Source organism: Isosphaeraceae bacterium EP7 (assembly GCA_038400315.1).
Lineage (GTDB): Bacteria > Planctomycetota > Planctomycetia > Isosphaerales > Isosphaeraceae > EP7.
In genome coordinates, this window is the sequence record CP151670.1 from 1 (window position 1) to 40894 (window position 40894).

Annotated in this window: 48 protein-coding genes; 14 read left to right on the plus strand and 34 right to left on the minus strand. The window is 63.4% G+C overall.

Going from position 1 to position 40894, the window contains the following annotated elements:
• The 4 genes from EP7_RS28255 to EP7_RS28270 all read left to right on the plus strand — a co-directional run bounded on the left by EP7_RS28255 (nt 1) and on the right by EP7_RS28270 (nt 2183).
• The gene (locus EP7_RS28255) at nt 1–819 is read left to right on the plus strand and encodes a ParA family protein (RefSeq protein WP_463528620.1); all 819 of its coding nucleotides are present in this window, start codon (nt 1–3) and stop codon (nt 817–819) included.
• Nucleotides 752–1090 carry a hypothetical protein gene (locus EP7_RS28260; protein WP_463528621.1) on the plus strand — a complete coding sequence of 113 codons (339 nt, stop codon included), beginning with the start codon at nt 752–754 and terminating at the stop codon, nt 1088–1090. The genes EP7_RS28255 and EP7_RS28260 overlap by 68 nt, the downstream gene beginning before the upstream one ends.
• Before the next feature lie 185 nt (nt 1091–1275).
• Nucleotides 1276–1662, plus strand: coding sequence for a hypothetical protein (locus tag EP7_RS28265; RefSeq protein ID WP_463528622.1), 387 nt, complete (start codon nt 1276–1278; stop codon nt 1660–1662).
• Nucleotides 1663–1796: 134 nt separating this feature from the next.
• Complete coding sequence (locus tag EP7_RS28270; RefSeq protein ID WP_463528623.1) at nt 1797–2183, plus strand: hypothetical protein; 387 nt, start codon at nt 1797–1799, stop codon at nt 2181–2183.
• Nucleotides 2184–2527: 344 nt separating this feature from the next.
• On the opposite strand, the gene EP7_RS28275 is transcribed toward EP7_RS28270, so the two are convergent.
• The 11 genes from EP7_RS28275 to EP7_RS28325 all read right to left on the minus strand — a co-directional run bounded on the left by EP7_RS28275 (nt 2528) and on the right by EP7_RS28325 (nt 13721).
• Nucleotides 2528–2791 carry a hypothetical protein gene (locus EP7_RS28275; protein WP_463528624.1) on the minus strand — a complete coding sequence of 88 codons (264 nt, stop codon included), beginning with the start codon at nt 2789–2791 and terminating at the stop codon, nt 2528–2530.
• 27 nt (nt 2792–2818) lie between these two features.
• Nucleotides 2819–4183 carry a hypothetical protein gene (locus tag EP7_RS28280; RefSeq protein WP_463528625.1) on the minus strand — a complete coding sequence of 455 codons (1365 nt, stop codon included), beginning with the start codon at nt 4181–4183 and terminating at the stop codon, nt 2819–2821.
• Nucleotides 4180–5982, minus strand: coding sequence for a hypothetical protein (locus tag EP7_RS28285; RefSeq protein WP_463528626.1), 1803 nt, complete (start codon nt 5980–5982; stop codon nt 4180–4182). Before EP7_RS28285 ends, EP7_RS28280 begins: the two co-directional genes overlap by 4 nt.
• Nucleotides 5979–6323 carry a helix-turn-helix domain-containing protein gene (locus EP7_RS28290; RefSeq protein WP_463528627.1) on the minus strand — a complete coding sequence of 115 codons (345 nt, stop codon included), beginning with the start codon at nt 6321–6323 and terminating at the stop codon, nt 5979–5981. The genes EP7_RS28285 and EP7_RS28290 overlap by 4 nt, the downstream gene beginning before the upstream one ends.
• A 990-nt stretch (nt 6324–7313) precedes the next feature.
• Nucleotides 7314–8174 (minus strand): caspase family protein, encoded by an 861-nt coding sequence (locus EP7_RS28295; protein WP_463528628.1) that lies wholly within the window; start codon nt 8172–8174, stop codon nt 7314–7316.
• A gap of 698 nt (nt 8175–8872) precedes the next feature.
• Nucleotides 8873–9373 carry a hypothetical protein gene (locus EP7_RS28300; protein ID WP_463528629.1) on the minus strand — a complete coding sequence of 167 codons (501 nt, stop codon included), beginning with the start codon at nt 9371–9373 and terminating at the stop codon, nt 8873–8875.
• A gap of 69 nt (nt 9374–9442) precedes the next feature.
• Nucleotides 9443–10831 (minus strand): replicative DNA helicase, encoded by a 1389-nt coding sequence (locus EP7_RS28305; RefSeq protein ID WP_463528630.1) that lies wholly within the window; start codon nt 10829–10831, stop codon nt 9443–9445.
• Nucleotides 10828–12024 carry a hypothetical protein gene (locus tag EP7_RS28310; protein ID WP_463528631.1) on the minus strand — a complete coding sequence of 399 codons (1197 nt, stop codon included), beginning with the start codon at nt 12022–12024 and terminating at the stop codon, nt 10828–10830. Before EP7_RS28310 ends, EP7_RS28305 begins: the two co-directional genes overlap by 4 nt.
• Before the next feature lie 461 nt (nt 12025–12485).
• Nucleotides 12486–12725 carry a hypothetical protein gene (locus EP7_RS28315; RefSeq protein WP_463528632.1) on the minus strand — a complete coding sequence of 80 codons (240 nt, stop codon included), beginning with the start codon at nt 12723–12725 and terminating at the stop codon, nt 12486–12488.
• Nucleotides 12726–13045: 320 nt separating this feature from the next.
• Entirely contained in the window at nt 13046–13339 is a 294-nt protein-coding gene (locus tag EP7_RS28320) for a hypothetical protein (RefSeq protein WP_463528633.1), read from the minus strand.
• Nucleotides 13340–13382: 43 nt separating this feature from the next.
• Complete coding sequence (locus tag EP7_RS28325) at nt 13383–13721, minus strand: helix-turn-helix domain-containing protein (RefSeq protein WP_463528634.1); 339 nt, start codon at nt 13719–13721, stop codon at nt 13383–13385.
• 132 nt (nt 13722–13853) lie between these two features.
• Here EP7_RS28325 and EP7_RS28330 point away from each other — a divergent pair, with 132 nt between their 5' ends.
• The gene (locus EP7_RS28330) at nt 13854–14849 is read left to right on the plus strand and encodes a tyrosine-type recombinase/integrase (RefSeq protein ID WP_463528635.1); all 996 of its coding nucleotides are present in this window, start codon (nt 13854–13856) and stop codon (nt 14847–14849) included.
• A gap of 47 nt (nt 14850–14896) precedes the next feature.
• Here EP7_RS28330 and EP7_RS28335 read toward each other — a convergent pair whose 3' ends face one another.
• The 4 genes from EP7_RS28335 to EP7_RS28350 form a co-directional block, all read right to left on the minus strand.
• Nucleotides 14897–15319, minus strand: coding sequence for a hypothetical protein (locus EP7_RS28335; protein WP_463528636.1), 423 nt, complete (start codon nt 15317–15319; stop codon nt 14897–14899).
• 128 nt (nt 15320–15447) lie between these two features.
• The gene (locus EP7_RS28340; protein ID WP_463528637.1) at nt 15448–15741 is read right to left on the minus strand and encodes a hypothetical protein; all 294 of its coding nucleotides are present in this window, start codon (nt 15739–15741) and stop codon (nt 15448–15450) included.
• 46 nt (nt 15742–15787) lie between these two features.
• A complete protein-coding gene (locus EP7_RS28345; protein ID WP_463528638.1) occupies nt 15788–16216 on the minus strand; it encodes a hypothetical protein in 429 nt (142 codons plus the stop codon).
• A gap of 8 nt (nt 16217–16224) precedes the next feature.
• Nucleotides 16225–16560: a hypothetical protein gene (locus EP7_RS28350; protein ID WP_463528639.1), complete on the minus strand. Its 336-nt coding sequence runs from the start codon at nt 16558–16560 to the stop codon at nt 16225–16227.
• 658 nt (nt 16561–17218) lie between these two features.
• Between EP7_RS28350 and EP7_RS28355 the strand changes: the two genes are divergently transcribed.
• The 5 genes from EP7_RS28355 to EP7_RS28375 all read left to right on the plus strand — a co-directional run bounded on the left by EP7_RS28355 (nt 17219) and on the right by EP7_RS28375 (nt 19109).
• The gene (locus tag EP7_RS28355) at nt 17219–17485 is read left to right on the plus strand and encodes a hypothetical protein (protein WP_463528640.1); all 267 of its coding nucleotides are present in this window, start codon (nt 17219–17221) and stop codon (nt 17483–17485) included.
• Nucleotides 17486–17556: 71 nt separating this feature from the next.
• Nucleotides 17557–17814 (plus strand): hypothetical protein, encoded by a 258-nt coding sequence (locus tag EP7_RS28360; protein ID WP_463528641.1) that lies wholly within the window; start codon nt 17557–17559, stop codon nt 17812–17814.
• Nucleotides 17815–17900: 86 nt separating this feature from the next.
• Nucleotides 17901–18209, plus strand: a complete 309-nt coding sequence (locus tag EP7_RS28365) for a hypothetical protein (protein ID WP_463528642.1) — start codon at nt 17901–17903, stop codon at nt 18207–18209.
• Nucleotides 18200–18526, plus strand: a complete 327-nt coding sequence (locus tag EP7_RS28370) for a hypothetical protein (protein ID WP_463528643.1) — start codon at nt 18200–18202, stop codon at nt 18524–18526. The genes EP7_RS28365 and EP7_RS28370 overlap by 10 nt, the downstream gene beginning before the upstream one ends.
• A 241-nt stretch (nt 18527–18767) precedes the next feature.
• Nucleotides 18768–19109 carry a hypothetical protein gene (locus EP7_RS28375; protein WP_463528644.1) on the plus strand — a complete coding sequence of 114 codons (342 nt, stop codon included), beginning with the start codon at nt 18768–18770 and terminating at the stop codon, nt 19107–19109.
• Between the two features lie 214 nt (nt 19110–19323).
• Here EP7_RS28375 and EP7_RS28380 read toward each other — a convergent pair whose 3' ends face one another.
• Nucleotides 19324–20208: a restriction endonuclease gene (locus tag EP7_RS28380; RefSeq protein ID WP_463528645.1), complete on the minus strand. Its 885-nt coding sequence runs from the start codon at nt 20206–20208 to the stop codon at nt 19324–19326.
• A gap of 708 nt (nt 20209–20916) precedes the next feature.
• Between EP7_RS28380 and EP7_RS28385 the strand changes: the two genes are divergently transcribed.
• The gene (locus tag EP7_RS28385; protein ID WP_463528598.1) at nt 20917–21054 is read left to right on the plus strand and encodes a hypothetical protein; all 138 of its coding nucleotides are present in this window, start codon (nt 20917–20919) and stop codon (nt 21052–21054) included.
• A 56-nt stretch (nt 21055–21110) separates the two neighbouring features.
• Here the strand turns inward: EP7_RS28385 and EP7_RS28390 are convergent, their stop codons facing one another.
• Complete coding sequence (locus EP7_RS28390) at nt 21111–21488, minus strand: hypothetical protein (RefSeq protein WP_463528599.1); 378 nt, start codon at nt 21486–21488, stop codon at nt 21111–21113.
• Nucleotides 21485–22840, minus strand: coding sequence for a hypothetical protein (locus tag EP7_RS28395; RefSeq protein ID WP_463528600.1), 1356 nt, complete (start codon nt 22838–22840; stop codon nt 21485–21487). Before EP7_RS28395 ends, EP7_RS28390 begins: the two co-directional genes overlap by 4 nt.
• Before the next feature lie 203 nt (nt 22841–23043).
• On the opposite strand from EP7_RS28395, the gene EP7_RS28400 reads away from it, so the two are divergent.
• Nucleotides 23044–23196 carry a hypothetical protein gene (locus tag EP7_RS28400; RefSeq protein ID WP_463528601.1) on the plus strand — a complete coding sequence of 51 codons (153 nt, stop codon included), beginning with the start codon at nt 23044–23046 and terminating at the stop codon, nt 23194–23196.
• Nucleotides 23197–23236: 40 nt separating this feature from the next.
• Here the strand turns inward: EP7_RS28400 and EP7_RS28405 are convergent, their stop codons facing one another.
• The 12 genes from EP7_RS28405 to EP7_RS28460 all read right to left on the minus strand — a co-directional run bounded on the left by EP7_RS28405 (nt 23237) and on the right by EP7_RS28460 (nt 34200).
• The gene (locus EP7_RS28405; RefSeq protein ID WP_463528602.1) at nt 23237–24019 is read right to left on the minus strand and encodes a hypothetical protein; all 783 of its coding nucleotides are present in this window, start codon (nt 24017–24019) and stop codon (nt 23237–23239) included.
• Nucleotides 24016–24327, minus strand: a complete 312-nt coding sequence (locus tag EP7_RS28410) for a hypothetical protein (protein WP_463528603.1) — start codon at nt 24325–24327, stop codon at nt 24016–24018. The genes EP7_RS28405 and EP7_RS28410 overlap by 4 nt, the downstream gene beginning before the upstream one ends.
• 172 nt (nt 24328–24499) lie before the next feature.
• Nucleotides 24500–27268, minus strand: a complete 2769-nt coding sequence (locus EP7_RS28415) for a hypothetical protein (protein WP_463528604.1) — start codon at nt 27266–27268, stop codon at nt 24500–24502.
• A 222-nt stretch (nt 27269–27490) separates the two neighbouring features.
• Nucleotides 27491–27946: a hypothetical protein gene (locus EP7_RS28420; protein ID WP_463528605.1), complete on the minus strand. Its 456-nt coding sequence runs from the start codon at nt 27944–27946 to the stop codon at nt 27491–27493.
• 3 nt (nt 27947–27949) lie between these two features.
• Complete coding sequence (locus EP7_RS28425) at nt 27950–28153, minus strand: hypothetical protein (protein WP_463528606.1); 204 nt, start codon at nt 28151–28153, stop codon at nt 27950–27952.
• A 72-nt stretch (nt 28154–28225) separates the two neighbouring features.
• Complete coding sequence (locus EP7_RS28430) at nt 28226–29308, minus strand: hypothetical protein (RefSeq protein ID WP_463528607.1); 1083 nt, start codon at nt 29306–29308, stop codon at nt 28226–28228.
• Between the two features lie 65 nt (nt 29309–29373).
• Nucleotides 29374–29790, minus strand: coding sequence for a hypothetical protein (locus tag EP7_RS28435; protein ID WP_463528608.1), 417 nt, complete (start codon nt 29788–29790; stop codon nt 29374–29376).
• Nucleotides 29791–29816: 26 nt separating this feature from the next.
• Nucleotides 29817–30566 carry a hypothetical protein gene (locus EP7_RS28440; RefSeq protein WP_463528609.1) on the minus strand — a complete coding sequence of 250 codons (750 nt, stop codon included), beginning with the start codon at nt 30564–30566 and terminating at the stop codon, nt 29817–29819.
• Nucleotides 30563–32146 (minus strand): hypothetical protein, encoded by a 1584-nt coding sequence (locus EP7_RS28445; RefSeq protein WP_463528610.1) that lies wholly within the window; start codon nt 32144–32146, stop codon nt 30563–30565. The genes EP7_RS28440 and EP7_RS28445 overlap by 4 nt, the downstream gene beginning before the upstream one ends.
• Nucleotides 32146–33567 carry a terminase large subunit domain-containing protein gene (locus tag EP7_RS28450; protein WP_463528611.1) on the minus strand — a complete coding sequence of 474 codons (1422 nt, stop codon included), beginning with the start codon at nt 33565–33567 and terminating at the stop codon, nt 32146–32148. The genes EP7_RS28445 and EP7_RS28450 overlap by 1 nt, the downstream gene beginning before the upstream one ends.
• A gap of 16 nt (nt 33568–33583) precedes the next feature.
• Nucleotides 33584–33943, minus strand: coding sequence for a hypothetical protein (locus EP7_RS28455; protein ID WP_463528612.1), 360 nt, complete (start codon nt 33941–33943; stop codon nt 33584–33586).
• A 29-nt stretch (nt 33944–33972) separates the two neighbouring features.
• Nucleotides 33973–34200 carry a hypothetical protein gene (locus tag EP7_RS28460; protein WP_463528613.1) on the minus strand — a complete coding sequence of 76 codons (228 nt, stop codon included), beginning with the start codon at nt 34198–34200 and terminating at the stop codon, nt 33973–33975.
• Between the two features lie 154 nt (nt 34201–34354).
• On the opposite strand from EP7_RS28460, the gene EP7_RS28465 reads away from it, so the two are divergent.
• On the plus strand, nt 34355–35260 hold the full coding sequence (locus EP7_RS28465; RefSeq protein ID WP_463528614.1) for a hypothetical protein: 906 nt from the start codon (nt 34355–34357) through the stop codon (nt 35258–35260).
• A 536-nt stretch (nt 35261–35796) separates the two neighbouring features.
• Nucleotides 35797–37710, plus strand: a complete 1914-nt coding sequence (locus tag EP7_RS28470; RefSeq protein WP_463528615.1) for a caspase family protein — start codon at nt 35797–35799, stop codon at nt 37708–37710.
• 246 nt (nt 37711–37956) lie between these two features.
• On the opposite strand, the gene EP7_RS28475 is transcribed toward EP7_RS28470, so the two are convergent.
• The 4 genes from EP7_RS28475 to EP7_RS28490 all read right to left on the minus strand — a co-directional run bounded on the left by EP7_RS28475 (nt 37957) and on the right by EP7_RS28490 (nt 40096).
• Nucleotides 37957–38271: a metallophosphoesterase family protein gene (locus tag EP7_RS28475; RefSeq protein WP_463528616.1), complete on the minus strand. Its 315-nt coding sequence runs from the start codon at nt 38269–38271 to the stop codon at nt 37957–37959.
• A gap of 109 nt (nt 38272–38380) precedes the next feature.
• Nucleotides 38381–38929: a PEP-CTERM sorting domain-containing protein gene (locus EP7_RS28480; RefSeq protein ID WP_463528617.1), complete on the minus strand. Its 549-nt coding sequence runs from the start codon at nt 38927–38929 to the stop codon at nt 38381–38383.
• Between the two features lie 404 nt (nt 38930–39333).
• A complete protein-coding gene (locus EP7_RS28485; protein ID WP_463528618.1) occupies nt 39334–39672 on the minus strand; it encodes an SLOG family protein in 339 nt (112 codons plus the stop codon).
• A gap of 28 nt (nt 39673–39700) precedes the next feature.
• Nucleotides 39701–40096, minus strand: coding sequence for a DUF3592 domain-containing protein (locus EP7_RS28490; RefSeq protein ID WP_463528619.1), 396 nt, complete (start codon nt 40094–40096; stop codon nt 39701–39703).
• Nucleotides 40097–40894 lie beyond the last annotated feature (798 nt).

Sequence of the window (40894 nt, forward strand, 5' to 3'; positions counted from 1 at the left end):
ATGAGAAAGATCGCATGGCTGTCCGAGAAGGGCGGCGTGGGCAAGAGCACGTGCGCGATCAACACGGCCGCCGGCCTCGCACGTCGCGGCTCGCGTGTGCTTCTGGTCGATGCCGACCCGCAGGCCAATGCCACGCTGGTGCTCACCGAAGGGAAGGGGAGCGGGGGCGCGAGCCTGTCTCACGTCCTCCTCGATCGCGCCGACGCGGAAGAGGCGATCATCCCGACGCGGTTCGAGCGGCTCGACCTGCTCCCCTCGGACGGCACGCTCGCGGACGCCAACGTCACCCTGGCCGGCGAACTCGGCCGGGAACGCCGGCTCGCGGTGGCCATGCGGGACGTCGAGAAGGCCTACGATTACGTCGTCGTGGACACCAGCCCGGCCCGATCGCTCGTGAACGTCAACGTCCTCTGCTTCGTCGATGAAGTGTACTGCCCAATCGATCCGGGCCTCTTCGCGCTCGCCGGGCTGGCCAAGTTGCAGGACGCCATCGAGGAAGTCCGCAAGTACCTCGACAACGCCAGGCTCAAGATCAGCGGGCTAGTCCTCACCCGAGCCGGCTCGAATAACCTGAGCCGCGACGTCGAGGCCAGGCTCCGGGAGATGTTCGGGCCCCTGGTCATGACCACGACCATCCCCGAGAACATCCGGATCGGCGAGGCCCACAGCCTCTTCCTGCCGGTCCTCGACCACTCGCCCAAGTCCGCCGGCGCGAAGGCGTACGAGTCCCTGACGACGGAGATCCTGAGCCATGGCCGAGAGACGACCCGGACTCGCCCCGCTGCCCGCAAGCCTGCTTCGACCGACCACGCAGCCTGAGCCGGCCCAGGACGACCAGGCGGAAGACGACGGCCAGGAATCGCAGGACGGGCAGGGGGGTGCCCCCGAGACCAAGCCGGCCGTTAAGCGGACCCGGACCCGGCGGCCCGTCGTGTCCACCGTGACGAAGGGCCGAAAGATCCACCTTCCCGATGACGTCCACGATCGGCTCCAGTTGATGGCCTTCCAGAAGCGATCGACCATCAGCGCCGTGGCCGCCGAGATCCTCGACCGCAACCTGCCAAGGTTCAGAGTCGAGCGGGAGGGGTGAGCGAGCCTACCGGAGTGGGCGGAAGATCAGTGAGGTCGCCCAGAAAGTGCTCGACAAGGCCTTGCCCCGGTACGACGTCAACCGGGTGGGGTGAGAACTTCAGCTTAGTGCTAGGCGTGTCACGTTAAGGAGGCTAAAATTGAGCGTTTCGCACGACTGGCGTGATTTTAGTGAGCACGCCAATAATGGCGAATAGAAAACCTACCGAGATCGATATACGGCTTGAGAAAATCAAGCAGTCTTTCGGTTTAGTGAGGTGGTTAAGCGTCTGCGGATTGGCTGCGTATTTCGCTTACCTGATTCAGGACGCGTTTGTCACGATTGCCACGAGCCCACTTCCCCCAGCTTGGGTGCAGGTGGCGACCTTGGCGGTCAATACAATCGGCTCGTTGTCCGGCCCCTCGATCCTGATCGTCTTTACTTATCGTAAATACGCCCCTTCAATAAGGGCGAGGCTCGCACGGGTCGCCACCTACGAGAAAGTCTTTGATCCCCATCGGACTTCTTCGATGCCCAACAAAGACGAAACTGCCGAGAACAGTAGTGCAGGCAATACGGAGCCCAAGGCGTGAGTCGCGCACACATTCAGCTAATTCTCGCGTGCTCTGCCTTGTCACTGGTCATTTCCTATGCTTGGTGGTGCACTTTCAGGCCATGGATACTCCGGGCCAACCTGTTCACGATTCGCGACAATTTATGGGAGAAGATGCTGCTGAAGAAGAATCTTGACGATCCGGATTATCGAGCACTCCGAGAGGTTATCAACGATCTGATCTCGGCCGCCTCGTGGTTGTCAGGTTTTACCTTCATCTTCATGCTTGCGACGAACAGAGAACTGTTGGACGTGATTCGATCTGAGCCAAGCGATAAGGATGTCTTGATCGCAAGGCAGAACGTCGGCCTCTGCATCGCAGACTATCTATTGCGGATGACGCTTTTCGGGCGGATCATTTGGACTCTTGCTAGCCTCCTGAAATTCGGCGCCGATCTCAAAGGCTACGTAGGGGGCCAAGCCATTAGACTGATCCGCACCAACGCCTTTGCTCTCCGAGGAAACGAGCACGACACGACGCCAACCCTGCTTCACCAGTGATCCGGTCGGAGCCCCCGCGTAACGATTATCGTGTCGCGACGATCGACCTCCGCCGTGCCAAGCATCTCGCTTGTTATGGGCGACGTCCGGCGGTCAGACCCAAACAACCTTCATGGTTGTTAGGCTGGGGCCGCCGTGGCTCGCAAAACGATTATCGTTTCGCGATGGTCGACCGCCGCCGTAACAAGCCTCTCCCTTGGTGCTGGCGGTCGCCCAAACAATCATCATAATTAGATGGCAATCGTCGCCAAACAACCTTAATGATTGTTTGGCTGCCGAAGCCAAGGCGGGCGGGAGTTTTACTGGCTTCTCAGTAACAGGCCCAGGTCGTTGCTCTCCACCCGTCAACTCAGCCGGGCGGCGGCCTGCTCCAGCGTGACGTAGTTACCCGCCAGGTACTGCTCCCAACTCTCCCGGCACATCGCCTCGTCCACCCACGGACAGAACTCCATAAAGGCGGCACGGGCCGTCTCCACCCGATCGGCGTGCCAGCGGAGATGACGGGCCTCGACGTGACAACCGCTCGCCCGGGCCGCCTCGACACACTCCCCGAAACGTCGGCAGGCCACGACGGCGGCGGCGAACTTCGCGGCGTGGCGTAGACCCACAGCTTGGAAGTCGATGTCGCCCGAGAATCAAAATGTGAACGACCGCTTCGCGCACAGGAGGCTCTCGGCCTCGGCCATCGCGGTGCCCATCTCGTCGGAATCTGTCGAGAGGAAATTGCTCTTGGCCTGCAGCTCGGCGACAAGCTTCTCGCGAGGGACCTCGGTCCCTCGCGTGGGGGAACCGTGCTTTCCTTCGAGCGTGGAGACCATCGTCTGGAGTCGTGTCTTGCTCGCCTCGTCCTCGGATCGGAGGTCAAACAACTCCCAGAGAGTCTTCGGCGTGGCGTTGAGGCTGCCGTGGTGGCCGACCTTATACAACTCCACCCGTCGTAGGAGCGCGAGCTTCTCCTCCCGGTCCGGCGCGTGCTTCAGCGCGTAGAGCCAGTTCTCGATCTGGGCGTCCCCAGGGAACAGGAAAGCGCGGCCGTCGATCTCGAACAGAAGGATGACGCTCGTATTGTTCATGGCCGCGTCGAGGATGCGGACCAGCTCCAGCATCTGCTCGCCCGGGATGCGATCGAGCTGCGGGATCAACCACCGTGTGTACGGGGGCTGGTCGGACGGCTTGACGACCCGCCTCGGGAATAGGGGCTTCGTGGCATCGGCGCGGGCGCCGGGTTCCGGCAGGGCCGATCGGGCCAGGAGGTGCCAGAACTCATCCGGGTCGCGCGCCCGCTCCTTCAAAATCTCCTTCGACTGCCTCAAGTTGGGCGGCCCCAGGACGTGGACCATCACGCCCGGCAGGAGTTTCGACAGGTGCGTTTTGTCGCCGTAAGCCAGATATTCGGACCGAGCACTCATGCTCATTAGGTTCTTCACGGCCGAGAGGTTCGCGAGATTGGTCTCGCCAAGAAACTCCAATTCAGTGAGCCGCGGGTCCGTCCTCAGTTTCGCCTCGGCACGCTCGGCAGCCCGCCGTTGAACCTCCGTCACGAGCGCCGCGGCGAACTCGTTCATCTGGCGGAGCGAGCGGACGAAGGCCGTCTTCGAGAGGCCGGCGCCCTGGGCGGCCGTCGCGTCCGTGGCGGCCTTGGGGTCCTCGGTCCAGGGCTGGATCACGAGGTCCGGTTTCAGCGCAGCGATAATGTCGCCCGAGCCGTCGCCATCGTCGTTCGTAGCGAAGCCGCTGATGTGGTCCTTGTGCCGGTGCGTGGCCACGACCGCCGTGAGCTTCCCGTCGGGGTGGGCCGCCGACTTGCAGACCTCCCGGATCGCCCGGGATACGGCCACGAGGTCGGTCTTGCGAGCGGCCTTGGTTGGTGTTTGCGTGCTGCCGAAATCGATCAGGACATGCCGGTCGTCGCCCTTCGGGTAGTTGAAGGTCAGCAGGAAGCAATCGCCAAAGCCGACCTGATACATCCGGACGGTGAGGCTCGTCGGAACCTTGCTCATATCCAGGCCTCCGGGGTGGGGCACGACCTGTCCATCGCGCGCAAGCGGTGCATCGCCGAGAACCTCCGGCGGAGCGACTTGCCGTTGCTAAACTCGCCGAAATCCCAGAGGTGCTGGAGGCGTGTCGACTGCTTCTCGACGTCGTCGAGGCGGTTGTTCACGTGGAATTTGAGGCGGCCGTATTCGTCGAAGATCAGCGTCCCGCCACCCTGGAGGATCACCTTGGTGTCGTCCGGCATCCCGAGCGGCTTGCGAACGCCTCGCCGCTCGGGGTCGCGGGGGTCGGGGAAGTCCCCCAGCTCCCCGGCACGCAACTCGATCTGCTGCTCGTATTCGGCGACCGTCTCGCGCAGGAGGAACCCGTCCTCGGGACCGACCCGGATACAGGGGCGGACCGAGTTCACGTGGGTGAAGACGCCCTCGGCCAGTTTCAGCGGCCCGCGATTCTCCCACAGGAACCGGAAGACCTCGTCGGGGTCGCGAGTGAGCGATTCGAACCGTGTCCGCGAGTAGCTGAGCGCGCCCTCGCTGCGCGCACTGGCCGTCGCCCAGAGGCCCGCCTCACCGGTTTTCGGGTTCTTATCGGAGGCGGGCACGATGCCGTACGCAAGGAAGCTCTCGCGGAGCGCGTCGCGGAACCGGAAGGCGGTGTCGTCGGGGCGGATCTCGGCGTCCGCGGTGAGGATGGCGCTCAGGAAGTCGCCGAATTCAAGATGGACAGGCGGGCAATAGTCCAGCCCGCGGATCGTCATCGTCAGGAGGTAATCGGCGGCCCTCCCGCCCTCCTCGGCCACCCGCTCGCGATGGAGCCGCTGGGACTGGCCATCGCCGAGGGTCGACAGACGCCACGCCCAGACCTCCAGAAACGCGTTCATCATGGCGGCGACGAGGATCTCGCCGCGCCGATGAGGCTCCTGGAATTCCGGATCCTCGCGATAGTGACGCGGATCCGGCTCGATGAGGGCTGATTGCCGCAGGGGCCTGCCGCGGACAGCGTTGAGCTCGTCGCCCATCTCCTCGCCCAGTCCCAGTAGAACGGACTCGCGGAGGTTCTTGACCGTAAGCTTCCGCACATCCACGAATTCGGGTTGGACAGTGACGGCGAGACGCCCCGCGTGGCGATCGAGCAGTGCACGGACCACGTCATCGATCGCGAAGACGGAAAGCAGCGCCACGACGTCGGACACACCCTCGTGGAAAGCCGCCTGGTCCACCGACGACGGATCGAGGAAGCAGGCCCGGAGGCCGTCCACCAAGGCGTGCGTCGTCTCGTGAGCGACCACGTCGTGGGAGAGGCAACTGAAGATCGTCCCGCCACCCCGGCCCGGGAAATACCCGAACAGCAACGCCTCGTGCTCCCGCGAGTAGAACGCGTTGGCGTCGGCGAAGGCGTGGGGCGCGACCTTCAATTGGTGCGGCTTGAACCCCCAGGCAACCCGGCGGCCAAGCGCGAATTCGAATCGAGAAAGGATCCTCATCACGATCGCATAGACGTTTTGGGAGTGGAACCCCGGGTCGCCGAGGAGTTTCTCGTCGGACGCGTCCAGGAACGGATCCTTACCATCCTTCAGGGGCGGCGCAGCCTTGTAGAGCGTTCTGGATGAAGCGTCGTAATCGATAACCTGGACCCGGTAACCCCACGGCCCGCCGGCCAGCTCCTCGGCCGGGATCGAGACCTGGGTCGTCAGGATCGTCCCGTCCCGGTCCTTGACCATCGGGTCCTGCGCGATAATCGTCAGCTTCCTCGTGGCGGTCGGCGTCATCGACTTCGCCTCCAGGGTCCTCGTGCTCAGCTTCACGCCTCATCATCCAGGTCGACCATCTTCAACTCGACCGACGCCCCCAACGCCATTGCGTAGCGGAACAACACATTCAGGGTTGGATTATAGATCACGCCCCCCTCCAACTCGCTGACGACGTCCAGCGGCAGGCCCGACTCCTTGGCCACGGCTTCGACCGAAATCCCCAGCGACTCGCGTCGGGCCTTCAGGTCGAAGACCAGGCTCTCGAGTTGAACCTTGGCGAGCATTGTGCCAGGCTCGCCGGTGATCGTTCCGTCGGCGATCAGTTCGTCAAAGTCGGGCTTGTCTCGGTCGAGCCGCTCAACCAGGGCACGCTGTTCGGCGGTCAATTCTGGCATGGGAATCCTTGATGGGTCGACGGTGAGACGGTGGCCGTCCCGTGACAAACGTGACAGAACGCCTCATGCTCTCGAAGCGGAGGCATTCTGTTGGATAGTAACCTCTATCCGGCTACGCCCAAATCTATGTCGACTGTCTTGATGACCGCCGACGTTGGATCCGCATGGACTGCGGTCGAGACAACCGCTGGCGGTGTAGCAGGAGGCCCATCGGAAGGGTGATTTCGCGACTCCAGGAATCCCTTCGCAATTCCGTTGCCGACTTCCCCTAGCGCTGAGCTGAGGATCGTGCTCGCAGTGAAACCTACGGCGCCGCACGTCCCAGTTACCATCAATCCCCACACCCAACTCCATCTGCTCTGCCTCTCGGTTGCGTCAGCCGGAATGGCTCTGGCGATGGATTCTGCTTGATCGAGAAGTTCGTCGGCCGTCGGGGGACTTGTGGATGGGATACTTGTTGTGGTTCCATCCTCTCCCACTCCGAGGCCGGCTCTGATCTCTGCTAGACGTGCGTAAAAGCCCGCTTGGAGGCTTTTGTCCTGAACCTGATCGGCTAACTCCCTGATCTGAGTGATTTTTTCTATGGTTGGAGCTTCCTTAAGGACAAGATCGATAGCCCATCGTAGAGCAATATCTTTCTGTACGCCGTTTCCGATTTGAGATATTGTCTTGATGGAATCCTTAGATCTGCCGATTAAAATTTGGCTCCGGGCGACTCGGCCTAATGAATAGTTGCGGGGGCTGAGCGTCTCTTCGGGTTTAACATTATGAGTGGTCGCAGCCTGAGAATTATTGTCGCCACCCATCACGCGGATTCGTCCGCCCTCTCCACCTCCATGACCATTTGGAACTATCGGAATGGCGATGTCGTTCGTGGACCACATGATGAGCATCAGTAATCCTAAAGCCATCCCAAGAGCTGCGCCCCACACACTCGTCGGGACGCTCTTTCGGCCTGTCGCCTTGTCAATCATGTTTGGCCCCTTCGATTCAGTAAGGTATACCATTAATCCGGACCACCACGGTCTGGTCTTGCTGCTCGAGTCGACCTCCATCACTCAAGGTGACAACTCCATTCTTTGCTATGACTTTGAAGGTCTGACTTACACGCCTCCGAATGATATTTCCTGCTTCATCCCACCGAAGCGATTCATTTGAACGTTCTCTCAAGAGCCATGTCAGTTCCCCGGTGAACAGAGATCCCTTCATGAGTCCCACAACTTTGTTATTTAGAATGTGTGGGATCCCGCAAAGTGCGTATTCGCCTGGGCTTGATGAGACCATTGTGATTGTGCCACTCGAGTTGAAAAATAGAGATTGAAAAAGCGGTGACACTTGCGTGGGCGGCTGCTCTACGGGTGCCATGGGCACTCCAGGAGGCCCATTGGGGCCAACGCTGCAACAATCAAAAATTGTCACGCAAAGACGGGTTTGTTTTGCCTGGATGGCCTTCTGGACAGTTGTGCGATAGAGTCGGCCTCCTCCATCGCTTGGCGGGATAATAAATGTGCCCTGGTTAACATCTTCATAATAGCCATGGCCACAATACATAAACACAATTGCGTCATCAGCACCGACATTCAGCATGGCTATAGTGCGAAGGATGGTTTTCTGGTTTAACTTTTGCTTATCAAGTACGGTTAGCTTCAGCCTGGCCTCAGGCACTTGCTTTTTGAATTGGGGAATTAACATGTATATATTACTTTCCATGTCATCCTTTATATCGGGCGAGATAGTGTCGGCAGCTAAGATTACGTGCAATTGGCTCTGAGCAACCGCCTTGTCACTAAAAAGAAGTAAGAAGCACAGTAATCCCAGAAATGTCGCAAGGCCTCGCATGTGATTTTGCATTTACGCGCCCCTCTCTGGCTGGGAATCTAAAGTCGACTTGCTGCCCCAGTCAAGCAATTTAGAGTTTGAGCCTGCTCGCAGCCGCGATGCAAGCAAAATATCAGGCGAAATCGAGACATTTGGCTATGTCCCTCCTCCGGCAGTGAGCGGAACAACCTGCCGCCTGCCAGAGGAAGGCGGCGGCTTAAGATCCGGACCCAACCGGCCCGGTGCATCTGACGATCAGGCAGCCACAAGCATTGTGATGATCGCTCGCCCGATCAGGCGAGCGATCGAGGGCGTCGCGTGCGCGCGAGTATAACCGGATACGACGCGGGCGGCGGGATTTCCAAATAGGGTTTTTGGCCCTATTTAGAATCGCCCGCCGATTTACAGCCCACCTTTTCGCCACAACCCACGGCAGGGACGACGCGACTTCCAAACAGCATTCCTGGTGCTGTTTGGAATCCGGCCATCCGTCCGCCCGCGTATAACGGCCATCCAATCCACGTCACGCCATGGCGGAGGTTGTCCCCAGGGGCGGGGTTGTCCCCGCCAGTTTTTGATACACCTGTCAAAAACCCCGGCTGCATGGGCTTTCCCCGATTTTTTGCTCCATAAATCTATTGAGCAAACGAAGTCCTTGTCCCGGGGAGCGACGCCAGGGCAGCCGGGCAGGGGTCTTTTACTGGACGATCAGTAAAAAGGGTCCAGGCTGGCTAACGTGACATCGCAGCTTCCGGGACCACCATATAAGCCCTCTGCCTCACTTCATCCCAGGCAAACACCGGCAACGGTCTGAACTCTCTCCAGCCGGTGGCATCTCGATCGATCGGAGCGGTCAGTCCGGGCCAGGCCTTAATGAACTCGGCCCCGACCTGTTCAAGCCTCTGACGCGTCCTCCAGTAGATCGCGTCATCGACCTCGACGCCCGCCTCGATTGACCGGGCCAGCGTGGCGTCAACTTGGGCGAGAGCCTCGGACGCTTCCTGGAGGAGTGCAGCGAGGGCCTGGGCGTGGGTCGGGTAGTCGAGGTTTATGCTCGTCATCCACGATCTCCAGACAGACTTCCACGCTCCGGCCGCATAGATGGCCAGGGCCCGGACCGCGTCCATGAGATGGTGGATCTCGGCTGGCGTCCTAGGTGGGCCAGGCTGAGACAGGGAGTTGATCAGGCCAATGATCCGATCGAGTTCCTCGAACGCCGGGATCGTGGTCATGCAGGGTGTCCTCGCCGTAGGTGTTCCGACCTCGCCAGATTGCCGAATGAGGGCAGGGGGCTGGGCTGTTCAGAACGGCGAAGACCTGTAGGGGTCGAAGTCGTCGGGTTCCTCCATCGGGACGAACCGGGTGCACCATTTCTTCCACCGCACCTGGACCGTGCCCGTCTCACCGTCGCGGTTCTTCGCCACGTTCAGTTCGGCTATCCCAGGCATGTCCTCTGGGTCGGCCACCTCTGGCCGGTGGATCAGGATGACAATGTTGGCATCCATCTCGAGGCTTCCCGATTCCCTAAGGTGGTGGAGCTTCGGCCGACCATCGCCGGACTTCTCCGAGTCGCGATTCACCTGGGCCGCGATGATGACCGGGACCTTAATCTCTTCCGCGAGCAGCTTGAGCCGCCTGGTGATGTCGGCGATGTACTCGTGCCGCTGCTTGCTGGCCCTCTGGATGCTGCCCTCGTCGGGGACCATGAGTTGGACGTAGTCGACGATGACCGCCCCGATCCTTCCGGGGTGCTGGGCATTGTGCCCACGGACGGCCGCTACGACCGACTCGGGAGTCCGGATGAGGGTCGTGTCGGTGAAGAAGTTGTTGTGTGCACCGATTTCTTGATCCGCGTCGAGAAGCCTTCGATTCTCGTCGGCCGTCAGTCGCTGCCTCTCCAGATTGGTTCGACTAACCCTCGCCCTGGACGGCAGGATCCTGTCCATCAGGGCCTCCCAGGTGACCTCAAGGCTGAACATCAGGACGTGGAGGCCCTGGTCGGTCCCGACGTGATCCATGATCTGGGAGCAGAGGGCGGACTTGCCGTTGCTGGTACGGGCGCCGATGACGATGAGTTGCCCCGCCTCGAACCCGCCGATGATGTCGTCCAACTCACGCAAGCCCGTGTAGACCTTCAAGGCCTTGCCGGCGGACCGGGCGGCTTGCCTTGAGTAGAAGGCGTCGAGCATGTCGCGGGTGGTGGCGAATTTCGCGCCCGTGCCCGAGCTTGAAAGTCGGGTAGCCTCCAATTGGAGACGTGCAACAGCCTCGTCGCTGGAGAACCGCTCGGAGTAGACGTCCGCCCGGATCTGTTCGGCGACCCGAAGGACTTCGCGACTGACGGCGTACTGGTGGACAATCGCCGCATGGCGGACGGCACTCGAGACGTGGGGCGTCTGGTTGACGATGCCGTTGAGTTCGTTCAGGCTGACACTGCTGCCGGCCTTGACCAGGAATTCGTGGACGGTCAGGGGATCGATCGGCTCCCTGCGATCGTAGAGGGCCTTGATCGCGGCGAAGATCTCCTGGTGCACCCCGCGGTAGAAATCCTGCGGCCGGATGGCATTCATCACGGCGACATGATCGCATCCGAGGAGCATGCAGGCACCGAGGATGTTGATCTCGGTCTCGATGCTCTGCGGCGGGAGCTTGTCGTTGCTGACGTGAGTTGGGATGGCGAGTTGGTTCATCGTCCCGCCCCCCGCTGCGTGGCAGCGATCAACGCGGCGGGGTCGCTGACTTTGCTCGCCCAGTAATCGGCCGTGAGCGGCTGGATTTCCTCGGGAGATGCAACCGGAGTTGTCTTGAGAGACAAAGGCGAGATCGCAAGGGGCTTGGGCTTGACAGGAGGATTAGCCCACTGCGATCGGGGCAGCATCGTGCCGTCGTCGAGCATGTTGTCCCAAGGGCCAGACTGCGCCCCTTTGGCCTTCCATCTCTCGGCGATCGTTTCGAGGTAGCCGAACGTCTCAGGCTCGTCTTTCGACTCGCGAGTGACCTTCCAGTGTTGAAACTTGACCACCTTGAGGATCAAGGCACCGGGCAGGCCGTTGATGTTGGTCCGGATCCCTCTGGCGACCTTGGGTGCCCAGAACTTCCCGGCCATCACGGCGGCCGTTTCGATGGCTGCCTCGTCTTCGGTTCGATCCGAGGCTTCCGTCCCTTGATCCTGAACCGACAACACGCTCTCGACCTCTCTGTGTTGGTTCTCTGTATTTTGTCTCTGTATTGTGGGGGGCAAAATCTCAACGAAAACGTTTAGATCTGGCACTTGAGGGTCAACGTTTTCGTTTAGATCGCTCGCGGGCATGTCAACGTTTTCGTTGCCCTCGGAGACGGACCCCGGCATCGAATGGCAACGTTTTCGTTGACCCCCACGCGTCCTTTCCTTGACCGCCCGGTGGGCCTTCGCCCCGAAGTCGAGGGCGTCGAAGCACCACGCAAGTTGGCTGGCGGAGAGGAGAGGGCCGCCCGTCTCGGGGTCAATCCAGGTCAGGTAGTCCTTGATCGGGAAGAGACCTTCTTTGGTCTCTGAAACGATCCCCTTGGCCACGAGCGTCTTCTTCGCGACCCTCAGCGTGTTCGCATGATGCCCCGTGCCCCTGGACAGCCCGGCGAGGTTGACGACACACCGGACGGGCTCCGGTTCCACGTCTGACGGCTTCTTCGCCCGCATCCCGATGTGCCAGGAATGGAGGAGTAGCTCGTCGAAGACGACCCTTTCGGCCGGGCTCAGGGCGAGCGAGATGGCCCGCTTGAGGTCGAGAGCCTCGCGGACCCAGTTCTCATTCTTGAGGCTGGCGACGCGGCGTGCGGGGGCACTCCCGGTCGAACGCAGGCCATCGGCGTCGGTGGTAACCGTTTGCCTCGTCGTCACGCCCACCACCCGATAAGCCGGGCTTGACGGAGCGACGGCGTGGGCGTACGGAGACCCGCCACTGCGGGGTTGCCCCGCATGGGTTGCTGAGCTAATATTAGGGGACAAGCCACGGTCCTTGTACGAGAAGCGACCTGGTTAGCTTGCTGGCCGCGTGAGATACGGCCAGCGAGCGACATGCCCGAATCACGGCGGCCCATATCGTTGGTAGCGATGTGGGCCGCTTCGGTTTTCGGGCGAAGACGGATTAGAACCGACGAGCCACTCGCGCGGCAATGGCGCAATTTCCGCGAGGAAATCCCGTCGATCGTCTTGTGATGGGTTGCATCTTTCGGTAGCATTGATCCCACTTCGGTTGGCCTGGGCCGCTTGCTTGCCGGCGTCGCATCCCAGGTTGATCTCGATTCAAGGCGATCTCTTCTCTGCCTTTCCAGGGCATTGAGGGGATCGCTTTTTTCATGGGCTGATCACTCGGCGAACGCGGGCACGAAGGCCCCGCACTCGGCAGCGAGCTTGAGCGTGGCCTCGCGATCCCAGAGGGGCCGGCGCCCGACGCGGCAGGGCCGGAGCTGGCCGCTCGCCTCGGACCGCTTCAGGAACTTCATGGCAATGGTCGGCGAGATGCCGATCTCTTGGGCGAACGCGCTCGCCGTGATCCACCTCGACGATGCGTCAGTCCGGTCGGTCGTTAGCGTCGATGAGGCCATGAATCGTCCTCGGGTATGAGGCCTGGGTGGGACATGATGAGAGCGGCTGGAAGCGTTGAGTCATCAGTAATCTCTAACGCAATTCTACCGGCGAAAACCGCGAACCGCGAACTAGACGGCGGACTTTCCCCGCTGCAAGGGCCTCCCCGAGCGATTTAGGGCTGATCGCCCAAAAATAAACCCGGCACCGCTCGTCAAGTCCCCGGCAAAGAGATGCAAAAGGCGTAGGTGCTAGTTATTGGGGCGATCAGGAGATCCTCGTCCGAGGAGATTGCCCTTCGATCCTTCGAATATGTCCCACAGACCAGGTGTCCGAATTCTCAGATCTGATTTAGAGTTCGCGCGAGTTCGACATAGCCGGCCTCGAGGAGTGCTGACAGTTCGGCCGGTGTCGCCGACTTGAGCACCCAGGCCAACGAGTCATCCTTTGAGACTAGGGTCGTGGGAATTTCCCCGGGCTTCATCGGCACGCTCTCATCGCGAGGATCGACGACGAAGAGACAGGCATCCTTGTGGTCGATGCGAGACCGATCATCGGTGAGCCTTTTGCCGAACGACAGTTGGGCTTCGACTTCAACTGACGAGGCTTGGGCATCACGCTTGGCGAGGATCATGGGAGTCTCCAGGGGGGTTGAGAGATAGTCAGAGGCCTGAAGGCTACGGTCTCCGAGTGGGCCTCAGTCGGTACGACTTGCCGACGAACCACGGGTCGATCAATTCGGGCTTCACGTTGAGGGCGAACGCGAAGACCGAGATCCACATCATGCCCACCGGCCGCTCGCCATCCTCGACGGCCTGGTAGCTCGCGAGCGTCATCCCCATGGCCGTCGACATCTCGGCCGGAGACGGCCCGCACGCCTCACGCTGCTCCCGGAGCCGGATGGCCCGCTCGAGGGTCAGGGCGTCCCGGTCGATCGATGGAGTGGCTTGCGGGGCCGCCGGGATGGGCTCCGGGCAGGTCTTGTGTTTCGACTTGGTCTTCGTGGCTGTGGCCATGCTTGGTTCCTGATGAGGACGTCGGTCCGACGAGTTGATTGAGTGGAGTTGCCCCCCTCCCCCGGCCGATCTTTTGTCGCTAGACAACGCCCTTTGTCTGGCGCAAACCGACGGGCAGGGGGCCCGCATCCGATGACCGACTCCGGCCGCGAGATCGAGATCCTCGAAGGGACCGATGGCACCGAGCTGGCACGGCCGGACGGGCCCGTCACCGCCCGCAACGCCCCGGCCATCGTCAAGGCCGCCGGCAAGGGCGCCGAGTTCGCCTGGGACGAGTTCTTCCAGGCGGAGATCGCCAACCACCACACCCGCAAGAACTACATGCACGCCGTCCGGCAGTTCCTCGCCTGGGCCAAGCAACGTGAGCTGGCGATCCCTGTGATCGCCCCGGGCGACGTGGGGGAATATCTCGGGTCGCTGGAGCTGGCCATCCCGACCAAGAAGCTCCACCTGGCGGCGTTGAAACGATTCTTCGACCGGCTGGTCAATCGCCACGTCTGCGTCATCAACCCCGCCGCGACGGTCCGGGCCGAGCGTTATTCCATCACGGAGGGAAAGACGCCCATGATCGGCCGTGACCAGGCCCGGGCCCTGATCGGGTCGATCGAGGCGTCCGAACCCGTGAGCAAGCGGGACCGCGCCGTTCTGTCGGTCCTCATCTACACGGCGGCACGCGTTGGGGCCGTCGCCAAGCTGGCGGTGAAGGACCTGGTCCACGACGGGTCGCAGTATTCGCTCCGATTCAGCGAGAAGGGCGGCAAGTCGCGGGAGATCCCCGTCAGGCATGACCTGGAACTGCTCCTGCTGGACTACCTCCGGTCGGCCGGGATCGTCGACGGGCCGCTGTTCCGGACGGCCAACCGCCGGGCGCGGACCCTGACGGGTCGGGCGATGACGGGGATCGACATCTGCCGGCTGATGAAGCGTCGGCTGAAGGCCGCCGGGCTGCCGGGGCACTTCTCGCCGCACTCGTTCCGGGTGGCGGCGGTGACGGACCTGCTTGGCCAGGGGGTTGCGCTGGAGGATGTGCAGATGCTCGCGGGACACGCGGACCCCCGGACCACGCGGATCTACGACCGCCGGGGACGCGAGGTGAGCCGCAACCTGGTGGAGCGGATCTCGACGTGAGCATCTGGAAAGCTGGTCTGCCGATTCCAGAAACAGCGCAGGAAGGGTCATACAGTCGGCCTCGCTCGCCCGAACCGGGGGCTGCACCGGCTCGGAATCGGCCCGAAGCTCACTCCTGGCGCAAGGGTCACCCGTCCTCCGAACGCCCCGTCGAGGGCCCTCCGCCCGCGTTCGGACAGGTCGTCACCGTGGACCGAGGCGACGATGCCCCAACGGTCCGGCGCCGGCCCGTCTTCGATGAGTTGGAGGTTGAGCCGATGCGGCTCGCCTCGGTCTACGCCGTAGTCGAGCCAGGCCTCGACCGCCATTGCGTCGGCGGTCAGGCCCGACCAGGCTGGCGGGATGCAGGGCTGGCGGCGAGTCAACTCGACGATGACGACGGGCCCGAGCGGCGGCGAGTCTCCCTGTGTCGTCAGCACGTCCAAGATGGTCCCGAGGGGTGTCAGCGTCTTCCTCATCCAGTACCGCATCAGTTGCCCTCGACTACCATCGGCGGCATGAATCGCCTCACCTTGCCCATCGCGGTGAAGGCCAGGTCGGCGAGGTGGAAGGTGTGGTCGTCGTCATCGGGCTCGTTGCAGGCATAGAAGAGTGCCCATTATAAGGAGAGCCTTGGGCATTCGTCGGCGGCATGGGGCCTCTCGGGCACGACCCCGCACGGGCCGGGGATCAGGGCGTCGATCTCCAGGGCCAGGTCGGTCGCGACCCTGACGCAATAGGCCGTCTGCGCGTTGCCTCGGGCCTTGCAGATCGTAAACATCGACTCTGCGATGGCCGTCGCCTTCGCGGCGGCATGGGGCCCGGCGTGGGCCGTGCGTTCCTCGATGAGGGTCCTGAACGCCGTGCGTGCGTCGTCGATCGGCATGGCGTCGATGGCCTTGAACTTGATCATGCGCGGTTGCATCTCCGTTCCGGTATGTGTGAAGTCACGATTCACCTCAGGCGGTTTGCTCGTTTGCGGCAGGCCAAGGGCCCGGCCGCAACTGGGGTTGGACCTGGTAACGACGCTCCGAGTGGTAGCTAAGGCGGGGCCTGAAGGCCTCGGATCGGAACTCATCCTTGATGCCATCGATCGCCTCGGCCAGCAGGACGACGTTCGGGGCATTCAGCGAAAAGCCCCGGCCCTTCTGGTGCCACCATTGGCCCGTGCAAGCATCGCGCTTCCATATGCGAAACTGCATGCGTTTCTCGCCGCCGAATTCAGAGACAGTGACCCGAATTTCTTCCTCGGAGTCCTTCCCGCTGGCGAACGTGACCAGACGGTGATCGGGGTCCGATGGGGCGAGCAGCGGCGTCGGCTGACGTAGCGGCTCGTCAGTCTTCTGCTGGAAGTGCATAGCTGCGGTCTCCAGGTTGATCGCGGACACTATGGGGATCAGTCGCCCACCTCGTCGAAGTCCGGGCGACTGGAATACGAAGGGCGGGCAGGGGGTTGCTGGTGGGGTCGCGAGTCTTCGAGCTGCCTCGGCCCGCTATAGGTTGGCTTGACCACAGCCCTGGCCATCTTCCGCTCCAGGCCCAACTCGGTGATCAGGGCATCGAGGACGTCCCGAAGCTCCACTAGCTCGGAGATGCGGATGGACCCCCCCTTCCCTTTGACCGGAAACATGGCCCCGGTTGACGGGTCTGGCGACCAGACTCGAAGCCCCACGAATTTGTGGGATTCATACTCGCTCAGCGTGACGCGGAACTCGTCGCCGCGTCCTCTCAAGAAAGTCGCTAAGCGAACGCCGTTTTCGGTTGGCGGCTTGGGGACGTTCACCTCGTCCCTGTATCGCGGGTTGATGTAGATGGCTGTGTCCTCTGATTGAAGACGGATCAACGTCTTGGAATTGGTTTGTCGTACTTCCTCGACCGTGCGTAGTCGAGGATTGCGCGGTCAACGAGATCGCTGACGCTCGGGGCCCGGTCCCACTCGGCAAACTCCTGGAGGGCCAGCTTCCAGGCCTCGCTCGAACGCACCATTGTCGATGCGTTTCGAATGCGATCCTGGTCAACCTGAGGTTTACGACCAGAACCGGGTCGCTTGCCGCCGTGAGCTGCCGGCATGTCTTCCGGCTTCTTGGGTGCTTTTGCCATGAGAGTCGTCTGCAATATGTTGTCCTCCCAAGAAGAGAGGGCCGCAACGTGCGGACGCCTTCTCAGGAGAATGGTACGCCTGTGGATTCAGATAGGCAATACAGACAATCAAGTTTCCTCGGTTAATATCCGGAAATTATTTCCGAGTCTCCTCTTGATTAACAGGAATACAAAGGTAGTATGAGTGTGTCGCCGGTGATGACAGCCGGGACCAATGAAGCGGGGAGACGGGGGGCTACAACCTCCCCCGACTCCCCTGAACGAACCCTGGGTAAACAGGAGTCCGTCTGATGTCTATCCTAACGTCTGCCACTCGTCTGACAAAGAGCCGGATCCTCTTCGACGCCACCCTGGCCCGCCCCCGCGAGCGTCGCAACTTCGGCTCGGGCCTGCTGGCCTACGTTCCGGCCTACAAGCCCGCCGTGGACGCCGAAGACCGCCAGGCCTACGCCTCGGGCGAGACGATGTCGGCTGCGGAGCACGACGCAAAGATCGAGTTCGAGGCTGAGATGGCCACCTTCATGGACGCGATGGAGCGGGGCTACTACTTCGCCTGACGGAGTCGTCCCCCGAGCCCCGGCCGACCCCGGGGCCTTCCCTCCCATCCCCATGAAACCGGAGCCTCCCGATGGCCACCTTGACCCTGGCAGAGTCCCCCTGCGCCCACGCCTCGGACATCGACGCCCTGGCATCCGCCGAGTGGCTTTCACGCCCCGTCGGCTACACCGCCCAAGACGAGTCTGACTATCTCGCCGGCCGCCTTCTGAGCCCCCGGGAGATTGCCGACCGCGAGGAAGCGGAGGCCGAGATCGCCATGCTCTCCAGCATGCCCGCCGAGGCGTGGGCCCTCGAGTTCAACGAGTCGCGGTACGTCTTCGAGGCCTGAGCCTCGGGCGACGCGGATCCAAACCGGCGGGGTGACAGACGATCCCTCCGAGCCCGAAGCCCAGACTCTTTGCCGGGGGAACTCACGTGCATTGCTTGATGCGGGATTACAACACGGGGCGTCACTCCGATTATTTGATCCGTTGCCGAGCAAGGTCCGAATCCTCGCTCCGCCGGTACCAGGCCCGCATCGAGCGGGACGGGACGACCTACACCGAGGCCGAGCGGTTCCTTCTGAGCTGGAATCGGTTCCAGCATCCGGCCGCGAAGCAGGGCGAACTTGCCATCCGCACACGCCTGTTCATCGCCTGGAGCGAGTGGCTCGCTTCGGGCCAGACCCCCTCTGCCCGCCTCATCATCGAGAGATCGACCAAGGGAGCCCTGACGTGGATCTGACCAAAGACGAAGACGGCTGGCCCGGTTCCGACGCGAGCGATGCAGGAGGATCCATGATCCGCATCGCCGGCACGGGCCGGATGAGGTTCTACCTTCTCCTCTCGGTCTCGCCCGAGGATGAGTACACGGGGACTCTGCTCCTCTTCGGCCCCGGCCTGAAGCTCAAGAGGGTCGTCGAGATCGCCAAGCATGCCCTTCCCGGGCCGGAAGTGCCCCCCGAAGCCAGGTGGGCTGTGGAGGTCTATCGGCTACGTCAGAGCCTCAAGGCAGTTCTGACGATGTTCGACGCCGGGCCTAGTGCGAGGGTCTCGCTGTGACCCATCTCATCGATCCCGGGAAGTCTTCCCTCCCGCCTCGTCCTCAGGTGGCCAAGTCGAAGGCCGAGGACGACGGCTTCTGTTTGTCCAGGTTCGACTGGATCCCGCCGTCGTTCCATCGAGCCTACCTGCGGCAGGACAAGCCGCCGATTGCAACACCGAAAACGCCACGACCCAGCAACCACAAATAGCTCAACACGCACGAAGGTCCAAACAAGTGTTCAACTCAGGGAGCGAAATCATGGGCCACGCCATCGCCGATCAGCCTTGCCCCAGGGTCAAAGAGGCCAATGGCTACATCCTCAAGGTGGGTCGTCAGGATCCCAGTCGCCCCCTGACCACCTGGCTGCTGATGGAATTATGGCCTCCCGAGCGGGATCAACTCAACGCGATCAGGAACCACTACACGATCGTCGGACGCGGCGTCAGCCTCAAGACCGCGATCCGGATCGCAGCCAGGTACCTCACCGGCTCGACGGGCGACTCGGACGATCACAACCACAAGTTCGAGATCTACCGGCACGACCGTCTCAGGGCCGTCGTCTCGGGCTTCGACTACGACTGGACGGCCGAGATCGTCTGATGACGGAAGGACGCGACGACGCCCCGACCCAATGGCTTCGGGGCGTCATTGAAACACTGCTCACCTGCTTAGCTGTCGTGTTCGGCGAGAAGTCTCCGAGAATGCTTGATCATTTAAAATGTTTTTTCGGCATTCCCGGGACCGGCCGACCGAGAATGGGTGATGCCTAGGGGTCGCAAAGAATTGCATTCTGATAGAAGGTGAGCATTAACACTTAAGAATGTCTGCAATGCTTTTTAAGCCATTCTATCAGAACGTTATAATCCCTGTACGACATCCTATGGTTGACTTTTCGTTGAAAGTCCAGCGCACCCGCAGTGAACCGGGTGGTTGCAACGACAATGCCTGCTGTAGCTCTTTCCTGCTCGACGATCCCGTAGAGACTTCGCACGATCTCGACACCGACGGGGTTATTCTCCGCGTAACGTTTGCACTCGACGAGGAAAAGAAATCTCCCATATGCGGTATTCATGTAGGCAAGGATATCTCTCCCTCCGTCATTGGTCGGTGGAGTGAGTGTTACATCCAGCCCATCTCGAGCAAGGAGTTCGCAGATCAATTCCTCGAATTCTCGGGGTGGTAGTTCACGCATAATAGATGGATTTTTCGATAACTTGTTGATGATTGGCTGCCATTGCTTTCCTGCAACAACGATGATCTTCTGGGATTCTTCGGGAGGTGATTCGGCTGATAGGATGTGCTGTTGGACATCTTCAGGCAAATATTCAAGTTCAAGTCCAGAATAGCCAAATAAAAATATCGATGGATCTTCAAATAAATTGGCTAATCTTCTATCATAGTGTTTAGATAAGTAATTTAAAATCCGGTTGACGACCTGGACTGTAGTTCCGTTGACTCCATAAACGATTCCGGCATTTCCGTCGGGCCCTGCGGCTTGACGAACGACCTCGACTTCCACGTCAGATATTTCAATGACTAGCTCAACGCCTGGCGATCCTGGCTTTAATTCTGCACCCCATTTCCAGAGAGTTGCGTCTCCAATTAATGTTTCGTTTGCGCCATCTTTCAGAAGCACCATACTGAATGAAGATCCAATTGAACGTTGACTCTTATTTCTATAAACATAAAGTTTACTCATATTATACTCGTCCCTTTAGGATTACCTTGCAGTCCTCGGCTTTTTGCGCCAGGACGAATCTGGGATTCGAGACATGGTCGAGAAGAGTTGCGACTTCTTTCGCACGAGGAGCGAGCCTTCCAGGGGAGGCCATGACGAATTCTCTTAAACCAGCCAGGTTAGTAACGATATAGCGCTGTGAGTTTTCCTTCTTCATCGTCCACTCATCCAAAATTTTGAGTATACCCAAATTTCTTTGGTTTTAAATGGACGCTTTCTTCGGCCTTGGGCGTACGGCCTCCGATCCTGATACTTTCCGGCGATGAGGCCGACTGGAACATCGACCGAACTCGAAGCCCACCGACAATTCACCGGTAGAAGCCGAAGGGGCGGAGGTCCGCACTTTCCGCACCATGCACGGGGCGGTCTGCGTGCTCATTCTGGAGGTGGTTGCCACGCCCGTCGCGGACGGCCCCGACCTTCGATCCTCGGCCCGGGTGATGTGCGATCGGGACGGGGTGCTGACCCTGGAAACATGAGGCATGAGCTTTGGCGCCAACGCGAAACGCCCGCCACCGCGTGATGCGAAGGCGGGCGTCTTCGTTGGGTCAGGCTTCGTGGCGAGTTGTTCGGCTGAGCCCGGTTGCATTCGTCGCCCAGGCCAGTGAGGATCTTGGCCTGGCCCCAAGGTGTGGGGCAGTCAGCCCGACTCTCCGCCGGACCAACGACGTGACCAACGAGACCCTTTTTGCGGCCGGCATCAACATCGGGCCGATCTACGTCTGGCTGGCCGGAATCATCGCGGCCGTCGCCCTGCTGGTCGTCTTCGTGGTGATCGTCCTGAAGTCGAATACGCCACCGGAATAGAACAAGGCCCGACACGGCAATCACGCCGGGCGGGCCTTGGTGCCGGAGGTGTCGGATCAGGTGCGCGGGAGTTCGGCCGACTTGCAGGCGAGGCACTCATTCCAGGCGACGATCTCGCCGGAGCGGGTGCACCGGCGGCCGGAACATCCGCACTGGTAGTCGCGGGTGAATTCCCGGCAGGCCAGGGCCAGCTTCGTCGCGGGCGGAAGAAACTTGGGCGGCGCCGAGTCAGGCTGGGGCGGGCTCTCTCCGCGCGAGATGTCTGGCGGGCGGGCGTCGGCGACGATTCCTGGCCGGGTCGCAGGGGATGCCGCGGGGGTCGGCCATTCCCCACGCTCCTTGGCGGCCGTGATCAATTCGGCGTTCCTCGACACCTCGGCCAACGCTTCCAAGGGGATCAGGGCGATCGCGGCGATGACCTCTTCGTTCGTCATAGAGTGACGCTCCCCGAGACGTTGGCGTCGGCCCCCGCGAGGTTCAGCGTGGCTCCGCAGCCGTCGGCCGCCGAACTCTGCACCATCGCCACGCTGACCCCCGCCGTCGGCGTGCTCGAGCACGTCGCGTAGCCCGGATTGAGGCCGTTCCACCGGAGTTCCGACACGGTGCCGCCCAAGCCGTCGATGCAGTTCCCGCTGCCGACGATGCCCCGGATGAACGCATACCGATACTTCTGGCCGCCGATCAGGGTGCAGGTGCTGAGGAAGGTGCCGTCGGTGCCGGGGACGTAGGCGCAGGTGTAAGTCCCGGGATTGGCGACGGGGTTGGTGCCGCCGCCCACGTTGCCGATGGTGATCGTCACCGATGCGGGCATCGGAGTTACGCACTGCGAAGATGCCCACATGCCGGACGGATAGGGTAAATTCCTGAAGATGATGTGACTTCCGGCGTCCGTCGCACAGCCGATCGTGACATCGGGCCAGCTTGTTGTCGTGTAATTTGCTGCCGACGCGGTAATCGTCCACAGCCCCATGTGGAGGGCGGTGAATGGCAGCGAGGGCGTCTCGTATTGTCCGTCCATGCCAGACGGATCGATCGACGTGATGCCCGTCGTGAAGCTATAGCCGCCCGTGCTGGTAAAGGTTACCGATGCCCCGGGGATGTAGCAGTTGTCGGCACCGTCCATGATCAGGACAATTTTAAACGTATCGGCGCGAGTCCAGGTGACGGTGGCCGTGCCCGTCTCGTCGCACGTGGACAGCGTGACCGTCGAAGGGGAGACGGATGCCGTATAGCCCGTCCCGCCGACCGCGGTGATCGTGTAGACGCCCATCGGGAGGCCGATGAGTGTATAGGGGCTCGCCGTCGAGGTGCCGACCGTGACCCCAAGCGAGTCCTTGACGGTGATGGTGACCCCGACCGATCCGGAGAGCGACGCGAGGCTGCAAGCATCGACGACGGAGACGACGATCTCGCCAAGGCATGGCGGGCTCCCCCCGCCCTTCCGGATATCCTGGAAGTACATCTCCCCCGTGGGGGCGGGGAAAAGGGCCGTCTTCTTCCCTGACAGTCCCGCCACGCCGTTGATCTCGTAGGCGTCAGACGTCCCCGACCGCGAGCCCCCGACCTCCGACCACGAATAGGGCGAGGACGCACCCGTGATCGTGGCGAGGATCGGCAGCGTGGGGTTGGATGTCATCGCCAGCCCGGACCTCGCCCGGTGGCCCTGGACGTTGCCGGCCATGCCCGGCTTAAGGAAGCGGCGGGCGCCCTCGCCGATGGTGTTCAATTCGGACGCGGCGGGCTGGCTGTCGCCCTCGCGGAATCGCCGGATGTCGAGGTTTGCCATCAGGAGCAGACTCCATGACCGGACCGCATCTCGCCGCCGAATCCGGAGAGAAACGGGGCGATCTTCAGGTCGTCGTTGAGCATCACCACCGAGTTCGAGCCGATCATTGGAGCTATCGCCGCCCGTGGCCGTCGTGGGGCTTGTTCTTCCGCCGCCGCGACCGCCAAGACTCGACCTTCGCCCGCATCGCAGAGGGCCATTCCGTGGCCATCAGCATCGAGATGAGCATCCAGGCGACCGCCCACCCGGTAGTCAACATCCCGGCCCAGAGGAGCGGTGAGGCATCGTCGTCATCGGAGTTCATGGTCGCCTTCGGGCTGGGGATGGGCGGGCAGTCCGGGCCGCCGACGTGTTGAAGGCACCGGCCCCTCGATGCGGGGGATCCTGGACTCCGTCTCATTCGGTTAGGATGCAGACGATCGAGGAGGATGGGTCGCCGTTGACGCACGACGCCTTGGTCACGGTCCCGGTCTCGTAATAGAAGGGGGTGCAGGTGTTGGCGCCGAAGCCGGAGCCCGCCCAGCGATAGAGTTCCTCGTAGCCGAGGAATGAAATCCAGCGGTAGAGGACCCAGCTGTACGTCGTGACGCCGCCCACCGTCGCGGAGACGCAGACCAGGAAGTAGGTGTAGCCGCTGGGAGCCATGACCCACAGGGCCATGCCGCTCGTCACGCCGAAGGACGGCAGCCCGACGGGAGCGGGCGACCAAGTGAACGTCAGGTTGCTATAGACCGCGCCGGCCCCGCCGACGCAGCCGCTCGGCGACGGGTTCGTGCCGTAGGACGAGATCGTCAGGTGGACCGTCGTCGGGGCCGACGAGCCGCAGCCGCATGGCGGAGGGACGGGCCCCGATGGTTCTCGCCTCTGATAGGCGATCCAGAGCCCCTGGGTCAGCCGGGCGACCAGCAGCGACCCCGGCGGCGGCACCTGCCCCCCTTGGACGAGCACGGGGACCGTCTGTGTGGCGTCCTCAATGATTGTGGGGACCGCGCCCTCGGACTCGGAGGCCATCGCCGAGACGGGGTGGGTCAGGAACATCCTCGGCACGGTCGTCGGGTAGTTCCCGCCGTCATACGTCTTGCCGAGGTAGGCCGGGCAACCCTCGATGGGCCGGGCCATCGGAGTGGCCGGGGCGTCCATGCGGCGGCGGAGGATGGCGAGTTCGTCTTCGAGCGTCATGAAAATACCCATAAGCCTTGGACGAGCGTCACCACGTAGTTCGATCCGACATCCGGGGCCGTCGCGCCCGTGTGCAGGGCGTAGAACGTCCCGGAGATCGGCGTGTAGGTCGGGCTGCTGTTCTCGGCCTCGACGCACTCCGCCGAGACTTGCTGGACGCCGTACATGACGCCGGCCGTCGTCGGGTAGCTCGACACGGCCAGCGTCGTTACCACGCAGCACGCGGCCCCCTCGGACCACCGCGTCGTGGTCGCCGCGTGCTCGTCCATGCGTCGCCTGAGGATCGCGATCTCGTCGCTGAGCATCATCGAGTCCTCCCCTTCTTCTGCTCGGCCCGGCGGTCGCTGATCTGGATCGTGGTGGACTGCTGGCCGTCGAAGTTCCAACTGACCCCGACCACCGTGGGATACTGCGGCGGCTTGCCCTGCTCGGAGCCGACGTTGACCCGAAGCGAGATGCCCCGTCCGGTGATCGCCTTGATCAGGCGGGTAGGTTCAAGGTGTTGGTCCGGTTGCCGCCGCTGAGGGCGGCGGTGATCCGGGCCGTCCCGGGAGTGCCGGCCGCCGCGAACGAGACATTCGACGTCCCGGCCCCGGCCGTGTTCCCCGCCGCATAGGCGAGGATCGGCGACATCGCCTGACGCATGTTGATTCCCGACTCGACCACGATCGAATCCAAGCCGTCGGAAGCGAGCTTGAATCCGTTCTTGCCCGTCAGGGTCGTCACCGTGCCGATTGTCCACGTCGCGGCATCGGCCTTCATCTCGGCAAGCGTCGGGCCGGAGCCGCCGCCGCCTGTGGTGGGCAGGTTGGTCGTCTGGCCCGTGTTGTTGAACGCCTGCGTGGCGGCAAGCGTCATCCCGCCTGACGTGGGCAGGTTGGTGATCTTGGCGAGGATCGCCGTGCTGAGCTTGGAGTCGGCCGAGTTGGCGGATGCGGCTGCGGCCGTCGACGTGGCGACGGCCGAGGCGACCGACGCATCGAGGTTTTCGAGAGCGGCCCCGCGTGGTGCGGTGTAGCCCTGGGCCGTCATCGAGGCCGTCATATCGACGCCGATCGCCGTGTGCTCGGACGAGGCGAGGACCATGTTGGTCTTGTTCGTCAGGTTGCCGATCGTCCAACTGGGGATCGCGGCCGCGATCTCCGAGAGCGTCGGCGCTCCGCCCGTCCCCGTGACGTTGACGGTCGTCACGTTGTAGTAGGGCAGGTCGAGCTTCCGCTGGATCGCCATCCCGTAATTGATCGCGACGCCCAGCGGGACCGTCTGCGACGACTCGTTAGGCCGACCCTGGCTCGTCGCGTAGTAGGCCGCCGCCGGGGAGCCCAGGGAGACGATCGTCGAGCCGTTGTCGAGCGCGTTGACCGCGTCAATCATCGCCGTGGCGATGGCTGTGACGGACGCGGACTGCGCCGCCCGGGGAGCACTGACGCTGAGGTAGACGGTCGCGACGCCGGAGGCGATCATGTCATTCGCGATCTTCGCCATGCCGGTCGAGAGACCAACGGCGGTCGTCTCGCTCACTCCCGCCTCGACGATCGGCGTGAAATTCTGCGCCAGGCAAGTCGACAGGAAATTGCCGTAGTTCGAGCCAACCTGGAGATAGGCGCCGGCCGTCTGGCCCGAGAGGGTCGCGGTGATCGTCTTCGTGCCCCAGAACGTCGGAACATCGGCCCCGGAGCACGTGAGCGAAGCTTGGGCCGCGAGGGTCGGGGTCGATCCGGCGCCGGCGAATGTGATCGACTTCCCGGCCGCCGTCGCCGCGTTCGTGAGCGCCAGAGCGATCGCCGACGGGGCCGCGTTATAGGCGATCGTCGCCGTGGTGGTCAGCCCGGCGATCCCCCATGAGCTGAGGTTCAGCGTGTAGGTTCCGGCCGCGTTCGTCACGGCCCCGTGGTAGCCGACGAAGAACGTCCCGGGGGTCTGCGAGTTGACCGCCGTGCCGGTCAGGCTCCCGGACGCGAGGACCATCTGATTCGCGGCCACCCTGGATCGCGCGGCGTCGAAATAGGCGGCGATCCCGCTCCACAGGTTCGCGATCGTCAGGAAGTTCCCTCCCCAGAGGCAGAACCGGGCCGAGGCCCGTCGCGTCCGGCCCAACGCCTCGAGGGACTTCACCTTCTGCGGCGTCGTCGGCGTTGAATCGACATATTCGACGATATAACTGTACGACGTGTCGGCGCCGACGCCGGAGTCGACGAACGTCGCCGGGGCGGACGCCGAGTTGGTGAAGGATGTCGCGAAGATCGGCGTCAGGGAGGTCGTCGAGGAGCCGGGGACCGGGTATCGGTAGAGGTTCGCCGTCACCGGCCAGATTCCGGCCTTGGGACGGGTCAGGGACATCGTCACGCTGGACCCGTTCGAGCCGGCGAACGACAGCGCCCCGGGCTCCATCGTCCCGGAGGAAGAGGTGTACGCCGTTGCGCGGGCGAGAGCCCACGGGTCCTGGTAGAAATTCTGGAAATTGGTGTTCGCCGTGCTGTCCCACGACTGATTATCGACGATCGCGCAGTAGTTCACGCCGGCGAATGTCATGCCCGACGATGAGTCGATCGCCTGGGCGACGTTGATGTCATTGTTGACCGACCCGAAGGAGATCGCGCCCGCCCCGGTGTACGAGAATTGGGCGTTGGCCGCCTGGGCGCCATAGTCGTAGATATTCAGGATGCGGGCGTTCCCGGCGGCAATGGCCGTGATCGCGACGGCGTACTTCACCCCCGGGAGGAGGATTCGCGGGACTCCGCCGGGGAGGAGGATCCGCACGGTCCCTCCCGTCGTCTTCTCGGCGATCTGGACGGCGCCGTTCTCATTTACGGTCGCGCCGATCGAGATGCCGCTGATCCCCGCGTCGGTGCCGAATAGGTCGATGGACCGCCCGGCCGGATGCATCCGGTCGCCGGCCGGGATCTCGTGCATGAACACGCACGCGATCGTCATGTTCGCCGGCACCGAGGTCGGGCCGCGACCCTGCCAGCGGAGGCCACGCTGACCGATCTGCCACCGCATCCCCTTGACGGTCCCGGCATCGCCGAAGGACGACGTGACCCAACTCGGGAACGTGCCGGTCCCGCCCTGCGAGTTGCCGTTAAAGGCCGTCCCGAGCTTCGGCGCGAACGGGGTTGAGGATTCGAGGTTCACGAGGTCGTGAGGGCAGCCGGCGCCCTGGGTGTAGGGCGACAGGAACGTCACGGTCGGGTTTGCGACGGTGTCGATCCGGGGGTCGGCCGGCGGGGCGGTGCTGGGATAGGGCACGGGTCGCACTCCGGTGGATGGTTCTGGGCCGAATTCAAACGCGGAGATGCCCGCCCGGTCACGGGCGAGACCCCGGCCGAGGAGTTCAGGACGTGCGAGATCGAGTAGGCATGCACGCCGAACGTCGCCGAGATTCCGCCCGACGGCCCGCCCCCGCCGAGCGGCGGCCGGGGCGGGCGTCTCGGTTCACTCGGTCGGGGCGGCCCGCGATGTGCCGCTCGTTCAGCTGCAGGGGAAGCCCGTTGGGTCGCCGTGCCCGCCGATGTTCAGGTCGATGACCCCGGCCGTGATGGCCGAGTCGCCGAACCCGTGGACCTTGCCGAGCCTCTTCCAGAGGGCGGAGATCGCGGCCGCGAGGCCTCCCCCGCCGGAGAACGTCTCCTTGTAGTCCAGCTCCTGAATGGAGGTGGACGAGAACGAGGCGGTCAGGGACTCCAGCGTGTAGACCTCCGCCAGCTCGAGCATCAGGTCCAGGCTGCCCGCGTCGACCGTGTCGAGGTCGGCCTGCGACACGACCCCCAGCGCGGCGACCGAGCCGCCCGCCCCGCGGATGGACCGGGAGATCGGGCCCACCAGGTCCGGGTTCGAGCCAGTGGCGGCGGCCGACTTGCCCGCCCTGGTGAGCCAAGGGCCTACGCGTGAGACGATCTCGGCCTCGACCTGGGCGAGCGTCGCCATGGTTCAGGCCCCCTTCTTGGGGGCGCCGGCCGGCGCCCCGGCCTCGGACGGCGGGGCCGCGGGCTTGTGGCCCTGCGCGTCCACGTAGGCCTTGATGTGCGCCACCTGCTCGGTCAGCGTCTTCAAGTCGCGGGCCATCGCCGCCAGGCTCTCGGCCTGTTGGGCGACGGCCGCGGCCCGCTTCTTCTCGGCGTAGACGTTCGCCACGATCCGACCCTCCTTCAGCGTTCGATGCGATTCGATCGCCCGGCCGGGAACAGCCCGACCGGGCATCTCGGATCAATAGACGAGGGCGGCGGGCACGTCGTAGCTGCCGCTGGCCTTGAGCTGGACGACGACTCCGTTGAGCCGATTGACCACGCCCATCCCGAACCGGTGCCGCCAGAATGAGGATTCCATGGGGAATTCCTCGTCCTTGGCCACCAGTTGCAGCCCCCGGCCGAATCCCTGCTCGATCGGGTCGATCCGCTCGTATAGCGGGGCCGGGGCATCGGCGTGAATGCCGAGCATGTACCCGGTGGGAATCCACCTCCAGGTGGCCACCCAGGCGCCCGACACTCGGCCGATGATCCGGGCCGAGGACGGGATATTGGGGCTGCCCGCTGGCCGGGCGGTGTCGTCGCCGAGGACGATGAACCGATCCGGCTCATCCACGAAGCCGGTCATGGCCTTGGTGACGTTGGCCTGGTCGGGGTGGATCAGTACCACCACGTTGGAGCCGCCGGCCGACTCGCCGTAGTGCTCCTCCAATTCGGCAACGATCACGGCATAGGGGTCGTTCGTATCGCTGATCGCCGATGCGAGGTAATTGGACACGATGAAGTGATTCTCGGTCGCGTAGGCCGAGGTGCCGATCGTCGGTTCGAACAGGACGCCATCCCCGTTGGCGAACGGCTGGATGATCAGATCGCCCCACTCCTGATCCTTGAATGTACGGGCGACGTTGTTGAACAGGGCTCTGAGGATCTGCTTGCGGACGACGTTGCGGCCTTGATTGAGGACCGTCTCGACGTGGCGGTTGAGTTCTTGGAGGCGCATCTTCTTGATGGTCACGTCATCGACCAAAATCTGCGCCGCGTAGTCTTCGAGCGGGAGCGCGACTTCGTAGCCCGGTCCGGCCTTGACCGCCTGTGGCGCGGTCTGCTCCATGCGGAGCTGAAGCTCGCCGCCGCCGATCGTCTTGAATCGCCACTTGTAGAGGTCCGTCGACTGATCGACGAAGAACTCCGTGCTAGTGGCGATCTCCTGGTTGAACCTGTCGATCAGCTCGACCGTGGCGCCGTAAATCGTCGTCTGCCCGACCTGGTTGACATACGAGTTGTCCAGGTCCGGCAGGCCGAGCGCACCGTGAATCACGCCCATCGTGAACCTCCTAGCGAGGAGAAAAGCCGGCCATGGCGGACCCGGCGGGAAATGAAGCGAGGCGGTCAGGCCACGAGGGCCGGCTTGGGGAAGTCGAGGTAGATGATCTTGGAGAACTCGCCGTCGGAGGTCGCCTCCACGCGGCCGACGACGATCGAGACGGTTCCCGCCGCGGTATCCAGGTCGCCGGCGTCGTTGACATAGACCAAGGCGCCGCAGCTGAGCCCAGAGACGTTGAAGCCCGAGATGTAACCTCTCCGCATGATGCCGGCCGCCTGCCCGGGCGAGACGCCGCGGAGGTTCACACCGATTGGATTTTTCTTGCCCGACACCGTGAGGGCTGCGACGCCGACTTTGCCGGTGGCGAGCAGATACCCGCACTTGCCCGCGGCCATCGCCTCGGCCGGGACGTGGGTGTAGAGCTCGCAGTTAGGGAAGTTGGTCGGGTTCAGATTGTTCGCATCGAACGTGATCACAGCCATTGAATCGCCCCTTTCCGAGCGTGAGGTCAGATGCCGCCGAGCCGGCCGTTCTGGAAATACTTCTCGACCCGCGAGCCCATCGGCGCGGGAACCGGTCGTGAGCCGGACGATGCCGACTGGTGGCCCCTGGGGAGACCAGGTGCTGCCTGAGCCTGCCCCGGCCTGAGGCTGGGCAGGAACTCGGCCCACTGCTTCGCCGCGTGGTCGGCGAGCCTGATCGGCTGGCCGTCCTCGCCCTCGCGGGGGACGACGTAGGCGACCTTGGCGTCCCTGGCCCCGACCTTCTCGTCCCTGATCTCGAACCGGAGATCGGCGGCGAGCGTGGACAGGACCCTGGGATTGAAGCCGCCGACCTCGGCGACGGTGCGAAGCTCCTCGGCCCGCTCCATTCGAGAGGCCCTCTCGGCGGCGGCCTTGCCGTCCTCGATGGCCTTCGTCAGCTCTTCGGCCTTGCCGAGCTTGCGGTAGTGGTCGAGGGCCTCGATGTCCTTAGCGGAGGCCACGACCGAGCCGGCGGGCACCCTGCCCTCGGCCTGGGCGAGCTTCTCGCGGGCCTCGGTCAGCTCGCGGTGGAGGTCGCGGGCATAGCCGATGGCGTCGTTCTCGCGGGCCTTGAGCTGGTCGGCGAACCCGCTCGCCTCGGAGGCCTTGAGCCTCCTGGCCTCGGCGGCCTCCAGCTTGGCCAGCTTGTCGCCGACGATCTTCAGTTCGGCGGTCGGATCGGCGACGGCTCCGCCGCCTCCCCCGTCCGCGTCGGGGTTCAATCGGATGATCATGATTCCACCTCGTTAGGAGCGTCGATTGAGGAGTCCGAGGCGGGATTGAGTGCGGCCTTCTCGGCCGAGGCCGCCGCGATCTCGCCGTCGTCGAAGCCCGTCCGCCGCATGGCGATGGCCAGCGGTACGCCCGCCGACACCAGGGCGCCTAAGGCCGATGCCCTGGCCTGCTCGTCTGCGATGCGGTCGGCCTCGTCGAGCCCAAAGACCGGCCTGGAGCCGATCGAGTGGTCGAGCGTGCCGGCCCGGTAGCTTTCCAGGCCGAAGCCCTCATAGCCGGCATACCCCTCGAAGCCGCCGATCGCGGCGGCCATCTGGTGGGCCCGGACCAGGGCGTCGTCGTAGCTCGCCCTGCGTCCGAGCACCTTGGCCTCGGCGGGCTGTCGTGCAATCCGCAGGGCCTCGCCGCTGGCGTCCCCGCTGGCACGCAGGCGGTCGAATCGCAGCTCGGGGAAGTCGCGCTCGATCTCGGCGGAGAGCCCGGCGATCGAGGCCACCACGTCGGCGATGTTGAGATTGGTGACCAGGGCCGTGGGAGTCCCCGCCCCCTCGCCCAGCCAGATCGCCGGATGCTGGTCGCGCCCGGGATCGGACCGCCCCTCGGCCTGCGTGGCGGCGAACTGGCTGACCGGCCCCGACTTCGGGGCGGGCATCGTGACCCCGACGGACGGCTGCTTGGCCGGGAACGCCCACGGGGCATTCGCCATCCGCCGCACGAAGTCGTTCAGGACCGAGGCCTGATCGTCCACCTCGAAGATCTTGCCCCGCTCGGCGTGCAGCTCCGACCACCCCGCCCCGGCCCCGACGTCGAGGTGCTGGGCCCAGACGAACGGGACGAACCCGTAGGGCAATACCCACTCGACGCCCTCGGGCCCCCAGGCGTACGGGGCGTCGTCACGCGTCGTGCGATAGAGGACGTCGTCGCCGTCCCCCCGCTCGACCACCTTGGCATAGCGGGCCGTCCGCCCGGGGTACTCCGGGTCGGGCCGGTCCTCCTGGAAGGTGTAGCCCCGGACGTTGCCGCCGCGGTCCAGCTCGAAGTCGACCAGCTTGCGGGGGTCGACCGGGACGAGCGTGACGCGGCCCTTGGCCGGGTCGTTGTGGACCTCCATCGGTGCGTCGCCCATCACGGCGCCGTACCGGCCCCAGATCGACTTGCCCGTCTGCCAGTTGGAGTCCCGCCAGAGCCGAGACAGGGCCAGGCGTAACGCGGGGCTCGCCCCGGCGATCGGCAACGCGGCACGGGTCACCGACCCGTCGCCGGCCGCGGTGTCGAGCGGGCCGCCCATCAGGTGGGTGGCCCAGAACTCGCCCAGTCGGTAGCTCGGGTTGTAGATCGAGCGGATCGAGCGGTAGAGGCCGAGCCTCGACCGCATGGCGGGCGCGAGGCCGTTGAGGACGTCGCGATAGACCGAATTCTCGTACAGGCCCCAGTAGACCTGGTAGCGTTGGAGCCGGGCCTCATAGGACGCGAAGTCGCCCCGGCCCCCCGCCCCTCGCGAGGTGGAGAACGACGACTCGCGGAACGCGTTGAGCCCCGCCCGGATCCCGGTCATGAATCGCCCCAGCATGTTGGCCATCAGCCCCGCCAATCGTCGAAGGGATTGTCGGAGTAGCCGACCGCCCGCAGGCCGGCGTGGTGCATGACGCCGTATCGGAAGGCGTCGTAGGAGTCGTCGCCGCCGACCCCGTCGTCGTCGGTGTCCACCTTCCGGACCTTCTCCGGCTGGGCCGGGTCGTGCTCCATCGCCGGCAGGCACTCGATGAGCCTCGGGCACCGCTCGGAGATGAACAGCGTCGGGGGGATGCCCCGCTCGGGATCGCCCAGCCGTTTAAGGATTGTGCCGGCCCCGTTGATCCGGTCGTTGATCGCCCGCTCGAGGACCAGCCCGGCGTCCTCGTAGTCCTCGGCGATCGTCCGGCCGTTGCGGTCCTTGCTGAAGACGTCGTGGCCGGCGACGGTGGCCAGCACCCGGTGCGGCTCGATGCCGTTGCGGCCGAGCATGTCGCGGATGGCCGATGCGTGGGTCTCGGGGAGGGCCCGGCGTTCCGCATGCTCGTCGAGGGCGTAGATGTTGCCGTCGCCGTCGGAGCCCATCAGGTAGCAGGCGGTGTAATGGGTGAAGCCGTAGTCCAGGGCCAGCCAGACGTCCCATTCCAGCGGCACATCGAACGCCGGCAGGACGTGGAGATCGGCCCGCCAGGTGGTGAAGAACTGGCCGGCGGCGATGTCCCAGTCCCCGTACCGCCAGGCCCGCAGCTGCCAGCCGGTGAGTCGGTCGAGCACCTTGCGGTAGCCGGGATTGGTGGCCCGATTGTCGTCCACGGTGGCCGGGATGAACCGGGTCTCGTGCTCGGCCCCCTTGCGGGCCGGGGAGACGAACCGACGCTTGTACCAGGCGTGGCCGATGCCGCCGGGGTTGGTGGTCGAGTAGATCCGGGGCCGCCAGCCGGGCTTGCTGGTCCGGTTGCATGTCTGGATCGCCTTGTATTTGGAGGAGGTCAGCGTCGTCGCTTCCTCGACCCCGATGGTGTCGTATTCCAGCCCGAGATACTTGTCGATGTCCTTCTCATTCTGGAAATGACCGGTCACGATCCGGCTGCCGTTGGGGAACCGGAGCTGGCCCTTCGTCGGCACGTAGTCGTATTCCAGGCCGCCGATGACCTTGGGCAACAGGTCTTCCATCCCCTCGGTGTTGGACCGGCCGACCTTCCTGAGCAGCAGGCACTTCAGCCCGGGATAGCGTTGGCAGTCGTCGGCGGCCATCTGGGCCATCATCCAATGGCTCTTGCCCCCGCCTCGCGCCCCGCCGTAGCCAACCTCGTCGGGGCCGTCGGGGCGGTCGCATTCGCGGGCGGCGGCCGAGGCCCTCAGCTGCTTCGGCTGGAGCGGGCACCCCGCCCGGATCAGGTTCGACACCAAGTCCGGGGGGCAGCCGGCGTCGCGTGCCGCAGCGGCGAACCGGTCGAAGGCCAGAGCCGCGAGAGCATTGCCGGCCATCGACTCCCCCCATCCGCTACGGCGAAGGCTCAGGGCCGTAGATCTTGGCGAGCCGCTCGGCGAAGGCCGCGTCCGTGATGTGAACGTGCAGCCCGGCCTGCGAATCTTCGGGGTCCGTCGCGACCCTCGGCTTGCCCAGGATGCGGTCGATCAGGTAGGCCCCAGCCTTGAAGTCGGGCGGACGGGTATAGACCCGGACTTCGCCGTCCTTGCCGGCCTCGGCGACGACAACTCCGTCGGCGAGTTCGAACATGCGGTCGATGATCGACGGCAGCCGGTCGGCGATCTTCCGCTCGGACTTGGCGATTGTCCCGGCGAATTTCTCCGCCTTGGGCGGCCGGCCGGCGCCGGGACGTGACCCTCCGGTGCCGCTCATGGCGAAATCCTCCGGGAGAATTCAAGAATTCAATCGCGCGACCGGCCCGGATTTCGGGCGGCCTCCCTGACGAGGCGGATGGAGCGGTCGATGTCCGCGAGGAATTCCGGGGGGATCAGGGCCATTCGACGTTGCAAGGTACGCCTGTGGCAGCCGGCCTTCTTGGCGGCCGCGGACATCGTGACGTCCCCGCGCATGCGAACATCGCGATAGGCGACAAGGTCGCGGGCGATTCGATCGAGCTGCTTGACGGTCATTTCGCACGCTCCACGCCCGGCAAAGACTCCCCCCTGCATATATTCGTGAGAATGCGTCAGAGATTATCCATTCTCTTTTCCACAAGACTTGACGTGATAACATCTTACCCTAAAATTGGATAGGACACTAACTCAGGCGAGCAGGGGTCTATCCATGCCGATTGCCTCGCTGACGACGGCCCAGGCCGACCCGGGCGTCATAGGGCACAAGGTCCAACGCCTCCTCGACGCGATGGCAGGCCTGCCCATGATCGCGCCCGTTGGAAGGCTAGCCTCCGAGATGGGGTGGCCTGCCCGCGTCCTCTGCCGGGTCCTCGACGAGGCCGAGGCCCTCCACAGGCTCCAGCGATGGGACGACTGCCCCGACGGGCCGGCGGCCATCATCTCGCCGTCCGAAATGGCCGCTCGGGGCCTCGCCCCCGGCGACGACGGACGTTGGATCAAGGAAAGCTCCAGATCCTACCGGGGCCGGCGGCACGCCAACGACCCGGTGCGGGAGTCGGAGCTGTTCGCCGGCGGCTGTGTCGGCGGATGGGAATCGACCGCCGGCGTCCATTCGGGGTTCACCGGCGGCTTCGACATCCTGCCCGGTAAGGGCCCTTCCCCGCTCGACCTGATGATCGCGGCCGAGGATCTGGCCGATGCCCCACTCGTTGAGGATGAGCCGGACAGGTCGAGAGGCGGCCGGCCGGCGGACCTATCATCCCTCAAGGGCATGGCAGGCCGTACGGGCTCTCTGCCTCCCCTGACTCTCGTCGGGGAAGGTGGGATCTGGTGCGGCCCGCAACCTCGTCAGGTCGGAACCGAGAAGAACTGGGTTGGCCGTCGGGTCGATGGACGCGGCTACGTCACCGCCAGAGGCAAGGTCGAGGAGTCTGCCAGGATTGCCCCCCACTGCCCGGGGTGCGGCGGCCGGGAACTGTCCGTGGCCGAGTTCTGCGTCCGGTGCTCTTCTCCGGCGACGGGCACGGCAAACTCGAGTAGTAAGACGAGGCGGATGAGGGAGGAATATGACGAGCACCAGAGCGAACGGGCGATGCTGCACCTTGTTCTAAGGTGAGCCTGGGCATTCAACCCGGTCGATGTCATGGCACAGCGGACCGGGTTTAACTGGTCGGACTAACGATGGAGCAAGGAGCGGGATGAGCCCGATTGGCAGAGTTCTTGTGCGACACGGATTTCGCGCCGTAACATGACGAATCCGGATACTCGATCTTGCTCGGCCGAATGTAGGGGCATTTATGGACGAATCGGCAATCCTCATCTCGGTGCGCGCCGCAGACCCCCGACAGGCAAACCAACTCGCAGAGTCGCTTCCAGACGGTCTCGGGCGTCTCGGTAGAGAGGCAACGAGAGCGTTCGGACACGCAAGATCTGGGCGCCTCGCTCGCCCTGATCTTCGGCGCCCCGGCCGCCGTCGCGTTGGCGAAGGGGATCGCAGCCTTCCTGAGTAAGTATCAGTCGGCCTCGGTCACGATCCGAACCGGGCGGGGCGAGGTTGTGTTGGAGAATGTGACGAGCCAAACGGCCCTGGAGGCGCTCAAGGAGGCTCTCCGCGCAGGCGGATCCCAGGGGCCGATCTGAAAATCGAATAAAATGTCAAAGACGCATTTTTTAGCGGTGATCCTCGGCGCCAAGGAATTCCCCGACGCCCCCGGGTTCACCTCGGACCTGGCCTTCGAGAGATCTCGCGACCTGTTCAAGAAATATGCGGCGGCGGACCTTGGAGTCCGGTTCGCGGGCTTCCGCGCCAAGGCTGAGCAGATGCAGTCCGCCGACGGCCTGGACTTGTTCAACTCCGATCGGTCCGCCGACGACCAGGACGCCATGATCGGCCGCTTCCTCAAAGGACGCCTCGAACGCCTGAAGGCCGAGGGGAAGGAGGACATCACGCTCCTGCTCTATTACGTCGGCCACGGCGCGTTCAGCGGGCAGGACTTCTACTTCGCGGTGAAGAAGACCAGGGCCGAGAACCCGCTCGCATCGAGCTTCATCGGGAAGACCCTCGCCGAGACGGTCAAGCGAGAGGCCGCTTGGATCAGGTTGTGCGCGATCCTGGATGCCTGCTTCTCCGCGGAGGCCGCCCGCCTATTCCTCGGGTCCGGGGACGAGGCCGCCGCGAGGTCCTTCGTTAAACGCGGCATCTCCCTGCTGTGCTCGGCCCCGAGTAACGCGGTGAGCTACATCCTCCCGGACAGTTCGGGCACCGCGTTCACCGACGGTTTCGTCTCGGCTCTCCGCGAAGGGGTCGCGTCCGGCGATCAGTTCCTAACCCTCCGCCAGCTGAAGGACCTCGCTTCTCGCAAGATCGAATCACGCAAGGAAGATTTGAAAGCGCGTCTCGACGAAAGAGCGGTCGCCGACTATGACCCGCCCGACCCCCAGCTCCACTCACCGAGTCAGCCGGGTGGTGACCTCGCGGATGTCCCCTTATTCCCGAACCCCGCACGTGTCGCCTCGCAGTCGTCGGGAGACCGTACGGAGCCTTCAGGGCCTGTCGCTCGGACAGAGACCACGGGGCAGAGCCCCGATCCTCCCGGTAATGACGTCTCGGCTCTCCTCGAGAAAAAGATGAAGCTCGTGGAGGCGAAACGAACGGAGAGGCAGAAGAATGTTGAGGATCTGATGAGGCGGCAGGAGGAGGCTAGGGTCGAGGTGAGAGAAGAAGTCGAGGGCATTCACGAGCGTGTGCTCGACGCGACCCGCATCGCGAAGTGGCTCGATCAGCTGAAGACACGACTCCAGAAAGAAGACGAGGCAGCGGCCACAGACTTCCAGCGCCTCTCCGCCATCGGCAAGGAATTGCCGAGTCGATCGAAGGTGTTTAAGGAGGATCTCCGCCGCGTCAGACTCGCGAGCGAGCGTGCGTCTGCGCGACGGCTCGCCGCGAAGCAGATGACTGCACCGGCGACCACGACGCTTGTCGCGCACTACGATTACAGCACTCGCGAGTCCTCCCAGCGTGTGCCGTTCGCCTCGTGGGTGGAATCGAAGCTGAGCGAAGCGGCGGATCGTCGCGTGCGGTCGATGAGGTGGAACTGGGCTCGGGCTGCGTGGCGATGGGCAAAGGATGCGTTCACTTCATACTGGCCGATACTCGCCCTCTGGCCCTATTTCGGGTTCCTGATCTGGTGTGGGCTCGCTTCGCCGCTGTTCTGGGGTTCCACCGAGTCGCTCTTGAGCAAGGTGCTCGCGAGAATCCAAAACATCTACATCCTAGGAATCTACATCGTCCCAGGCGCGTTCCTATTCTTTGGGTGTATATCCATCAGTAAAAAATCCGTCGATGAATTTACAGTCGGATGCATTAGCGCCTTCGTCGGTGCTCTCCTTCTCTTTTTGGGAGTTAAGTTGACCCTAGAATGGGGATATGGCGCATTGATGATCCCCCAAAAGTTGGCGAAACTATCGACGATGACCGGTTTTCTGATCGGTATCGCTCATCTAGTTTTAATCCTTTTGGGGCCCGGTATCGTCACCCTCGCCCTATCGAAGCGCGACAGATGGTGACCCGTCATGAGCTCTGAGGCTTCGCGAGATGCGGGGTTCGTGGTTCCTTGGGGACGATCTTCTCTGTGAACGCTCAGACTCGACGCTGGCGTCTCTAGAAGCGGCCCGGATCATCCATCTTAGTAACCCCAATAAGAGGGTCGCCGTCTTTCACAATGCGTAGCAGGCATTTAGGGCGTTCACCTACGGTCATAAAGTCCCTGTTAGCTTCCGGTCGTCCCAAGTCTCAATCTGATCAACGGGACTTCAGCGATCGGCCTCGGCAGTCCAACCGTAGGGAGTGTAGCGGCAATCGAGTGTGCCGTCGTCGAACAGATCGATTAATGCATAGCCTTCGGGGAATCCCCGGTTCTTGCCCCTCCACCAGCTGCCGCAGACGGCCCCGTTGCAATAGAAGTGGATCCCCTTGATCTCGACGTGCTCCACCTGGTGGAGGTGCCCGCTCAGGCAGGCCCTCACGTTCGGGTGCCGGGAGAGCAGGTCGACGATCAGCCCCGCGTCGGCGTGGATGTGGCCCTCCTCGATCGCGCTGTTGCCGGACAACCCCCTCGACCGGTTCATTATGCATTCTGCATAATTCGCCTGCCCAAGGCGATGGGCGTCGCGACTTCGGAAGAGTTTAACCGTCTAATCCCCCCTTGATCGCAAGAATTGCAGGAGGGGTCGCCGATCAGACCAACCGCTTGCCGGCGATCACCAGCACCCCGGCCAGGCCGACCATCAGGAGGGATGACGGCTCCGGGGCGGCCCTGTTGGCCGATAGGCTGGCTCTCGTTACGGTGGTGGCCGGGAAGATGCCTACGGACCTGATCGCGGACGCAAAGATCGAAGTCCCGTAGCCGAAAATGCCGGATTCGAAGAAGTTGCCCGTCGGATCGAGAAACTCATAACTGGCGGAACTCGAGCCCGACGTCCCCCCGGTGCCGTAGCTTAAGAAGAGAGAATCCGACCCCTGGCCCGCGACAGAGTCCCGATAATTGAACCGCAGGTTCGTTGAGTTGCCGCGTTGATAGATCGCTTCAACGCCGCCGACGTTGATGCTGGCGAAGTCGATTCGGCCATTGGCCAGGTCGCCGAAGGCCGTGAACGATGCCTGGCCGGGACCGGAGAAGTCGATGACGTCGTCAGGGGAGCCGGGCTGCGCGATACGCTGCTCACCAATGACGTAGCCCGAGACCATACCGCTTATCGTGTCGGCGCGGGTCTGCGTGGCGGCCATAAAAAGGACGAAGATGGCGGCCGATCCGCAAAACATTCTCATATGATCTTCCTTGTGAGATCCTTCGCTTCACTGCGGCACCTCGCCACCAACGCGGCATGATGAAAGCGACGGATGTCCTCAGCAAGGAGCGGGTCCTAGACGTTTCGTATTTCCCCCTTTGCATCCTTTATCATGGCCGCTCGGCATGCGATCCGACGCCTAATCACTCTAGCGGGGGTCGCCCGCATGCAGTCGCTTCGGCTCGGCCCCTTCCCTGTCGATGAGCCAGGTGGGGATAGCCGCTGCCCTGGCCTGATTGGCGAGTCCTTCGACCTTCGCGATCGGGGGAGGAACGGGTGGAAGACCAGGCAGAGGTCTGCCCCTTCCCTGAACATTGCGGCGTTGCGGATCGGGCCGGCCATCTAGCCGAGTTCGTCCCATCGTGCGGGGTGTTCCTCGCAGGCGATGCCCAGCTCCTGACAGGCCAGCTTGAAGGCCTGATCGACGCCTCTGGCACCGCCATGGACGATGACCAGGTCGGGACCATGCTCGGCGATCAGAAGCTTAAGGATCGTGGTGGTCATCGTCGGGCGAAGACTCCAGTCTCGATCGCCCGTGACGATTACTCTCATTGGGCTCCCTCGCGAATTCGGGGAGATTAGACGGGCTAAACCCCCTCCGTAAATCTCGGAATCTTGCCGGACGTTTGCACCGTCCAACCCCCTCCCCCGCTCCTTCGAAGTACGCCCCATCGCCGCCATGCTCCGAGGCAGCCCGCAAGCAGAGATCTCACCCGCTCCCCGGCTCCCCGAAGCATGCCGCCAGCACGATGATCATCCCGAGACCTGTGAAGCAGACCGGGCAGAACCACATCTGCGAGAGCGACGAGCCGCAGGCAACGCCCGGTTCATCCGGATCATAGAGGACCTCGATCAGTTCGCCGACGGGAGGCCCGCCGCTGCCGCTGGTCAGTCGAGCCCGGTGTCGCTCCCCGGAGATCCGGCCCTCGAACTCGACGTCGATCTCGGGGACGGTATCCACGTCCCCCTCGGAGGCGACCACGACGGCGACGGTCCGGATGCCCGACCTCGCGAGTCGGAAGGATCGTCTGGCCCTGGTCAGACCGACAATGAGGATGGCCACGCCGAAGGCGACCATCACGATTCGCAGTATGGTCGTCCCCATCTGCTCGCCTCCTCTCTCGTCAAGCTATCTGTGAAGCATGGCCTCACCCCTACCCTGCCCTCCGGTGCCTACCTCGGCAAGAACCCAGTTTTCGTAATGGACTCAGGGCGACTCGACATCCAGCATGCCCCCCCTCCCCTACCCCGATCCGCGACGCCACCTCGACTCCTCGACCCACTCAAGCACCGTGGTCCTTGCGCCCCAAGGAACCACGGAACGACAGCCCCAAACCCACAAAGGCCGCTAGACCTCAAGTTCGCGAGTACCATGGTCCCACCACCCTAACGAACCAAACTCCCATCGCACTAAAGTTCGTCGGGATTCTGGAACGATGGTTCCATGACCCTTTAGGGTGAGAGTACGTTGGATCTAAAGTCCCGGAGTTCCTTCGTGCGTGGGTCCATTGGTACTTATGGGCAATGGTTCTAGAGGACAATAGAGCCAAAGCGCCATGGAACCTTCGGACGTCGGTTCTCATGCACTCTGGCCCCCGCGAACCAAGGTGCAACGGGATTGCCGGATCTTAGGAACCATGGCACCACCGATCTCCAGGGCCGAAGGTCTGAAGGGTCATGGCACTCCAGGACCTCTGCCCTCCGGCGACAAAGTTCCACGGGACCGACGTGCTGTGGCACTCAGAGCCCTCGGTGCTTTAGGCCGGTCGAACTGAGGTGCTCTGGAGCCGAAGGTTTTTGGCTCGAAGGGGCCAAAGCCCCGATGGGCCGTAGGACTGAAGGAGCATAGAACTCAAGCCCCGAAGTCCCGCTGCCGATTGACTGAAGACGGAGGGACTTAGGG

Excerpts from the sequence above, each read along its gene's own strand:
- EP7_RS28255 (WP_463528620.1), top strand. The coding sequence starts at position 1 with ATGAGAAAGATCGCATGGCTGTCCGAGAAGGGCGGCGTGGGCAAGAGC.
- EP7_RS28260 (WP_463528621.1), top strand. The coding sequence starts at position 752 with ATGGCCGAGAGACGACCCGGACTCGCCCCGCTGCCCGCAAGCCTGCTT.
- EP7_RS28265 (WP_463528622.1), top strand. The coding sequence starts at position 1,276 with ATGGCGAATAGAAAACCTACCGAGATCGATATACGGCTTGAGAAAATC.
- EP7_RS28270 (WP_463528623.1), top strand. The coding sequence starts at position 1,797 with ATGCTGCTGAAGAAGAATCTTGACGATCCGGATTATCGAGCACTCCGA.
- EP7_RS28280 (WP_463528625.1), bottom strand. The coding sequence starts at position 4,183 with ATGAGCAAGGTTCCGACGAGCCTCACCGTCCGGATGTATCAGGTCGGC.
- EP7_RS28290 (WP_463528627.1), bottom strand. The coding sequence starts at position 6,323 with ATGCCAGAATTGACCGCCGAACAGCGTGCCCTGGTTGAGCGGCTCGAC.
- EP7_RS28295 (WP_463528628.1), bottom strand. The coding sequence starts at position 8,174 with ATGCAAAATCACATGCGAGGCCTTGCGACATTTCTGGGATTACTGTGC.
- EP7_RS28300 (WP_463528629.1), bottom strand. The coding sequence starts at position 9,373 with ATGACCACGATCCCGGCGTTCGAGGAACTCGATCGGATCATTGGCCTG.
- EP7_RS28305 (WP_463528630.1), bottom strand. The coding sequence starts at position 10,831 with ATGAACCAACTCGCCATCCCAACTCACGTCAGCAACGACAAGCTCCCG.
- EP7_RS28315 (WP_463528632.1), bottom strand. The coding sequence starts at position 12,725 with ATGGCCTCATCGACGCTAACGACCGACCGGACTGACGCATCGTCGAGG.
- EP7_RS28320 (WP_463528633.1), bottom strand. The coding sequence starts at position 13,339 with ATGATCCTCGCCAAGCGTGATGCCCAAGCCTCGTCAGTTGAAGTCGAA.
- EP7_RS28325 (WP_463528634.1), bottom strand. The coding sequence starts at position 13,721 with ATGGCCACAGCCACGAAGACCAAGTCGAAACACAAGACCTGCCCGGAG.
- EP7_RS28330 (WP_463528635.1), top strand. The coding sequence starts at position 13,854 with ATGACCGACTCCGGCCGCGAGATCGAGATCCTCGAAGGGACCGATGGC.
- EP7_RS28335 (WP_463528636.1), bottom strand. The coding sequence starts at position 15,319 with ATGCGGTACTGGATGAGGAAGACGCTGACACCCCTCGGGACCATCTTG.
- EP7_RS28340 (WP_463528637.1), bottom strand. The coding sequence starts at position 15,741 with ATGATCAAGTTCAAGGCCATCGACGCCATGCCGATCGACGACGCACGC.
- EP7_RS28355 (WP_463528640.1), top strand. The coding sequence starts at position 17,219 with ATGTCTATCCTAACGTCTGCCACTCGTCTGACAAAGAGCCGGATCCTC.
- EP7_RS28360 (WP_463528641.1), top strand. The coding sequence starts at position 17,557 with ATGGCCACCTTGACCCTGGCAGAGTCCCCCTGCGCCCACGCCTCGGAC.
- EP7_RS28375 (WP_463528644.1), top strand. The coding sequence starts at position 18,768 with ATGGGCCACGCCATCGCCGATCAGCCTTGCCCCAGGGTCAAAGAGGCC.
- EP7_RS28380 (WP_463528645.1), bottom strand. The coding sequence starts at position 20,208 with ATGAGTAAACTTTATGTTTATAGAAATAAGAGTCAACGTTCAATTGGA.
- EP7_RS28390 (WP_463528599.1), bottom strand. The coding sequence starts at position 21,488 with ATGACGAACGAAGAGGTCATCGCCGCGATCGCCCTGATCCCCTTGGAA.
- EP7_RS28395 (WP_463528600.1), bottom strand. The coding sequence starts at position 22,840 with ATGGCAAACCTCGACATCCGGCGATTCCGCGAGGGCGACAGCCAGCCC.
- EP7_RS28405 (WP_463528602.1), bottom strand. The coding sequence starts at position 24,019 with ATGACGCTCGAAGACGAACTCGCCATCCTCCGCCGCCGCATGGACGCC.
- EP7_RS28410 (WP_463528603.1), bottom strand. The coding sequence starts at position 24,327 with ATGATGCTCAGCGACGAGATCGCGATCCTCAGGCGACGCATGGACGAG.
- EP7_RS28420 (WP_463528605.1), bottom strand. The coding sequence starts at position 27,946 with ATGGCGACGCTCGCCCAGGTCGAGGCCGAGATCGTCTCACGCGTAGGC.
- EP7_RS28430 (WP_463528607.1), bottom strand. The coding sequence starts at position 29,308 with ATGGGCGTGATTCACGGTGCGCTCGGCCTGCCGGACCTGGACAACTCG.
- EP7_RS28435 (WP_463528608.1), bottom strand. The coding sequence starts at position 29,790 with ATGGCTGTGATCACGTTCGATGCGAACAATCTGAACCCGACCAACTTC.
- EP7_RS28440 (WP_463528609.1), bottom strand. The coding sequence starts at position 30,566 with ATGATCATCCGATTGAACCCCGACGCGGACGGGGGAGGCGGCGGAGCC.
- EP7_RS28445 (WP_463528610.1), bottom strand. The coding sequence starts at position 32,146 with ATGGCCAACATGCTGGGGCGATTCATGACCGGGATCCGGGCGGGGCTC.
- EP7_RS28450 (WP_463528611.1), bottom strand. The coding sequence starts at position 33,567 with ATGGCCGGCAATGCTCTCGCGGCTCTGGCCTTCGACCGGTTCGCCGCT.
- EP7_RS28455 (WP_463528612.1), bottom strand. The coding sequence starts at position 33,943 with ATGAGCGGCACCGGAGGGTCACGTCCCGGCGCCGGCCGGCCGCCCAAG.
- EP7_RS28460 (WP_463528613.1), bottom strand. The coding sequence starts at position 34,200 with ATGACCGTCAAGCAGCTCGATCGAATCGCCCGCGACCTTGTCGCCTAT.
- EP7_RS28465 (WP_463528614.1), top strand. The coding sequence starts at position 34,355 with ATGCCGATTGCCTCGCTGACGACGGCCCAGGCCGACCCGGGCGTCATA.
- EP7_RS28470 (WP_463528615.1), top strand. The coding sequence starts at position 35,797 with ATGTCAAAGACGCATTTTTTAGCGGTGATCCTCGGCGCCAAGGAATTC.
- EP7_RS28475 (WP_463528616.1), bottom strand. The coding sequence starts at position 38,271 with ATGAACCGGTCGAGGGGGTTGTCCGGCAACAGCGCGATCGAGGAGGGC.
- EP7_RS28480 (WP_463528617.1), bottom strand. The coding sequence starts at position 38,929 with ATGGCCGCCACGCAGACCCGCGCCGACACGATAAGCGGTATGGTCTCG.
- EP7_RS28485 (WP_463528618.1), bottom strand. The coding sequence starts at position 39,672 with ATGGCGGCGATGGGGCGTACTTCGAAGGAGCGGGGGAGGGGGTTGGAC.
- EP7_RS28490 (WP_463528619.1), bottom strand. The coding sequence starts at position 40,096 with ATGGGGACGACCATACTGCGAATCGTGATGGTCGCCTTCGGCGTGGCC.